The sequence below is a fragment of the Mesorhizobium sp. WSM4822 genome, from assembly GCF_055811155.1.
On the sequence record NZ_JBVVQM010000010.1, the window covers coordinates 242,234 to 299,209 of the forward strand.

The window sequence follows — 56,976 nt, forward strand, 5'->3', positions numbered from 1 at the left end:
GCGCCTGCCTTGCCACGGATGAAGCGGCCGTAGGCATGACTGCTGGCGTGCACGGCACCACTTTCGGCGGCAACCCGCTTGCCATGGCGGTCGGCAACGCCGTGCTCGATGTCGTGCTGGAAGACGGCTTCCTCGAAGATGTCCAGCGCAAAGCGCTGCTGATGAAGCAGGGACTGGCGTCGGTCGCCGACGAGTTTCCCGAAATCATCGAGGACATCAGGGGTGCCGGGCTGATGCTCGGCCTCAAATGCGCCATGCCCAACACCAAGGTGAACATGGCCTTGCGCGACCAGCACCTGCTGGCGGTTCCGGCCGGCGACAACGTCATTCGCCTGTTGCCGCCGCTCACCGTCACCGACGCCGAGATCCATGAGGCGCTCAACCGCATCCGCGCCGGCGCCAAGGGCCTGGCGGAGGCGATCGCTTCCGCCGCGGCGAAGTAATCCCGGAACCATTGCAGATGTCAGTTCGCCATTTCACCGATCTTTCCACCGTTTCCGAAGGCGATCTGCGCTTGATGCTGGACGATGCGGTGGTGCGAAAGGCGCGCCTCAAGGCCGGCGAGCGCACCAAACCGCTCGAAGGCAAGGTGCTGGCGATGATCTTCGACAAGCCGTCGACGCGCACGCGCGTCTCCTTCGACGTCGGCATGCGGCAGCTCGGCGGCGAGACCATCATGCTGACCGGCACCGAGATGCAGCTCGGCCGCTCCGAGACAATTGCCGACACGGCCAAGGTGCTGTCGCGCTATGTCGATGCGATCATGATCCGCACCACCTCGCATGAGCGCCTGCTGGAATTGACCGAGAACGCCACCGTGCCGGTGATCAACGGATTGACCGACGACACCCATCCCTGCCAGCTGATGGCCGATATCATGACCTTCGAGGAACATCGCGGTCCGGTCGCCGGCAAGACCATCGCCTGGACCGGAGACGGCAACAATGTGCTGCATTCCTTGCTCGAGGCCTCGGCCCGATTCCGCTTCAACCTCAACGTCGCCGTGCCCGAGGGCAGCGAACCGGCGCAGAAGCATATCGACTGGTCGCGGGCACATGGCGGCAAGCTGCACTTCACCCGCTCGCCCGAGGAAGCCGTCGATCAGGCCGACTGCATCGTCACGGATTGTTGGGTCTCGATGGGTCAGGAGCATCGCGCCCGCGGCCACAACGTGTTCTCGCCCTATCAGGTCAACGCCAAGCTGATGGCCAAGGCCAAGCCGGACGCGCTGTTCATGCATTGCCTGCCGGCGCATCGTGGCGAGGAAGTGACGGACGAGGTCATCGACGGGCCGCATTCGGTGGTCTTCGACGAGGCCGAGAACCGGCTCCATGCCCAGAAGGCGGTGCTTGCCTGGTGTCTCGGCGCTTGAAGTGTCTCGGCGCTTGATCCCCGGGAGCTTGATCTGCGGGGGTGTGATGCCTATTTGCGCCGCATCACGCAAATCAAGCGCGTTTCGACGCATGCGCCCCGGAGGGCGGCATGGCCGCGCCCTGGAGCTTTGTCATGTTGGAAACCTATCAAGTGACTGAACATCACCCCAAACTCGGCGAATTTGGCTATGCCGGCGACGATCATGTCGTGCCGTTCGAGGTCGGCCCGCTCGATGTGCGGGGCCGCACCGTCCAACTCGGGCCGATGCTCGATGCCATCCTCAGCCGCCACGATTATCCCGAGCCGGTCGCCCGCCTTCTGGCGGAGGCCTGTGTGCTGACCGTGCTGCTCGGCACCTCGCTGAAGTTCGAGGGCAAGTTCATCCTCCAGACCCGCACCGACGGGCCTGTCGACATGCTGGTCGCGGATTTTTCCACGCCCTCGGCGCTGCGCGCCTATGCGCGTTTTGACGCCGACCGGCTGGAAGCCCTTGTCGCGGCCGGCGAAACTTCCCAGCAGACGCTGCTTGGCAGCGGCGTGCTGGCGCTGACCATCGACCAGGGCGCTCACACGCAGCGCTACCAGGGCATCGTCCAACTCGACGGCGAGACGCTGGAAGATGCGGCACGCACCTATTTTCGCCAGTCGGAACAGATCCCGACCGATCTCAGGCTGTCGGTGGCCAAGCTTTTGACGCCCGGTCCTGGCGGTGCCCGCGAGCAGTGGCGCGCCGGTGGTATCCTGGCGCAGTTCCTGCCGCAGTCGCCCGAGCGCATGCGCGTCCCGGACCTGCCGGGTGGCGATGGCGATCCGCGCGAGGAGATCCACGACCCGGTCGACAATTCCTGGCAGGAGTTGCTGGCGCTGCTCGGCACGATCGAGCCGACCGAACTGATCGACCCGACAATCGGCGCCGAGCGGCTGCTTTACAGGCTGTTCCACGAGCATGGCGTGCGCGTCTTCGGCGGCGTCCCGGTCGCCGACCAGTGCTCGTGCTCCAGGGACAAGATCCGCGGCATCCTCGAGGGTTTTTCCGCGCAGGAGATCAAGGACAGTACAGAGGACGGCGGCATCCACGTCGCCTGCGAATTCTGCTCGAAGCAATATGACTTCGACCCGGCGGAATTCGCGGCGCAGTAGCAGGGTTTTTCCTTCTCCCCGTTTACGGGGAGAAGGTGCCCGAAGGGCGGATGAGGGGCAGCGCAGACGGCGGCGACTGGCCGCACGTACTCAATCGTACGCCGTTGTGCACGCAATATATCCGAGAGTCCGGCGCCGCCCCTCATTGCCCTGCCGGGCATTTCTCCCCGTAGAACGGGGAGAAAGACGCTAATTCACCGTCCGCCGCGTCCCCGGCAGGTCCAGCGAAAACGCCGGAATGGCGATGTCGAACGTCTCGCCCTGCTGGTTGCGCATCGTGTAGTGCCCGACCATGATGCCGGATGGTGTCGAGAGCGGGCAACCGGACGTGTATTGGTAGCTGTCGCCGGGATTGAGTTCGGGCTGATCGCCGACGACGCCGGGGCCGCGCACCTCCTCCACCCGGCCGGTGCCGTCGGTGATGTGCCAATAGCGCGACAGAAGCTGCACGAAGTCGTCCGACTGATTGTCGATCGTTATCTGATAGCCCCAGACATAGCGGTTCTCCGAGGGATCCGAACGGTCCTCCAGATAGAATGGCCTGACCTGCACTTCGATGTTGCGCGTGACGGCGCTATACATAAGCGGCTCCAAAAAACGGTTCCAGCGGAACTTTCGGCGCTCTGTGCGGTTAGGTCAACCGACCGAAGCCTCCTCTGGCCGACCTCGCGGGCAGGTGCCGACAAAGAATGTCATTTAAGTGACATATGACAATGATGGTGTGCGCGGACTGGTGATGCGCGACTCGGGCGCTCTGCTGAACTGTTGAAACCGGCCATCTTGCGGACCGGTTTTCCTGGAGTGACCGGATCTCGATGGAACTCACTCTCATAGCCGCCACGCTTTCAACTGTCCTCATCCTCTCGAATCTCGCCAGCATCGTGCTCGCCGCTTCGCGTCTGAAACGGCGCCACACCATTGGGCCGCCGGCCGCCAAGCCGCGGCCGGTGTCGATCGTCGTGCCGTCGCGCGGCGTCGAGCCGTTCACGCAGGAGACGCTGGAACGCGCCTTCTCGCTCGATTGGCCGCGCTACGAGTTGATTTTCTGCGTTGCCCATGCCGACGATCCCGTGGTCAAATTGATAAACAGGACGATCGTCCGGTTTCCGAAAGTGCCAGCCCGGCTGCTTATCGGCGACGACCGCATCAGCGCCAATCCGAAACTCAACAATTGCGTCAAGGGCTGGGAAGCGGCGCGGCACGACTGGGTCGTCCTGGCCGATTCCAACGTGCTGATGCCGAGAGACTACGTCCAGCACCTGATGGCTGCCTGGCGGTCCGGCACCGGCCTTGTCTGCTCGACGCCGATCGGCTCCCGGCCTGCCGGCTTCTGGGCCGAGGTCGAATGCGCTTTCCTCAACACGCTGCAGGCGCGCTGGCAATATGCCGGCGAGGCGCTCGGCCTTGGGTTTGCCCAGGGCAAGAGCATGCTCTGGAACAAGCCGATGCTCGACGCCAATGGCGGCATCCGCGCGCTGGCCGCCGAGATCGCCGAGGACGCCGCCGCGACCAAGCTGGTGAACAGCCTCGGCTTGCGCGTCAATCTCGTCGCCGCCCCCTTCGAGCAGCCGCTTGGCCGGCGCTCGTTTGACGAGATCTGGTCGCGTCAGGCCCGCTGGGCGCGCCTGCGCCGCGTCACTTTCCCGCTGTTCTTCGCACCCGAAATCCTGACCGGCGCCTTGGTGCCGCTGGTGCTTGCGCTGATTGCCGCAGCCAGTGCCGGTTTCAGCCTCTGGGCAACCGCCATTGCCGTACTGGCGGCCTTCTACCTTCCGGAGTGCGCCCTGGCCTGGTCCAAGGGCTGGTACCTGTCGCCACGCATGGTCGCCGCGATCATGGCGCGCGACCTGATCCTGCCGGCGATGTGGGGACGCGGCTGGCTCGGCGGCGCCGTCGACTGGCGCGGCAATGCGATGACCATCGGCACCAAGACGGCCGAGCTGGAAGAGACGCCGTCCGGCGCCTGAAGGCGTCAGCTAGGTTTGACCGCTGGAATAGTTATCGTATATACGGAAATGTTGCGTTAGGCTCTATTTTTGTGTATACATAATTTATGGGAACGCACCGGCGGCGATGCAGTTCGAGTGGGATGAAAACAAGGCCAGGATGAACAGGGCCAAGCATGGCGTGGATTTTGCGATCGCACCATCCTTCGACTTCGCCAACGCCGCTATCAGGCTCGACGACAGCGAGGACTTTGGCGAGGACCGCCTCGTTGCCATCGGTCTGATCGGAACTGGCGTCCATGTGATGGTTTATGTCGAGCGACGATACGCCATCCGCGTTATTTCGCTGCGCAAGGCCACAAGGCAGGAAATTACGGACTATGTCGAAAACCTCTAAGACGATCGTACGCCGTGAGGCTGCTGCGCCCCAGCTGTCACGTGCTGACGCTTTGGCGTTGGCCAAAAAGGCGCTTGCCGCGATGACCGACGAAGAAGATGCCAAGATCACCGCTGCGGCCGAAGCCGATCCGGATGCGCAGCCAACCGATGCCGTTTCGCGCCGCAAGGTTGGCCGGCCGCCGCTTGCCCGGCCCAAACGTGCCGTACAGCTACGCCTCGACGCCGACGTTCTCGACCGCTTCAAGGCCGCTGGCGATGGCTGGCAGACCCGCATGAACGAAGTGCTGCGCAAGGCGGTCGGCCTGTAATCCTGTGACGACGCTCGCGCGCGCTACCTGGCCTTCAGCGCCTGCGCGATGTCCTCGAGCAGATCGTCGGTGTCCTCCAGCCCAACCGAAAGTCTGAGCGTGCCCGGCCCGATGCCGAGCTCGGCGCGCGCTTCGTCGCTCAAATTCTTGTGCGTCGTCGTCGCCGGATGGGTGATCAGGCTCTTGGCGTCACCGAGATTGTTGGAGATCAGGACGATGTCGAGCGCGTTCTGCAAGGCGAAGGCCGCCTGCTTGCCGCCCTTGACGTCGAGACAGATCAGTGTCGAGCCGCCCGACATCTGCTTCTTGACGATGTCGGCCTGCGGATGGTCGGCGCGGCCGGGATAGATGACGCGGGCGATTTCCGGCCGCTCGGCCAGGAAATCCGCGATCCGGCCGGCACTTTCCGTCTGCTGGCGCACGCGTAGCGGCAGCGTCTCCAGGCCCTTCAGCAGCGTCCAGGCGTTGAAGGGCGAAAGGCTTGGGCCGGTATGGCGGAAATAGTCGTGCAGGTTCTCGTCGATCCACTTCTTGTCCGACAGGATCACGCCGCCGAGACAGCGCCCTTGGCCGTCTATGTGCTTGGTCGCCGAATAGACGACGATATGGGCGCCGAGCTGCAAGGGCTTCTGCTGCAAAGGCGTGGCGAAGACATTGTCGACGATCAGCCTTGCGCCGATCGAATTGGCAAGCGAAGCGACAGCGGCGATATCGACCACTTCCAGCGTCGGATTGGTCGGGCTTTCCAGGAAGAACAGCTTGGTGTTCGGCTTGATCGCCTTTTCCCAATTGGCGATGTCGGTGCCGTCGACCAGCGTCGCCTCGATGCCGTATCTCGGCGCCAGCGTCTCGACCACCCAGCGGCAGGAGCCGAACAGCGCACGTGCCGCCACGATATGGTCGCCGGCCTTGGCGCTGCACAGAAGGGCGGCCGTCACCGCGGCCATGCCGGACGCGGTGGCGCGGGCGTCTTCGGCGCCTTCGAGCGCGCACATGCGCTTCTCGAACATGTCGACGGTGGGGTTGGCGTAGCGCGAATAGATGAAACCCGGCTCCTCGCCCTTGAAACGGGCTTCGGCGGCCTGTGCCGTTTCGTAGACATAGCCCTGGGTCAGGTAAATCGCTTCCGATGTTTCGCCGAAACCGGAACGCAGCGTTCCGCTGTGCACGAGTGCCGTCTGAGGCTTCCAGTTGCGCTGCTTGGTGCTCATCGCTTTTCTTCCAGACACAAAAAAACCGGCCGCGAAAGTCGCAACCGGTCCATACGGCCTTGCGGCCCGACGGTCCTTTAGCGACTTGTTTAACGTGGCTGCAAGCCGACCGGCCAAATCACCACGGGATAACGACCCTTTAGACCCGCACCGCGCTTGCGTCAATTGCGGGCTTCATTAAGAGGTTTGTACCAAGCAGGTTCCGCAAAAGTGTTCCACGGTTTTGCGACCAGAACCTGCGACAAGAAAAACGTCTGACCTAGGAGTGGAGCCTTGCGGCAGACAGGCATTCTTCCCGATCAGGACATATCGGCGCTGTTCCAGTCCGGCGCGCTGAAGTCGGCGCGTGCGCTCGACGCCGACCAGATCCAGCCGGCCAGCCTCGATCTCAGGCTCGGCGACAAGGCCTGGCGGGTGCGGGCCTCGTTCCTGCCCGGGCCCAATCACAAGGTCTCGGAAAAGCTCGACCGGCTGCAGCTGCACGAGATCAATCTTGCCGAGGGCGCGGTGCTCGAGACCGGCTGCGTCTACATCGTGCCCTTGCTTGAAAGCCTGGCGCTGCCGGCGGACATTTCGGCCTCGGCCAATCCGAAGAGCTCGACCGGGCGGCTCGACATCTTCACCCGCGTCATGACCGATCGCGGCCACGAGTTCGACAAGATCGCCGCCGGCTATCATGGCCCGCTCTTTCTGGAAGTCAGCCCGCGCACCTTCCCGATCGTGGTCCGCACCGGCTCACGCCTGTCGCAGATCCGTTTCCGCACCGGCAATGCGCTGCTCTCCGAAGTCGAGCTGCACGACCTGCATCGCACCGAGATGCTGGTCGCCACCGAGCCGCCGAACATTTCCGGCGGCGGCATCGCGCTGTCGATTGACCTCAACGGCGACCAAAACGGCCTGGTCGGCTACCGCGGCAAGCATCACACCGGCCTCGTCGATGTCGACAAGCGCGCCGCGCAGGAAGTCGTCGACTTCTGGGAGCCGATCCACAAGAGCGGCGCCGGCGAACTGGTGCTCGATCCCGACGAGTTCTACATCCTCGTCAGCCAGGAGGCGGTGCACGTGCCGCCGCTCTACGCCGCCGAGATGACGCCCTTCGATCCGCTGGTCGGCGAATTCCGCGTCCATTATGCCGGCTTCTTCGATCCGGGCTTCGGCCACTCCGCGTCTGGCGGCACGGGCAGCCGGGCGGTGCTGGAAGTACGCAGCCATGAAGTGCCGTTCATTCTCGACCATGGCCAGATCGTCGGCCGGCTGGTCTACGAGCATATGCTGAAGCGGCCGCAGGCCCTCTATGGCACCGATCTCGGCTCCAACTATCAGGCGCAGGGCCTGAAGCTGTCCAAGCATTTCCGCGCCGCGCGCTGAGCGCCGCCGTCAGGCAAAATACTTGCCTGCGCTGGCTCGCCATGCTTGGCTGCCTTGCTGGTCGTCAAGATGCCGGCGTTCAAGGGGAACCAAGAAAATGCAGATTTCGAAATGGATCATATCGGCAGCAGGCGCTGCCATGCTGGTGGTGGCGGCCGGCTCGCTTTCGCAGGCGCAGGAGAAAATCAAGATCGGCACGGAGGGCGCCTATCCGCCTTTCAACACCATTACGGCTGACGGCAAGGTCGAAGGCTTCGACATCGACATCGCCAATGCACTATGCGCGCAGATGAAGGTCGAGTGCGAGATCGTCACCCAGGACTGGGACGGCATCATTCCCGCTTTGCAGGCGAAGAAATTCGACGCCATCATCGCCTCGATGAGCATCACCGAGGAGCGCAAGAAGCAGGTCGCCTTCACCAACAAATATTATACGACACCGCTCGCCCTGGTGGCGCCGAAGGACAGCGATCTCACCTCGACCGAACCACCGGCACTGGCCGGCAAGACGGTCGGCGCCCAGGCTTCGACCACGCAGGCCGACTACGCCCAGAATGAGTATGGCAAGGCAGGCGCGGAGGCAAAGCTCTATCCGACCCAGGAAGAGGCGATCACCGACCTGACCAACGGTCGTCTCGACGCTGTGATCTCGGACAAGTTCGTCCTGATGGACTGGCTGAAGAAGGCAAGCGACGGCTGCTGCAAGCTGGTCGGCGACGTCAAGGGCACCGAAACGCAAGCCGGCATTGCCGTGCGCCTGGAAGACACGGCCCTGCGCGACAAGCTCAACGCGGCCATCGACGCGATCGTCGCCGACGGCACCTACAAGAAGATCCAGGCCAAGTATTTCGACTTCGATATTTATTGAGGCTGGGCGCTGCAATCTCCCCCCCTTGAGGGGGAGATGGCCGGCAGGCCAGAGGGGGTCGCAGCGCGTAGAGCGCCAACGTCGTTTGGTGCCGCAGAAGACGTCGGCACTCCACGCGCGACGACCCCCTCTGTCGCCTTCGGCGACATCTCCCCCTCAAGGGGGGAGATTACCCTTTCTACAGCGCCTTCACAGCCACCTTCACCGGCTTTTCGATCTCCAGCGGATTGCGCAGCGGCAGGCCGAAGTCCCCGGCCTCGATCTCGAACACATCGCCGGCCTCGGTCCTGATGCCGTCGGCGAAAGAGAGCGTGGCCGTGCCGAACATATGCACATGCACGTCGCCCGGCTGGCGGAAGGCCGCGTATTTGAAATGGTGATGTTCGAGATTGGCGATGGTGTGCGACATGTTCGCTTCGCCGGACAGGAACGGCTTTTCCCACAGCACCTCGCTGTCACGCACGATGCGCGAGGTGCCGCGGATATCGGGCGGCAGGTCGCCGATCAGGATTTCCGGACCGAACGAGGCGTTGCGCAGCTTGGAATGGGCGAGGAACAGATAGTTCACGCGCTCGGTGACGTGGTCGGAAAACTCGTTCGACAGCGTGAAGCCGACGCGGAAAGGTGCGCCGTCGTCGCCGATGACATAGATGCCGGCCACCTCGGGCTCTTCGCCGGCGTCCTTGGCAAAGGCCGGTGACAGAAGTGCGGCACCTGGCGCCACCGCCATCGTGCCGTTGCCTTTGTAGAACCATTCCGGCTGCACGCCGATCTGGCCATTCGCCGGCTTGCCGCCCTCCAGCCCCATGCGAAACATCTTCATGGAATCGGTGAGCTGCTCCTCGCCGTCGGCGCTCAGCTTCTTGTGCATGGAATCGCGCGTCGCGGCGGAGCCGAGATGCGTCAGCCCGGTGCCGGTCAGGTGCAGATGCGCCGGATCAGGGTGATTGATCGGCGACAGCAGCCGCCCCTTCTTGTAAGCGGCCTCGAGATCGACCGTCTCGCCAAGGCCCTTGCGTTCGATCAGCGCGACGAGGCCGACGCCGGTGCGGGCGGCCTCCATCGCCAGCGAATAGACGCTGCGGGCGCCATTGATGATCCGGGTCTTGCCGCCATTGCGGGCGACGACGCGGATGGTCTCGGCGTCGTCGAGGATCTGGGAGATCAGCATGATGAATCCTCTCTCATTTGCCTTGGCAGGACTGCCAAAACGGCAGACCTTACTCAGCGCGGCCGGGACCTCGTCCATGCCACGGTTTAAATTCTCAGTTCGGATTGCGCTCGCGGGCCTGGTCCCTCAGGGACTTCTGTTACCGGCGGGTTGCCGGCAGCGCCGCGATCGTATGCCTCCTGCTTGCCTCGCCTAGAGCAGTTCACCGTTTCACGGAAACGGCGAACCGCACTAACTCATTGTCTTGGCGCAATTCCAGGCGGAAAACCGTTTCACACTTTTCCTTGGAATTGCTCTTAAGCCCGTTCAAGCCTTGTTCTTGTTGTAGACGTCGAAGATCACGGCACCGAGCAGCACCAGGCCTTTGACCACCTGCTGCCAGTCGACGTTGACGCCCATGATCGACATGCCGTTGTTCATCACGCCCATGATGAAGCCGCCGACCACCGCGCCGATGACCTGACCGACGCCGCCCATCGCCGAGGCGCCGCCGATGAAGACGGCGGCGATGACGTCGAGCTCGCTGCCGAGGCCCGCGGCCGGCACCGCCTGTCCCAGTCGCGCCGCGATGATCAGGCCGCCGAGCGCCGACAGAACGCCCATATTGATGAACACCATCAGCGTCAGCCGCTCGGTGTTGATGCCTGACAGCTGCGCCGCCTTGGAATTGCCGCCCATGGCGTAGATACGGCGGCCGATGGTCATGCGCTTGGTGACGAAGACGAACAGCGAGATCAGCACGCCCATGACGAGCAGCACCACCGGCAGGCCCCTGTAGCTGGCGAACTGGTAGACCAGGAACAGCGCCAGCGCGCTGCCGACCAGCGTCTTGACGACGAACAGGGCAAAGGGCTCGGCCTCATAGCCATGGCGTTCGCGCTTGCGGCGCGTCCTCACCCCGAAATAGGCGTAGGCCAGCACAGCGATCAGGCCCAGCACGATCGTCGTCATGTGCAGAGTCAGGCCGCTGCCCATGATGGTCTTGCCGGCCGCGTTCACTGTCGGCGGGATCAGCGTCAGCGGGCCGATGACATCCGGGATGAAGCCGGAGCTGAGCGCCTTGAAGCCATCGGGTAGCGGCCCCACCGAGGATCCGCCGCCCAGCAGGGCCTGGCAGATGCCGCGGAAGATCAGCATGCCGGCCAGCGTGACGATGAAGCTCGGTATTCGGTGATAGGCGATCCAATAGCCTTGCGCCGCACCGATCGCGCCGCCCACGATCAGGCAGATGATCGACACCACCAGCGGATTGCTGAACGGACCGAGCGGCCAGATGACCATCATCATCGCCGCCAGCGCGCCGATGAAGCCAGCGACCGAGCCAACGCTTAGATCGATATGGCCGGAGACGATGACCAGCAGCATGCCCAGCGCCATCACGATGATGAACGAGTTCTGCTGCACCAGGTTGCTAAGATTCACCGGCTTGAACAGCGTTCCGTTCGTGGTGAACTGGAAGAACACCATGATGGCGATCAGCGCCAGGATCAGGCCATATTCGCGCAGGTTCGTCGTCAGCGCCGAGACGGCGATGCGTGGGCGCTGCTCTTCGGCGACGTTGCCCTGCGGGGCGGGGGCGCTTTCGGTGCTCATGCTGCTTTTCCTTCTCCACGAACGATGGCGCGCATTATTTTTTCCTGGCTTGCTTCCGCGGCGGGCATTTCGCCCACGATGCGCCCTTCGTTCATGACGTAGATGCGGTCGGTGATGCCAAGCAATTCCGGCATTTCCGACGAGATGACGACGATCGCCTTACCCTCAGCCGCGAGACGGGCGATGATCGTATAGATTTCGTACTTGGCGCCGACATCGATGCCGCGCGTCGGCTCGTCGAGGATCAGCACGTCCGGGTCGGCGAACAGCCATTTCGACAACACCACTTTCTGCTGGTTGCCGCCGGAGAGATTGCCGGTCATCTGATAGACGCTGGACGCGCGGATATTGGTCTTCTTGCGATAGTCGTTGGCAACGGCGAGCTCGCGCATGTCGTCGATCACGCTGTGGCGCGAGACGCCGCCAAGATTGGCCAGCGTGATGTTGTGCTTGATATGGTCGATGAGGTTGAGACCGTAGGTCTTGCGGTCCTCGGTGACGTAGGCGATGCCGTGTTGGACCGCCTTGCTCACCGAGGAAACGTCGACCGGCTTGCCCTTGAGCAGCACCTCGCCGGAGATGCGGCGGCCGTAGGAGCGGCCGAACAGGCTCATGGCGAATTCGGTGCGGCCAGCGCCCATCAGCCCGGCAATGCCCACCACTTCGCCCTTGCGCACGTTGATGTCGATGCCCTTGATCACCTGCCGCTCGGCATGGATCGGGTGATAGACCGACCAGTTCTTCACTTCGAACACGACCTCGCCGATGTCAGGCTCGCGCGGCGGATAGCGGTCGTCGAGTGAGCGGCCGACCATCGAAGTGATGATGCGGTCTTCAGAGATGTCCTTCTTGGCCAGCGTCTCGATGGTGCGCCCGTCACGGATCACCGTCACCTTGTCTGCGACCCGGTTCACCTCGTTGAGCTTGTGCGAGATCAGGATCGAGGTCATGCCCTGCCGCTTGAATTCGAGCAGAAGGTCGAGCAGCGCCTGGCTGTCCTTTTCGCTGAGCGACGCCGTCGGCTCGTCCAGGATCAGGAGCTTGACTTCCTTGCTCAACGCCTTGGCGATCTCGACCAGCTGCTGCTTGCCGACGCCGATATTGGTGATCAGCGTCTTGGGGTCCTCCTTGAGGCCCACCTTCTTCAACAGGGCGCTGGTGCGCGCCTCGTTGGAATTCCAGTCGATGATGCCGTATCTGGCGTGCTCGTTGCCGAGGAAAATGTTTTCGGCGATCGACAGCATCGGCACCAGCGCAAGTTCCTGGTGGATGATGACGATGCCCTTGCGCTCGCTGTCATGGATGCCTTTGAACTGGCATTCCCCGCCGTTAAAGATGATCTGGCCGTCATAGGTTCCTGAGGGATAGACGCCCGACAGCACCTTCATCAGCGTCGACTTGCCGGCGCCGTTCTCGCCGACCACGGCATGAATCTCGCCTTCCTCGACGCTGAGGTTGACGTTCGACAGCGCCTTCACGCCGGGGAACGTCTTGGTGATGTCGCGCATCTCCAAAATCGTCGAGGCCATGGGACAACCGCTCCTTGAGAGGTCGGCAAACATTGCCGGCGAGGTCGGCGACAATACCGGGCTCGCTGGTGAACGAAAAGGGGCCCTGCGTTGCGCAGGACCCCTGACTTTGTAACCGGGGTTACTTCAGTTCGTCGGCCTTGATGTAGCCGGAGTCGACGACCAGCGCCTGGTAGTTCGACTTGTCGACCTCATGCGGCGTCAACAGGATCGAGGGGACGACCTTGACGTCGTTGTTGTAGGTCTTTTCATCGAGGCCGTCCGGCTTGCCGCCCGAGAGCACCTTGTCGACGAGCTCGACGGTGGCCTTGGCCAGTTCGCGGGTGTCCTTGAACACGGTCGAGTACTGCTCGCCCGTGATGATCAGCTTGACCGAGGCGGTCTCGGCATCCTGGCCAGTCACGATCGGCCAAGGCTGTGCGTCCGTGCCGTAACCGACGGCGCGCAGCGAGGCGGTGATGCCGCGCGACAGGCCGTCATAGGGCGACAGAACGCCATCGACGCGGCTGCCGTCCGAATAGTTGGCCGACAGCAGATTGTCCATGCGCGCCTGGGCGGTGGCGGCGAGCCAGCGCAGCGTGCCGACCTTGTCCATGCCGGTCTGGCCGGACTTGATCTTGATCGAGCCGTCGTCGATCAGTGGCTGCAGGACGGAGATCGCACCGTCGTAGAAGAAGAAGGCGTTGTTGTCGTCGGGCGAGCCGCCGAACAGTTCGACGTTCCACGGCTTGGTGTTCGGGAAGCGCTCCTTGAGGCCCTTGACCAGCGAATTCGCCTGGATCACGCCGACGCCGAAATTGTCGAAGGTGGTGTAGTAGTCGACATTGGCGGTCTTCTTGATCAGGCGGTCATAGGCGACGACGACGACGCCCGCGTCAGCGGCCTTCTGCAGAGCATCCGACAGGGTGGTGCCGTCGATCGAAGCAATGATCAGCGCCTTCGGGCCTTTGGTGATTTCGTTTTCCAGCTGGCTGAGCTGGTTGGGGATGTCGTCCTGCGCGTATTGCAGGTCGACGGTGTAGCCGAGAGCCTCGAGCTGGGACTTGACGGCGTCGCCGTCATTGATCCAGCGCTGCGAGGTCTTGGTCGGCATCAGCACGCCGACAAGACCCTTGTCGGCTGCGTGCGCCGAGTAGGTCATGGCAGCGATGCCAAGGGCCGCGACGGCGGCCAGTGTCTTGATGATTTTCACTTTAACTCTCCCTGTTTGATGGACGCGGCACCCCGGGGGTCGCGGGCCGCGCAATCGTGCAGAAGCGCCAAGGGCACTGCTGCCGTCATATCGATCTCCGGTATCCTCCCATGGCCCCGAGACGCTGATTCAATCGATACGATTTTTCTCGTCAGCGACCGTCACGTCTTGGAACGCGCGGAGGGTGTGGGTCTTTGCCATAACTGTCAAATGCGATCTTTGATGGTTGCTATATCATGGTTGGTATATGTATTGGGACGTGACGGGCTGACTCCAAGGTCGGCCTTACACGAGCAGAAGGCAGGGAAAAGCGATGGCGCGGCCCGGGAATCCGACAACAGCTTCAAATGGTTACAGAGAAGCACCGGGCGATGGCGAAACCCTGCTGCGCAGCGGTCTCAGTCTGCGTCACATGCGCATGATCGTCGCGCTAGACGACCACAGCCGGGTCAGCGCGGCAGCCCAGGTTCTGAATATTTCGCAGCCGGCGGCCTCGCGCATGATCGCAGAGATGGAGGCGGTGCTGGAGGTCAAGCTGTGCGAGAGGCTGCCGCGCGGTATCACCTTGACGCCATACGGCAAGGCTTTGGCCAGGCGGGCGCGCTCGATCCTGCTGGAGATGCGTGAGGTGGACCGCGAGATTTCCGAGCTCAAGGCGGGCAAGGGTGGTTCGGTTTTCCTGGGTGCCGTGACCGCGCCTGCAATCGAGCTGGCGGTGCCGGCAATTCGTGAAATCCGCCGCATCTATCCGCGCATCGAGATCACCATGCAGGTCGAGACCTCCAATGTGCTGGCACGCGAGCTGATCGCCACGCGCCATGACTTCATCATCGCCCGCATCCCGGACGATCTCAATCCGCGGCTGTTCGAGTCGCGCGTCATCGGCGTCGAGAAGGCCTGCCTGATCGTGCGCCGGGGCCATCCGCTCACCAAGGGCGAGGCGGTGCGGCTGGAAGAGACCGCCGCCTATGACTGGGTCTTCCAGTCTGGCGGCTCGCCCTTGCGCCAGGCCATGGAGAGCAACTTCCTCAACCGCAACATCGCTTTGCCGGACCGTATCCTGAACACCAGTTCGCTGCTCCTGACCCTGGTCATGGTCGCGCAATCCGATGCCATCGCACCGGTCTCTGTCCAGGTGGCGAAATTCATCCAGAACCCTGACGGGCTGGCCGGCGCCATCGACGTCGTCCAGACCGAATTCGACATCGAGGTCAGGCCCTACAGCCTGATCACGGTCAGGAATCGCGCACTGTCGCCGGCCGCCAAGATGCTGCACGACTTCATTCTGAGGGAAGTGGGATGATGGCTCGCTCGGGTAAGGTTGTCCGGCGAAAGCACCGCCAGGCCGAGGCCGGCGAAAGCGAGCTGGGAACATTATTTCCCGCCGATGCGTTCATGATCTTGCAAGGGGCGATTTCTTCTGGAGGCTGAACATGCGCAGCTTCGAAATCATCGATCTGCTTTGCGTGATCGAGGCCTGCAAGCACGATCGATCGGTCGGGAATTTCGTTTCCATGGCTGAAGGCGTTGAAGAATTGCGGGTGTTGACCGGCGATTTCGTTTCATCGGATGACGTGGCAGCAAACGCCCTCGCAACGGTGGCGCTTGCGCGAGGCTGCTCGGTTGTGTTCGACGAACAGGCAGGCGCTGAAATGGTTCTGACGCCTTAGACTGGAGCGGGTAGAGGGAATCGAACCCTCGCGTTCAGCTTGGGAAGCTGACAAGCTACCATTACATCATACCCGCGTGCGCCCTCGTTACCATGAGGGTTAGCCTTCGGGCAATCGCAAAGCGGTCTGTTCTCACGACGGTCGTGCTGCGGATCACGGCGCGCCCGCGGCCGTTGCCGTTTTGCCTCCGCGACCTCATTGCTGGTGGCGAAGCTTGGCCAGTATTTCGAGATGGCCAGCGTCGCGCCGGCGGAAGAGAAGTGGCCATAGTCGAAGTAGAGAAATTCATTGGTCGTGGCATCGGCGTATGAACAACCGGCCGAGTCGCACAGATACGTCAGCGGATCTATGAAATCGGCCCCTTTGGTGAACGGCAGAACCCGTGCGTTGATGTCCGGATCCATAGCCATCGGCCAGGATGTGGTTCCGGCATGCTCCCGTCTCACCAAGAAAGCGATCTTCTGGACGTCGGCGATGAATTCCGGAGACTGGCCGACGGTATAGACCTTGACCCCCATCCCGCGAAGCCGATCGATCGTCTTCTGCAGGCCGTCGAAGCCCCTGGCCTGGTAGTCGGTCCATCGGCCGCTCAGGATCACCGCCTGGATGTTGGCGTCGCGAATGATCGACAAGGCCCGTTCGTTGAAGCGGGTGCAGGCGGGCCGAGCATAGGAAAAATAGGTCAGGTCGGGCGGACAGCCGGCATAGGTGTATTGGATGACATTGGCCTGGATTTTCTGGGCGTTGGGCTCAAGTCCCGGAACATAGTGGGCAGCGAAAGAATCGCCCCACAGCAGCACATTGGTGGCAAAGCCCGTTGTCCGGGTGCAGTCGGCAAGGTTCCAGTCTTCGATGCGGGTCCCGTTTTCGTTGAAACAGATGCCGTTGCGCCAGTCGCCGACCCGGATACGTTCTGTCGAGAAATCCGGAAACCGTTGCGGGAAACCGTTGCCCAGTGCGCCGGCCAAACCACCGGCGCACAGCAGCACGATTGCCGTCGCCGAAAAGGCGAAGATGGGCAGCGGGGCGGTATAGGCTCGTTTGTGGCGGAAGGGTTGCTCGACGTATTTCCAGGAGAATGCCGCCAAGGCGAAACTGGCAACCGTCATCGCGATAATCGTTGGCACACCGACAGTCTTCAAGGAGAGATAATGGACGAAGGAGTTGATTGGCCAGTGGACGAGGTAAAGCGAATAGGAAATGAGGCCGACCCAGACCAGCGGCGCCAACCGAAGCACGCGAGTGGCGACAGGTGCCGGCCTGTCGGCGCTATCCTGGCCAGCATAGATCAGCAGAGCTGTTCCGATGCAGGGGAATAGGGCATTGTAGCCGGGAAACGGATCGCTGTCCGAAATCATCACAAAGCCAAATGCAATGAGGGCAAAGCCGGCGAGGCCGATCAGGTCCGCCGCCAGCCGACTGGCTAGGACCGGAGGCTTCCGCAACATCAGCATGGCGCCCAGCGCCAGCTCCCATATGCGCGTCGGCAAGAGATAGAACCCTGCCGTCGGTGCCAGCGAGGTTGCTATGACTGCCAGGGCAAAGCTGCCGATGGCCATCGGCAGAAGTACCGTCAGCCAGCGCTTCGAGACGTATCGGTAGATCAGATAAAGGAGGATCGGCGCGAAGATATAATACTGCTCTTCCACCGAAAGCGACCATGTGTGCAGGAGCGGCCGCAGTTCGGCGTCGATGGAGAAATAGTTCGTCGTTTTCCAGAAATAGATGTTCGACCAGAAGGTCGAGGCGGCGATCACGCTGAGGCTGAATTCGTGGAGATCCGAAGGCAGAAGGATGAACCAGGCGGCAATGCTCGCGAGCAGGATGACGAAGGTCAGCGCCGGCAGGATGCGCCGTGCGCGGCGCCAGTAAAAGCGGCCGATCGAGAATTGGCCCCGCTCAAGATCATCGAGCAGGCTGCCGCTGATCAGATAGCCCGATATGACGAAGAAGATGTCGACACCGGTGAAGCCGCCGGGAATGGCGGACACGCCGAAATGGAAGAGCACGACAGGCAGCACCGCAACGGCCCGCAGACCGTCGATGTCGCGCCGGTAGTTCATCCGGCCGGCCCGCGCGCGACCACAAGGATCCGTGCGGCCGCACCCGACACGCTCATGCGGCGATGTCGTCGATCGTGCTGAAAATCCCGGCTCGTCGATCTCACAGGCTTACCCTCAGGCAGCAATTTTGCTGCGCTGCAACATGGGTGTCAAGGCATATATTGCTGTCGCGAAATTCGCCAGGAACGCACCGGGATCAGGCGCCGGGCAGATAGATTACCGCGTAGTCGTCCGAATAGGCCCGTTTCCAGCCCAACTGGTCGAAGAAGGGAATGCGGCTGTCGTCGGCCGATAGCAGCGCCCAATCTATTGCGTATTTCTTCAGGCGGGCTTCGAGGAGCGGCTTGCCGTCGCCGCGTCCGGTGTCGTTATCGCTCGTTGTGAAACCGCCGAGGAACAGCTGGTCCGTCCGTCCGTCGATATAGGTCTTGAACCCGTGGAAAATCAGCGTGCCGCCGAAATTGTAGGAATTCAGCACGTTGCCGGATAGATGATGGCTTTGCGCGAATGCCAGCGCCCCGCTGGCCGATGTCTTCGGACTTGGCGCTACCTGATAGACGCTGCCGAGCACAGCGACCCCGCCAATCAGCAGAACGGCTGCCGTGCCGCAAATGGCGTAGAACCGTCTGGCTAAGAATCTCTCCAGCCCGTCGCGCTTTTCGGCCAGCCACGCGGTGGCTGAAAGCGAGGGATATTGCTGTGCGACCTCGGCCGCCATCACCAGCGGAATCAGCAGGAAGAACAGGTACATGAAGCGCACATGGGCGAGATAGACATGCAAGGTGAAGACGACGAACAACGCCCTGGCCCAGCCAATTCGCAATCGGGACACCAATAGCCCGAAAAGCGCCAGCAGCATCACCGCTTCCTGGACAGGACTGTCCGGCGGATTGAACGGTTTCCATTCCATGATCAGCGACACTGCCTCATTGCCGTAAGCCACGGCGAGCGTCGCCAGGATGGCCTGGACGCCGTACGGGTGGATCAGGCTGACCAGCGGGCAAAGCAGGCCGAACGCGATCCACTTCGCCAGCAGGGCCGGTTTTGACAGGCCCGTGCGCGCCAGCAGATCGAGACCGGCGAAAGCCGCGATGACGAAGCTCAAGGTGAAGGTAGCGTGCAGGTTCGCCCATAATACGACCAGGACAAGCAGCCACCAGGGCGGCGCCCGTTCTTCCCTTGCCGCACCGAAGAGCACCGCCGTCCAGATGACGATGATCGGGAAGGTGAAGACATGCGGACGCGCCGTGAAGATCGGGTTGATCAGGAACACCGCCGCGAAGGCCAGTGTAATCGCCAGGATCGGTTTCAGCCATGCGCTGAGAAACCACCCCATGAGGAAAACCGTCAGGGAGATCGAGGCGATGATCGCGGTGACGACCCCGTTCCAGCCGCCCGCCCGGTAGGCAAGAGCCAGCAGGACCTGCCCCAGCCATTCCTTGGCAATCCAGGGCTGGCCGGCAAACGTGTAGGAGTAAGAATCGACCGTCGGAAATGTCCGGTTTGTCAGGAAATCGAGACCGACTTTCACTTGCCACCAGCTGTCGGGATCCTGCAGGGTGGCGCCTGCCTGGGCAGCCAACGCACCCGCCATCGCCAAGGCCGCGAGCAGGCAGAAGATCAGCCTGTTCCGCTCGTTGTATGTCGCGGCCGCCACACTGGCCTGAGCGTCGTTCATGATGCGCCGCCTCTGATCGGTTCCGGTGACAGTTGGGTTCAAGGTGTTGGACTGGCGGGCTGCCGCCGAGGCTTGTCGGCCACCCGAACTGTGCGGTCGGTGCTGTCGTCCCCACGTCCCACAAACACGAAGCGGGCCGAGCCAAGGTAGAAAACCACCGAATAGACGCAGATTCCCGCGAGGTGGACCAGCGGGTTTTCGACGATGCCTGCCGAACGGGCGGCGATCACGACGGCCAGATTGATGCTGTAGGCGACCAGAAAGACACCCCCGTAGCGCAGCGCGGTTCCGGGCTGGAAGCCATCGGCTCTGCTGAAGGTCCATTGGCGGTTGAGGAAGAAGCCGAGGACAAGGCCGGCGGCATAACCCGTGGCGTTGGCAAGGATGTCGCCCAGACCAAGCGCAAGCCCGGCCAGGATGACCGCGTATCCCAGCGCCGTGTTCAACAGACCGACGGCGCCAAATCGCAGCATCCTCGGGAAGTCAAACGGCAGGCTTGACCACATGCGCAAAATATTGGGCTCCGACAGGTACCTTGGTGAGGAAGCGCTCGAACGGCCTCAGTCTCGCAAGCATCCGAGGAAAGAAGATCCGGTAGACGATCCTCGTATCGGCAAGGCCCGCCTCGGCCATGCGCCCGCGCATCTCGCGCGAATTTATCAAAACCGCGTTTTCGTCGAAGGCACAGTTTCTCACCGCGTGCGTGGTCAGCGGGTTCCAGGGATTGTGTTCGAAGACGAAGAAGCTGCCGCCATCGGCCAGCACCCTGCCGATTTCGGCGAACAGCCCGATCTGCAGGTTCTCGGGAATATGGTGGAAGACGCAGGCCGCGAAGGCCAGGTCGAAGCTGCCGTCGGCAAAAGGAATTGTCTTGCCGTCGAAATGCGTGAAGGCGGCCTGGCCGGGAAAGCGCTTGCTGGCGATGTCGAGCGATTCCCGCGAAGGATCCAGCAAGGTGATCTCCGCGTCGGGAAACGCGTTGCGCATATGGCCCAGCGAATTGCCGACGCCGGCGCCGAAATCCAGTATTCGTCGCGGTTTGACACCGGCCCGCCGCAGCGTCGCGGCGACGTCGTCGATCTTGTACCTGGCGAAGAAATCCGGGTTTTCGCCGCTCAGCCTTATGCTTGCGGCATGCTGCTCCTGATATTCCCGCGCAAACCGGTCGAACTCCGCCTCAAGCACGTGCGGCCCTCTTTGCCATCTCCTGCAGGCGATGGACCGGCAATTCGCCGTCCTCCACCGCCTGGCTGCGCGAAACGATCTGGTTGACGAAGTAGAGCGGCCGCCGCTTTGTCTCCATGTACATGCGCCCGAGATACTCGCCGAAGATTCCGAGCACCATAAGCTGGACGCTGCCGAGGATCAGCACGATCGCGGCAAGGCTGGTCCAGCCGGGCAACACGTTTCCGACCGACCATTCGAGCAGCGTGTAGCCGAGCACGACCAGCCCCAGAAGCCCGAACATCATTCCGAGCAAAGAGGCGAACCGCAAAGGGACGATGGAGAAGCTGGTCATCGCGTCGACCGCCAGAAGAAGCATTTTCTTCAGCGGATAGTGGGTGGTGCCGGCAAAGCGGCGGTGCCGCTCATAGGGAAAGGCCACCTGTTTCAGCCCGATCCAGCTCACCATGCCGCGAATGAACCTGTAACGCTCTGGCATCGCGTTCAGATGGTCGAGCGCGCGACGGTTCATCAGCCGGAAATCTCCGGTATTGGGGGCTATGTCGACGTCGACCATCCGGCGCAGCAAGCGATAGAACATGGACGCGGAGGCGAGCTTGAACCAGCTTTCGCCATCGCGCGTCAGCCTCTGGCCGTAGACCACATCGAAGCCTTCGTTCATCTTCGTCATCATCGCGCCGAGCAGTTCAGGTGGATCCTGCAGGTCGGCATCGAGAATGAGAATGCGCTGGCCGCGACAGAATTCGAGCCCGGCGCTCAACGCGATCTGATGGCCGTAATTGCGGGCAAGGTCGATGGCGACGACATGGTCGTCCTTTTCAGCCAGCTGGAGAATGGCTTCGCGCGTGCCGTCGGTCGCGCCATCGATGACAAGGACGATCTCGTAGGAAGGGCCTTGTTCAAGGCATGCGGCCGTTACCCGCCGATGCAGTTCGGTCACGCCATCCAGCTCGTTGTAGCATGGGATGACCACCGACAGCATGACGCCGCGTCGCGCGGTGTTTCTCTCCGTCTCCACCAAAGCCTTGCTCCCGCTATTCGATTGGGAATAGCGGCAATTGGTTAGAAAACAGATAAGCCAGCGGGATCGCTGCGGCAGTAGCCGGCAGTCTGCCATGCGCCTGGGCTCGGCTTGCGGCCACACTATGCTCGGTGTCTCGCTATCCCGCAAAACTCCCGGCTTGAAGCGGACAAGCCAAGTGCGTATGTCTGGCTGACGCCCTCTAGCCTGGGTACCTCAATCTGGAGACGGGCCTTGTCCGCATTGACGCGCTTTCTTGGCGACTCGCCGCTCAAGGTGATCCTGAAACTGCTGGTGGTGTCTTTCCTCGTCGGCCTGGTCATGAACGCCTTCGGCTGGTCGCCGATGGATGTGCTCTACGGCATCCGCAAATTCTTCATGGACCTGTGGAATCTTGGCTTCCACGCCATCGACCGTTTCCTCGGCTATATCCTGCTGGGCGCGGCTATCGTCGTGCCGGCCTTCATCCTGTTGAGGCTCGCCAACTACCGGAAGTAGAGCATGATCCCGAACCGCAGGTCCGCGTCAGCGAACCCTGGCACCCGGTTTTTGGACAAGATCGTGCTATCGGGCGTGGCCCGAGGCCACCTCGAACAGGATGGCGTGGCGCGCGGCAAGCGTGGGCACGTCAGTTGAATAGCCACCGCCGATGACGCCGCACACCGGAACGCCCCGCGTGCGAAAGTGGCTGATCACCATGTCGTCGCGGGCGCGCAGGCCGTCATCCGATAGCGACAGCCTGCCAAGCCGGTCCTCAGCATGGACGTCGACGCCGGCATTGTAGAACACGATGTCCCAATGGGCTTGGGCGGAGAGCTCCGGCAGGATGGCGGCGAGCCTCTTCATGTAAGCGGCGTCACCCGTGCCGTCGGGCAGCGCGACATCGAGGTCGGAGGCGATCTTGCGCACGGGGTAGTTGCGGTCGCCATGCATGGAAAAGGTGAACACGCGCGGATCATCAGCGAGAATATCCGCCGTGCCGTCGCCCTGGTGCACGTCGAGATCGACGACCAGGATGTTGCGTGCCGCGCCTTCGGCGAGCAGGACCAGCGCGGCGACGGCGACATCGTTGAAGGTGCAGAAGCCCGCGCCTTGCGCGCGCCGCGCATGATGGCTGCCGCCGGCGGTGTTGCAGGCAATGCCGTGGCGCAAGGCCAGCCGCGCCGCCAGCACGGTGCCGCCGGTGGCAAGCTGCGCGCGCAGCGAGACGCGGGGTCCGATCGGAAAACCGATCTCGCGCTCGATCTTCTCGGGCACGCAGCAGTTGACGACCTGGTCGACATAGTCCGCCGTATGGGCAAGCTCCAGCCATGACGCCGGTGCCGGTTCGGCGGTGCTGAGCGCGTTGGGGCCTGCGAGGCCGCGTGTACGCAGCGCCCCCATCAGCAAGGGATATTTGCTCATCGGAAAGCGATGGTTGACGGCGAAGCCGGCGTCGTAGTCGGGATGATGGACGATCTGCAGGGGCATGAACTGGATCCGGCGGCTCGCGCCAGGCCGGGGATTCGGTTGGCCGTCACGGGAAGAGTGATTGCGCGGTGGCTGGAAAATGAGGCACATCGGCAGTTCGATCAAGCCGCAATCAGCAAGGCAGCAATCCTTGGACCAGGGTGCAACCCCAGCCGACGCCAGATCCCCCATCAACCCCGGATCATTTGTCGTCACCAATCGTTCCGTGCTCGCCATCGCCGTGCCGATGACGCTTGCCTATCTGACGACGCCAATGCTCGGCCTGGTCGACACGGCTGTCATCGGCCAGTTCGGCGATGCCGCCTTGCTTGGCGGCCTGGCGGCCGGCGCATTGATCTTCGACGTCGTCTTCACCTCTTTCAATTTCCTGCGCTCGGGCACCACCGGGCTCGTCGCACAGGCGTTTGGGCGTGGCGATGCCCTGGAGGAACAGGCGGTGTTCTGGCGCGCCGTGCTGATCGCGGTTATCGCCGGCATCGTGCTCGCTGCCCTTGCGCCGCTGGTCGCCATCGCCGGGCAAAAGTTCATGGGCGCCGAACCGCGCGTCAGCGAGGCGATGGGCGTCTACATCAGGATCAGGCTGCTCGCGGCGCCGTTCTCGCTGATCAACTACGCCATCCTCGGCTATGTGCTGGGGCGCGGCGAGGGCGGGCTTGGGCTGATGCTGCAATTGGTGCTGAACGGCATCAACATCGCGCTCTGTTTTCTGCTTGGGTTGGAACTTGGCTGGGGTGTCGCCGGCGTTGCCTGGGCGACCGTCACCGGTGAGTTCCTGGCCATGCTGCTCGGCCTGGCGATCGTGATCCGCCGGTTCCGGGCCGCCCCATCCTTGCCGCGCCACCGCCTGCTCGACATGGCCGCCTTCCTGCGCATGATGTCGCTCAACCGCGACATCATGATCCGCTCGTTCTCGCTGCTCGCCGCCTTCGCATTGTTCACCCGCCAGGGCGCGCAGTTCGGCACGGTGACGCTGGCCGCCAACGCCGTGCTGATGAACTTCTTCCTCGTCGCCGGCTATTTCCTCGACGGCTTTGCCACCGCCGCCGAACAGCTGGCGGGCCGTGCCGTCGGCGCACGTGCCGCCGCACCGTTCCGCCAGGCCGTGCGGCTGACGCTGTTCTGGGGTTTCGGACTGGCGGGAGCCGCGACGCTGGTAATGCTGTCTGGTGGCGCCAATCTGGTCGCACTGGTGACGACATCGGAGGAAGTCCGTTCGGTGGCCGACATCTACCTGCCGTGGGCGGCATTCACCGCGCTGAGCGGTGTGCTGGCGTTCCAGATGGATGGCGTCTTCATCGGCGCGACCTGGTCGCGCGACATGCGCAACATGATGCTGCTGTCGTTCCTGGTTTTCGCGGCCGCGCTGCTGACCCTTGCGCCCGCCTTCGGCAACAATGGACTTTGGGCGGCGCTGCACGTCTTCCTGCTGGTGCGAGGCTTCAGCCTGCTGACGATCCTGCGGCTCAGGGTGCGGACGGCGTTTTAGACGGTGCCCTCCGGAAGGCCCTGCGCCGTCCAGGCAGCGAACGGCACCTGTTCGCGATAGGAATTTTTTCTTGACTCGGTGATCTCAGCTATGGTACATTTTTGGCCATGGTGCTGATTTGCGCCAGTGACCCGCCGCACAGGCGGGTTTTTCGTTTGATGCTCCGTCAGCCAATGCGCCGGCGAGGCTCCGAAGCAACCCGTTAAATCGAGTTCGTTGCCCTGCTGTGCGGTCGGATGCACTTGCACTTTCAGTCGATTTCCAACAGACTTGATGCACCAATTGTTCCAGGGCGAGCTTATGCGAAGCTACCTGCCATATGTCTTGGGCGCGGCGCTGGGATTGCTCGCTGCGTTCATTCTCTCCGCGGTTTCTGGCATCGGCGGCACCGCGCAGTTGCTTCTCTTCGGCGTGTTGCCTGCCATCGGCGGCGCCATTTGCGAGCGGGCCGTCAGTCGCAATCTACGCTCCTGAGAGCAGGCTCAGAGTTGCCTGGACGCCCAGAAATCGAGGCGGCTGTCGCGCAACTCGCAAATCGACTTCAGCCGTTCCTTTTCGACGAAACGGACCATTCCGGAAAGAATACGGCCTGGCAGTGAAGGCCCGGCATAAATCATGCCGGTGTAGAGCTGGACCAGATCAGCACCCGCACGGACCTTGTCCAGCGCCGTATCGGCGGAATCGACGCCGCCGACGCCGATGATGGCGCGGTCCGGTCCGAGCAGCTTGCGCATCTTCGCCAGCACGATGGTCGAACGCTCGAACAGCGGCTTGCCGGAGAGTCCCCCGGTCTCGCGCGCGGTGTCGCTACTGCGCAATGGCGGTCGGGAGATGGTGGTGTTGGAGACGATGACGCCGTCCACCTGCTTTTCGGTGACTTCGGCGGCGATGTCCTCCAGCTCTGCCTCGACCAGATCCGGCGCGATCTTCAGGAACACCGGCGGCTGCGCCGTTGCCGTGGCGCGCGCGGCCATGACCCGCGACAAGAGCTCGCCAAGCTGCTCGCGCGCCTGCATGTTGCGCAGGCCCGGCGTGTTGGGCGAGGAGATGTTGACGGTGAGATAGCTGGCGTATTGCGCAAACCGGGCGACACCGCGCTCATAGTCGCCGATGCGGTCGCTGCTGTCCTTGTTGGCTCCGATGTTGACACCGACGATGCCGGAGCGCCCCTTGCGTGCGGCAAGGCGCTTTTCGGCCGCTGCATGGCCTTCATTGTTGAAGCCCAATCGGTTGATCACCGCATCGTCGGCAGTCAGCCGGAAGATACGCGGCTTCGGATTGCCGGCCTGCGGCAACGGCGTGATGGTACCGACCTCGGCGAAACCGAAGCCCAGGCCAAGCAACGCGTCCGGAACCTCGGCGTTCTTGTCATAGCCGGCCGCCATGCCGAGCGGATTGGGGAACTCGAGGCCGCAGACGCTGACCTTCAGCCGCGCGTCGAGCGTCGTCCGCGCACCGACAGGCAGGCCGCATCGCAGCGCCGCAATCGACATGCCATGCGCGGTTTCCGGATCGAAGGCGAACAGCAGCTTCTGGCCGAGCCGGTCGAGCACGCTCATTGCCCCTCCAGTGCCGGGAACTGGTGCACACCATCGGCGCCAAGCGGCAGCGGCCGGACCCACAGCACGGCCTTGAGGTCCAGCGGGCCATAAAGATGCGGAAACAGCGCGCCGCCGCGCGAGACCTCGTATCTCAGCGCAGCACCCAGGCCGGCGCCGTCGATGGCGACCAGCAGAAGGTCCGTCTGGCCGGCAAAGTGCTTTGCCGCCGTTTCCCTGACCTGTGCTGCCGTTGAGAAATGGATGAAGCCATCGGCGACATCGATCGGCGCGCCGGTGAAGCGGCCATGCGTTTCGGCCTCGCGCCAAGGCGCTTGCGGGGTTATCTTGTAGATAATCTGAGACATGGTTGCGCTATAGAGCAGTTCCAGGAAAAGTGTGAAACGGTTTTCCCGGGAAAAGCGCATAGCGCTTTCCCTTGGGAATTGCGTCAAAAAGATTCCGAACCAGCCATTCGGGAAAGGCCACGCCAAGGGTCTTCCCCATTTCCGGCGCAAACATGCGATATCTGAGGCCTTGGCCATGGAGGACAACATGCGTCTGCAGCACATCTTGATCCCCGCCGCGCTCCTTTCGCTGGTCGCGGCTTCAGCTTATTCGGAAGAGACCGACCGCTACCGCCTGGAAAAGTCCGATAGCGGCTTTGTCCGTATCGATACGCAGACCGGCGCCATGTCGATCTGCGAGGAACGTTCGGGCCAGCTCGTCTGCAAGATGGCGGCCGACGAACGCGCTGCTTTCCAGGACGAGGTCGACCGCCTGCAAACCTCGATGAAGGCGATGGACGAGCGCGTCACCAAGCTCGAGAATTCGCTCTCCGCCCGCCTCGAATCGAAACTGCCGAGCGAGGAGGATTTCAACAAGACCATGAGCTACATGGAGCGCTTCCTGCGCGGCTTCATGGGCATCGTCAAGGATATGGACAAGGACGACGGCGCTCAGAAGACCTGAGCGCTTCAACCAGGGGAGGCGGCGCGCTGGCTTTGCCGCTTGAAAACAGCGCGCAGCCCCTCATAATCGTCCAATTGAACCCGAAAAGCCAAAAATCATCGGGGATTTGGGGAGGGACATTTGCCGGCAGGCTATTCTTTCGTCATCGCCGACGATCACCCGCTGTTTCGCGGTGCGCTGCGCGAAGCGCTCGCCGGCATCGGCAACGTCGCCGCCATCCATGAAGCCGGCGATTTCGAGAGCGCCAAGGCGCTGGTCGTGGCCAACGAGGACGTCGATCTGGTGCTGCTCGACCTGTCGATGCCGGGCGCCAGCGGCCTGTCCGGCCTGGTCTCGCTGCGTGGCATCCATCCGGCGGTGCCGCTGGTCGTGGTGTCGGCGCATGACGATCCGGCGACCATCAGGCGGGCGCTCGATCTCGGCGCTTCCGGCTTCATCTCCAAGTCGGCCAGCATGGAGGAGATCCGCAGCGCCGTGCAATCGGTGCTTGCCGGCGACATCGCAGCACCAGCCGGCGTCGATCTCGGCATCGAGCGCGATCCCGAAATATCGGACCTCATCAAGCGGCTGCAGGCTCTGACGCCGCAGCAGACACGGGTGCTGGGCATGCTGGCCGAGGGCCTGCTCAACAAGCAGATCGCCTATGAACTCGGTGTATCGGAGGCTACCATCAAGGCGCATGTCTCCGCCATCCTGCAGAAGCTCGGCGTCGACAGCCGCACGCAGGCGGTGATCCTGCTGTCCAAGATCGGCAGCGACCCGCTGCAGCCGGCGGGTTGATCGCCAGGGCGCCTGTTCGATCATTGTAGTGTTCAATCAGAGCACTGAACCTCCGTCCGCCGCACCGGCCGGCCGTTGAAGCTTGCGAAACTGATGGCGGCCATGATCCAGACGCCGATCCCGCCATAGAGCATGACCCAGCCAAAGCCGTTGCGCAGCGCATCCTGGGCGACGGTCCCGGCGAGCCCGGAGATGGGGTTTCCAGCAGCGATAGCTTCGGCGAGAAGACGCAATTGGGCAGCGTCGAGGTCGGGCAGCGCATGCCCGAGATGCGCCAGCACACCGCTGGCCAGGATGAAGCCCATCACCGCGATGTTCAACGCCAATGAAACCATGCGCGCGCTCATGTCGATGCCGGAGGCCATGCCGGCGCGATCGCTCGAAACGGAACCCGTCGTCGTGTTGGTGACAGGTGTGTTGGTTATTCCCAGACCCATCCCCGCGATCAGGCAGCCGGGCAGCATCGTCAGCCAGTCCGGTTGCGCGGCGGCGCTGCCGAACTTCATCAGGATGAACCCGACGCCGATGATGACGAGGCCCGCCGGAATGATGATGCCGGGCCGATAACGCAGCGAAAAGCGCTCTGCCAACGGCGGCAGCACAAGCGTCGGCAGCGTGTAGGCAAGCAGGGCAAGGCCGGTGGAGACGGTGTCATAGCCGAGCCCGGCGTGGAACCAGATCGGCAGGTAGATCATGAAAGGCCAATAGCTGAGGTTCATCGCGGCCGAGCCGACGATGGCGCCCGAAAAAGGCCGGACCCGGAAGACCGAGAAATCGAACATCGGCCGCTGGCTGACCTTCTCGGCAATGAGGAAGGCGATGAAGCTCACTATCGAGATACCGAGGATCGCCAGCGCGGCAGGGCTGGAGAAACCCAGATCCGGCCCCTGGATGATGTAGAAAACGAGGCAGAAAACCGACGGCGACAGCGTCAGGATGCCTGCTACGTCGAGCTTGCCCGCCTGTGGATCCTTCGATTCGTGGACGCCCATCAGAGCGAGGGCGAACGCCAGCGCCGCAACCGGCACGTGGACAAGAAACACCCATTGCCAGTTCGAGACTGCGACGATGCCGCCGCCGATGATGGGGCCGAAGCCGAGGCCGGTGCCGAAGATGACGCCCCACCAGCCCCATGCGACGGCGCGTTCGCGCCCTTCCCGGAATTCATGCGACAGCACGGCAAGCTGGCAGATCAGCATCGCACCGCCGCTCAGGCCCTGCAGAAACCGGGCGACGATGAGCGTGGAGACGCTTTCGGCGAGACCGCAGATCAGGGATGTCAGGCCGAAGGCGGCGATGGCGACCAGAAAGACACGCTTGCGCCCGTAACGATCGGCGATCGTGCCGACCGCCATCAGCACCGTCGTGACCGCGATCGTATAGGCGTTCATCACCCATTGCAGTTGCTTGAAGTCGGCGTGCAGCACCTGCTCCAGTGTCGGCAGGATCGCGGGAACGCTTGAAATCTCCAGGCCGAACATCAGGCACGCCAGGCAGGCGGCAAACAGAACGACGATGCCTCGGCGGGTCACTACTGTGGGCATGGTTCAACCTTTCGAACGTATTTGTCGGCAATCGGCGAATCCATCGCAGGTCGCCCGGTGCGCGTATGGCCCAGGGTAGGCGAGGCTTGATCATATTAGAATTGCATGGTTGGCTATTTCAGAGACAACAAGTGCGGATAGCTGACATGACGCTGGACGTAGACGCTGTGAAAACATTCGTCGCCATCGCCGATCTTCAGAGCTTTACGCGTGCGGCCGAGGCTCTTGGCAGCACGCAAGGGGCGATCAGCGTGAAGCTGAAGCGGCTGGAAGAGCGCGTCGGCCAGAAATTGATCGAGCGCACGCCCCGGCTGGTGCGCTTGTCGGCGCAGGGCGCGGTGTTTCTCCAGCCCGCACGCGACTTCCTCGCGGCACACGATCGCGCCATTGCCAGCTTGTCTTCGGTGCGCCGCCGCTTCACACTGGGCATCGCCACCCATGTCGGAGGCGCGGAAGTCCCGACATTGCTGGCGCGGCTCAATGCGCATGACCCGGCGCTCACCATCGAAGTGCGGCTCGATGATTCGCGCGACCTGCTGGACGCTTTCGATCGCGGTGAGATCGACGCAGCGATCATCCGCCGGGAGGACGACCGGCGCGATGGTGAAGTGCTGGCGCCCGAACATTTCGGCTGGTACGCCGCGCCCGACTTCGTCCACCGGGCCGACGAGCCGCTGCGCCTGGCGGCATCCTCGCCATCCTGCGGTATTCGTAACATCACCACCCGCGCGCTCGACGCTGTCGGAATACCCTGGACGGAGGTGTTCCTCGGCTGCGGCTCCTTCGCCGTTGCCGAGGCCGTCTCGGCCGGCCTCGCAGCCTCGGTATTTTCCTGCCGGCTTGCCCCGTCCGGCACCATCGAGGTCAGCCGGAAATTCGGGCTGCCGGCGCTGCCGCCTTCCGAGATCGTGCTGCTTTCGACGCTGACGGACGCCAAGTCCCGCGAGGCGCTGAGGACGCTTGCAATGGCCTTTCGCGAGCATCGTCCGCCTGTGGCGGGCAATGCCGGACGGCCTCGGTTCCGCAGTTCCCAGATGGTCGCTTAGGACTCCCCCTCGGACACCAGGGCTGAGACCGGGCGCCCTTGATGCTATTCGGCCGCCGGTGCCAGCGGCCTGACCCTGGCCATCATCGAGCGCAGCACCGCTGGTTTGAGCGGTTTGTTGATCACCGCAATCTCGAGCCCGCCGGCGGCCGTGCGCACCTCATTGGAGCGGTCTGCGGTGACCAGCACGGCCGGCAGGGTGTCGCCATGGAGCGCGCGCAGCCTGACGATGATATCGAGACCGGTTTCGCCGTCGAGATGGTAGTCGGCAAGGACGATGTCCGGGCGGTGTGTCACCACGCTTTCCAGATCCTTTGAACCGGACACGGTGTCGACATTGCAACCCCAGCCTTCGAGCAGGAGCCGCATGCCCTCTAGGATGCGGGCGTCGTTGTCGATGCACAGCACGTGCAGCCCGGCCAGCGAAGCCGTCGCGCGGGCAGGAACCCTGGCGTCGATTTCGCGCCGCGGTTCCTGCACGGCCGCCACGGGCAGTATGACGGAGAAGCGCGTGCCCTTGCCAGGGTTGGAAAAGATCCGGATCTCCAGCCGCAGCACCCGGGCGATGCGGTCGACGATGGAGAGGCCGAGACCGAGGCCCTCGGCTTCGCGCGCGCCCTCGTCGAGCCGGGTGAATTCGCGAAAGACGGTGTTCAGCTTGTCGCCGGCGATGCCGATGCCGGTGTCGATCACCTGGATCTCGGCCAAATCGCCGCGCCGCCTGACGCCAACCAGCACGCGGCCGTGGCGCGTGTATTTGATGGCGTTGGAGACGAGATTCTGGATCAGGCGGCGCAGCAGATTGCGGTCCGTCGTCACTGTCAGCGATGACGGCATGATGGTCAGCGCGAGCTTCTTCTCGGCGGCCAGCGGCCGGAAGTCGTTGCCGATCTGGCGCAGCAATCCGTCGAGGTTGAAGGCGGTATCGTCCGGCTTCATCGCGCCGGCGTCAAGGCGGGAGATGTCGAGCACGGCGCCGAGGATGGTCTCGACCGATTCCAGCGAGGATTCGATGTTCACGGCGGCCTTGCCGGCAGGCCCTTTGCCGGCCTTCTCGATCAGCGAGGAGCAATAGAGCCGGGCGGCGTTGAGCGGCTGCAGGATGTCGTGGCCGGCGGCGGCGAGGAAGCGCGTCTTGCCGAGATTGGCCTCCTCGGCCAGCATCTGCGCCTGCGCCAGCTCCTCGTTGACCCGGGTCAACTCCTCGTTGACCCGGGTCAGTTCGATGGTGCGGGTCTTGACGCGCTGCTCCAGCGATTCATTGGCCCGCTTCAGCGCCAGGTCCTGCTCGACGCGTCCGGAAATGTCGGCATAGGTGGCGACGATGCCGCCGTCCGGCATCGGGTTGGAGCGCAGTTCCAGGATGCGGCCCGAGGTTTTCAGCTCCATCTGCCATGGGCTGACGAAACTGGTCAGGCGGTTGAGCATGGCCACACGCTGATCGGCGGGAATGTCGCCGCGCTCGGCAAGATGGCGCAGGATGCGGTCGAGCGAGACACCGACCTGGCCCATCTCGTCGGGCAGGTCGAACAGCGCCCGGTACTGGCGGTTCCAGCAGATCAGGCGGAAATCGCGGTCGAAGACGGTGATGCCCTGTTCCATCTGGTCGAGCGCGATCTGCAACAGGTCGCGGTTGTGCTGCAGCGCCTCGGTGGCGTCGTCGAGCAAGCGGAAGGCATCTCGGGATTCGCGGTCGTGGCGCCGAAACAGCAGCGACAGGATCAGCCGCGCCGACGAGGAACCGACGGCGCTGGCGAGCAATTGCTCGGAGAAGCGGATGACGTCCATGCTCGCCTGCTCATTGCCGTGCAGCGAGGTTCCGTTGGTCTTTTCGAACGACTGGAAGGAGCGCTCGGTGCGCTCCACGCCGAGATAGCGCCCGATCGTGTCCTTGAGGTCGTTGACGGTGATGGCGGTGCGGAAGCGGCGCAGGCTTGGCATCGGGCCGGCATCGCGCGGCACGAAGATCGACGCCTGGATGCGTTCCAGCGGCACCGATGCGCGCGACAGCGAACCGAGCACGAAGAACACCGCGTTGAGCGACAGGCTCCACAGCACGCCGTGGTTCAGCGGTTCGGCGACGGTGCCGAACAGGGCCTGCGGCCGCAAGGCCTCGAAGCCGAACAGCCCATGCACGATGATGCCGGTATCAGGGGCGGCAAGCGACGGAAACAGCAGCGTGTAGCCCCAGACGAGGATGCCGGCGACCATGCCGAGTGCCGCACCCCGGCCGTTGGCGCCGCGCCAGATCAGCCCGCCGATCAGGGCGGGCGCGAACTGGGCGATGGCCGCGAACGACATCAGGCCGATCGACGACAGTCGCGCGCTGTCGGTGCTCTCGCGGTAGTAGAGGAAGGCGATGAACAGGAGGATGAAGATCGCCCCGCGCCGCACATTGAGGATGAGCGTCGACCAGTCTTCGGTCTCGGAGGTCGAGGTCTTGAGCAGGCGGCGCACGAACAGCGGAATGACGAGGTCGTTGGAGATCATGATCGACAGCGCCACACTTTCGACGATCACCATCGCCGTCGCCGCCGACAGACCGCCGATGAAAGCCGCCATCGCCAGCACATCATGGCCGCTGAACAGGGGCAGCGACAGCACGTAGAGATCGCTGCTGGTTCCGGTGCCGACCAGCGAAAGGCCGGCGAAGGCGATCGGCAGCACGAACAGGTTGATCGCAACGAGATAGAGCGGGAACACCCATGTCGCGGTGCGCAGTTCGGCCTCGCCGCGGTTCTCGACGATGGTGACGTAGAACTGCCGCGGCAGCATGATGATGGCAAAACCGCTGAGGCAAGTCAGCACCAGCCAGGTGGCGAGCGAAGTGTTGTAGCTCATCGCCTGGCGGACCTGCGCGTTCTCGGCGAGCTTGTCGAACATGTCGCCCGGGCCGCCGAAGATCAGGAAGGTGACCATCAGGCCGATCGCCAGGAAGGCGGCGAGCTTGACCACGGTTTCGACCGCCACCGCCAGCACCAGCCCGTCCTGGTGTTCGGTGGCGTCGGCGTGACGGGTTCCAAACAGCACCGCAAACAGCGCCAGGAGCATGGCGACGACCAACGAGATGTCGCTGACGAAGGGATCGAACGAAGGCGGCGATCCCGTATAGTGCTCGACCATCAGGCTGACCGAACCGGAGATCGCCTTCAACTGCAGCGCGATATAGGGCACCGCGCCGATGGTGGCGATCAGCGTGGCGATCGCCGCGACGGTGAAACTCTTGCCGTAGCGCGCGCCGAGGAAATCCGCGATTGAGGTGATCTTCTCGGTCTTGGCCAGCCGCACGATGCGGTTGAGCAGCGGGAAGCCGAACACGAAGACGAGCACCGGGCCCGTATAGATGCCGAGGAATTCGAGGCCGCGTTCGGAAGAGAGACCGACCGAGCCGAAGAAAGTCCAGGATGTGCAGTAGATAGCGAGGCTGAGTGCGTAGATGAAAGGCCGCCCCCGGCTCGGCTCGGAGATGGCCGAGCGGCGGTCGCCGAGGCTGGCGATGGCAAACAGCAGCGTCACATAGGCGACCGCGATGATGACGATGAACAAGCCCTGCACGCTTGGACTTTCCTCCTCTGCCGTCTTTCTATCCGGCTTGCCCGGACGCAATCACAGCTTGGCGTCCGAGTCCATTGCAGAGCTGCATAGGACGGTTCTCAGGCCGGCGCGTCGGTGTCGATGTCGTTATGGTGAAGATCGCCGCTGGGCGCCGTGGAAGATGCGGCCGACAATGATCTCCTCCGAACCCATACGATAGAGGATGATGTGCTTGCCATGGACGAACTGATGGGTCCTGCCTTCATAGAGCCTGCCCATATTCGGGTAATCGCCGAGCAATTCAAACACCGCGTCGAGTTCACGCAGATACTTTTCGGCCTGAGTGTGGCCGAAGTTTTCGAAGATGTGTCGGTAAATGTCTTTCAGATCGCGTTCGGCGCGATGCGTTATCCTATGGCGCATGCGGGAATTCGGCACGCGCTTCCCGAATAATGTCGTCGATAGACTTGTCGCTGACGGGGCTCTCGAAACCTTCGTCGATGGCCGTCTGAATCGCTTTCCGCTTCTCATCGGGCGAAAGCGCGTCGAACCAAGCGCGCTGCTCCTTTGTCGGAGCCGCCCACGGGTAAACGCCAATGCTGATGGTTTCGAGCATGTTCATGAGAATATTATAGGCGAAAACGCCTATGATTGCCAGAAATTCAACGCTGCTCCTGCCGAACCGTGGGTCTCGAACAACTGAACCGGGGTCGGTCTTGGCGAGCAACCTAGCCGGCTCCCGGTAAGGAGAAACCGGTTGCTTTCTCCTTTTTGCCGATGTTGCGTCAGGAGGTTTTTGTTATGTTGTCTAAGGTCGATGTCGCAAGGACGGAAACGGCAGCTCGGCCAGTCACGACAAGGAGGGTCGAATGCTGAAAGAATTCCAGGAATTTATTTCCAAGGGTAATGTGATGGACCTTGCGGTCGGCGTCATCATCGGCGCGGCCTTCGGCAAGATCGTCGATTCCCTTGTCAACGACATCATCATGCCGATCGTCGGTGCGATTTTCGGCGGATTGGACTTCAACAATTATTTCTTCGGATTGTCCTCAGCCGTCAATGCGACCTCGCTGGCCGATGCCAAGAAGCAGGGCGCGGTCTTTGCCTATGGCAGCTTCATCACCGTGGCGCTGAACTTCCTCATCCTCGCTTTCATCATCTTCCTGATGGTCAAGGCGGTGAACAACATGCGCAAGCGGCTTGAGCGCGAGAAACCCGCTGCACCGGCCGCTCCGCCGCCCGCCGACGTCGCGCTGCTCACTGAAATTCGCGATCTGCTCGCCAGGCGCTGACCACGGGCGGCATTTGCTGGACCAAAACCCCGGTCGTTCGCGGCCGGGGTTTTCTGTTTTCGCATCTGGTAAGGACCGCTGACGAAAACCGCAGACCAAAACGGACCCGCCAATGACCCTGATCGACAGCTTGCGCACCGAGGCCCGTGCGGCACCCGAAAGCGGCATTGTCGCCGTCGTCAATTACGGCCGCCTGCGCGAAGGCATGATTCCGCTCTGGGCCGGCGAGGGCGACCTGCCGACGCCAGCCTTCATCACCGATGCCGCGTCGAAGGCGCTGGCCGGCGGCGAGACATTCTACACCTGGCAAAGGGGCATCCCCGATCTCAGGCAGGCGCTCTCCCGCTACTATGCCAGGCATTTCGGCAAGACCTTCCCGGAGGAAGAATTCATCGTCACCGGCTCCGGCATGCATGCCATCCAGCTGGCGCTCGACGCGCTCGCCGGCGTGGGCGACGAGGTGGTTTATCTGTCGCCGGCCTGGCCGAATTTCGATGCCGCGGCAGCGATAGCGGGAGCCGTTCCGGTCGCGGTGACGCTCGATCATTCCGGCAATGGCTGGTCCTGCGACGTCGAGAAGCTCGCGGCTTCGATCACGCCGCGCACAAAGGCGCTGTTCATCAACACGCCGTCGAATCCGACCGGCTGGACCGCCGATCATGAGACCTTGCAGGCCATCCTCGATCTGGCGCGCGCGAAAAACCTCTGGATCATCGCCGACGAGATCTATTCGCTGTTCCACTATGGCCACGGCCGCGCGCCGTCCTTCCTCGACATCGCGTCGGCGGAAGACCGCATCCTGTACGTCAATTCCTTCTCCAAGAATTGGGCGATGACCGGCTGGCGTGTCGGCTGGATCAAGACGCATCCGAGCTTGCAGCAGGTGTTCGAGAACCTGATCCAGTATTCGAATTCCGGCGTCGCCCAGTTCATGCAGCGCGGCGCGGCCGCCGCCCTTGACGAGGGCGATGCCTTCGTTGCCGAACAGGTGGAGCGGGCGCGCAAGGCGCGCGACCTTGTCTGCGGCATTCTCGGCGCCACCGGCCGCGCTGGGTTCACGGTGCCGCAGGGTGCGTTCTATCTGTTTTTCACTGTCGACGGCATCACCGATTCACGCACCGCCGCCTTCGACATTGTCGACAAGGCCAATGTCGGCCTGGCGCCAGGCACGGCTTTCGGCCCCGGCGGCGAGGCGTTTTTGCGGTTGTGTTTCCACCGCCGCCTCGATCAGGTCGAGGAAGCGGCACACCGGCTGGCAAATTGGATGAAGGCAGTTTGAGGATTGGGCTGGACAGGAAAGCCGCGCGTTTGAAGATTCTGGACCGCCTCACTCTTCGGCCGCAGTAACGGCATGGATCCTAGGGTCTGCGCCGCGTCGCTTCGCTCCTTGCTCCGCCCTAGGATGACGAAGAGAAAGATGCCTCGGCCAACCTCGAAGGTCGGCCATTGCTACGATGCCAGACTCCAACTCTGTGACTAGCCAGAAGCCCCCACGCTTCGTCATCCTAGGGCGTAGCAGTCGCGAAGCGACGTCGCGGAGACCCTAGGATCCATGCCGTGACGTCGGAGCGTCGCGGCGTTGGAAGCAATCGACAGGCGCAACCAGCAACGGCTTCAGCCGCCTGACTTGGGGACCAGCAGGGGAATGATGCGGTCGCTCTTGGCCACCGAAGGCCGCCCGGCGGAGCCATAGGGGATGCCGAGCGCATCCCAGGTCTCGACCAGCGCATCCTGCAATTCGGCGATCAGTGCATCGGAATGGAACGGCGTCGGCGTGATGCGCAGCCGCTCGGTGCCGCGCGGCACGGTCGGGTAGTTGATCGGCTGGATGTAGATGCCGTGCACGCCGAGCAGGCGGTCGCTGGCCATCTTGCAGGCCTCGGGATCGCCGACCAGCAGCGGCACGATGTGGGTCGGCGAGTCCATCACCGGCAGGCCGGCGGCCGACAGGATCTGCTTGGTTCGGCTCGCCTGCTGCTGCTGGGCGTCGCGCTCGGCCTGCGAGCGCTTGAGATGGCGGATCGACGCGGTCGCGGCAGCCGCGATCGCCGGCGGCAGTGCCGTGGTGAAGATGAAGCCCGGCGCATAGGAACGCACGGCGTCGATCACGGCGCTGGTGCCGGTGATATAGCCGCCCAGCGTGCCGAATGCCTTGGCCAAGGTGCCTTCGATGATGTCGATGCGGTCAGCCAGGCCTTCGCGCTCGGTGATGCCGCCGCCGCGCGGCCCGTACATGCCGACAGCATGGACCTCGTCGATATAGGTCATGGCGTTGTAGCGCTCGGCGAGCTCGACGATCTCTTTGATCGGCGCGATGTCGCCATCCATCGAGTAGACGCTTTCGAAGACGATCAGCTTGGCGCGTTCGCGCCCCGCCGCCTGCAAAAGGCTTTCCAGATGCGCCACGTCGTTGTGGCGGAAGATCTTTTTCTCGGCGCCGGAACGCCGTACGCCTTCGATCATCGAGGCGTGGTTCAATTCGTCCGAGATGATCAGGCAGTTGGGCAAAAGCTTCGCGATGGTCGAGATCGAGGCCTCGTTGGAGACGAAACCGGAGGTGAAGACCAGTGCCGCTTCCTTGTCGTGCAGGTCGGCAAGCTCCACCTCGAGTTCGACCAGCGGGTTCGAGGTGCCGGAAATGTTGCGGGTGCCGCCGGCGCCCGAACCCATCTTGCCAGCGGTATTCTGGAACGCGGCGATGACGTCGGGATGCTGGCCCATGCCGAGATAGTCGTTGGAGCACCAGACGGTGATTTCCTCGGCGCGGCCATTGGAACGCCAGATGGCGCGCGGGAACTTGCCCGCGATCCGCTCCAGGTCGGCGAAAACGCGGTAGCGACGCTCGGCATGGAGCTGGTCGATCGCTTCCTCGAAGAACCGCTGATAGTTCATATAGGCTTCCCAATTTTTGCGCGGGATCATAATCATTGGCCTGTTGGTCGTCCACCTGGCCTTTTTGGTCAAAATGCCACGCCCCGGACCTGTTCCTAACGATCACGGATCGTGGCCTATTCCCTTGATGTGGATCAACTTTGTTTCAGGACGATGCCACTAGCCGGCGATGCCGGTTACCACGGTTTCAATGGTTATGCGGCGGGCTTTCCAGTAGAGCGGGGGTTGAGACAGTTTCCGATAAATCTTGGATAAGCGAGGACGCGGATGACGGTTTTGGTTACAGGCGGCGCCGGTTACATCGGCAGCCATATGGTCTGGGAGTTGCTTGATGCCGGCGAGGGCGTGGTCGTCCTCGATCGCCTTTCCACCGGTTTCGAATGGGCGGTGGCGCCCGAGGCAAGGCTGGTCGTCGGCGACGTTGCCGACCGGGAATTGGTCGGCACGGTCATCAGGGAGAACAAGGTCGACGCGATCATTCACTTCGCCGGCTCGATCGTGGTTCCGGAATCGGTCGCCGACCCGCTCAGTTACTACGAGAACAACACCTCGAAGACGCGCACGCTGATCGAAACCGCGGTGCGCGAAGGCGTGCCCAATTTCATTTTTTCATCGACCGCCGCCGTCTATGGCGGAGCCGGCCTGGAGCCGGTGCGCGAGGACGCCCGCCTGTCGCCGGAATCGCCCTATGGCCTATCCAAGCTGATGAGTGAGTGGATGCTGCGCGACGCGTCGATCGCGCATGGCCTGCGCTATACGGCGCTGCGCTACTTCAACGTCGCCGGCGCCGACCCGAAGGGCCGCACCGGCCAGTCGACGCCGGGCGCAACCCATCTGATCAAGGTCGCCTGCGAGACGGCACTTGGCAAGCGGCCGTTCATGCAGGTGTTCGGCACCGATTATCCGACGCCGGACGGCACCTGCATGCGCGACTACATCCATGTCAGCGACCTGGCGGCGGCGCATCGCCTGGCCTTGCAGCGGCTGCGTGCCGGGGGACAAAGCCTCGTCGCCAATTGCGGCTACAGCCATGGCTACTCGGTGCTCGAGGTCATCGACAGCGTGCGCCGCGCCTTCGGCCGTGATTTCGAGGTGAAGATGGGCGATCGCCGTCCCGGCGACGCCGCGGCGGTGGTCGCCAATTCGGATCTCGCCCGCGCTGAACTCGGCTGGACCCCGCAACGCGACGATCTCGACCAGATCGTCGCCGACGCGCTCGCCTGGGAGCGCATCCTGACCGGCAAGAACTCCGCGCGCGGCTGAGCCGGGTTCTCCCAAGGGCTCGCAAGGCGGGCAGCGAAGCGCTATTGAAGGCGTTCGCGGCAAGGCGCGGAGGCGTCGCCCGCGAGGAGATCTTGGGGGATGGCATGAAAATAACGGTGCTCGGGGCCGGTGTCGTCGGTACGGCGGCCGCCTATTATCTGGCCGGCGACGGCCATGAGGTGACAGTGATCGAGCGCCATCCGGCGGCGGCACAAGGCACCAGCCAGTCCAATGCCGGCCTGGTGTCACCGGGTGACGCCACCGCCTGGGCCTCGCCGGCGGCTTTGAAGACTTTCCTGCGCGGGCTCTACAACCATGATCTCGGCATCAAGGTCAGGCTGCGCCTCGATCCCTATTTCCTCGCCTGGAGCCTGCGTTTTCTGCGCCAGTGCACGGTGGCGCGCCTGCGCGCCAACACCGACATCAAGCTCAGGCTCGCGCTCTATTCGCGCGACTGCATCAATGCGCTTTCGGAAGCGACCGGCATCCACTACGACGAGCGCAAGAAGGGCATCCTCTACTTCTTCCGCTCGCAAAAGAGCCTCGATACCGGCACCGACAATTACCGTTATCTTGCCAGGCACGGCCTGCCGATCGAAATCGTCGGCCGCGACCGGCTGGTCGAGCTGGAACCAGGCCTTGCCGGCGTCAAGGACAAGATTGCCGGGGGCGTCTATTCACCAACCGACCAGACCGGAGATTCCAAGCAGTTTGTCGACAGGCTGGCCGCCTATGCTGCCGAGAAGCTCGGCGTCAAATTCCTGTTCGGCACGACAGTCGAAGGCCTCGACATCGAGGGCGATCATGTGCGCGCGGTGATGACGTCGGCCGGCCCGGTCGCCGGCGATGCCGTGGTCATCTCGATGGGACCGGAGAGCGGCCTGCTCGGGCGCCGCTACGGCATCGACCTGCCTGTCTATCCGGTGAAGGGTTATACTGCGACGATTCCCCTGGAGGACGAAAGCAAGGGGCCGACCATGGGCGGCGCCGACGAGGACCGGCTGATCGGCTATTCCAGGCTGGGCAACCGCTTGCGGATGTCCTCGACGGCTGAATTCACCGGCTTCGATCGAACTTTCAAGCCCGCCGATTTCAAGACGATCATCAGCACCGGCAAGGACCTGTTCCCCGGTGCCTTCGACGAGAAAAAGGCCGAGCTGTGGGCAGGCCTGCGGCCGATGATGCCCAACTCGGTGCCGGTCATCGGCCAGGCGCGCTACAAAAACCTCTATCTCGACACCGGCCACGGCCATGTCGGCTGGACCATGGCATGCGGCTCGGGGAAATTCCTCGCCGACCTCGTTGCCGGCCGGAAGCTCGAGATCGACCCGCAAGGGCTGGTTTACGGAGGCTAGAGATGTCGGGACCGCAAGTCGCCATCGACCTTGGCCGCATCGAGCGTAACGCCCGCACCATCGTCGAACGCTGCGCCTTGTCTGGCATAAAGGTCTTCGGCGTCACCAAGGGTACTTGCGGCATGCCGCAAGTGGCGCGTGCCATGCTGCGGGGCGGGGTCTCAGGCATCGCAGAATCGCGCTTCGAGAACATTCGCCGGCTGCGCGACAGCGGCATCAACGCGCCGATCATGCTGTTGCGCAGCCCGCCGATGGCGCGGGTCGAGGAGGTGGTGCGCACCGTCGACATCAGCCTGCAGTCGGAACTCGCCACCATCCGCGAGATATCGCGCATCGCCGAGCGCATGGGCCGCATCCACGACATCATGCTGATGATCGATCTCGGGGATCTCCGAGAGGGCATCTGGCCGAACGACCTGATCCCGACCGTCGAGCAGATACTGCAGTTCAAGGGCGTTCGCATTGCCGGCATCGGCACCAATCTCGGCTGTTTCGGCGCCATCATGCCGACGCCGGAAAATCTCGGCCAACTCGTCGCCCATGCCTACAAGACCGAGCGCCTGTCCGGCAGAAGCCTCGACGTGATCTCCGGCGGCGCCTCGTCGTCGCTGCCGCTGCTGCTCGAAGGCAGGTTGCCGGCCGGCATCAACAACCTGCGGGTCGGCGAGGCGATCCTGCAGGGTGGTGTCGAGACCTTCCGCGACACGCCGTGGGCGGAGCTCGAACCCGATGCCTGCCGGCTGACAAGCGACATCATCGAGGTCAAGCTCAAGCCGTCACGGCCGATCGGCCAATCGGGCTACGACGCCTTCGGCAACCAGCCGGCCTTCCCCGACGAAGGCGACAGGCTGCGCGCCATCGCCAATATCGGCCGCGAGGATGTGCTGGTCGAGGGGCTGACGCCGATCGCCAAGGGGATACGCGTGCTCGGCGCCTCCAGCGACCATCTGCTTTTGGATGTCGCCGATGCCGAACCGAGGCCCTCCGTCGGCGACCGCGTCGCCTTCCGCATGAGCTATGGCGCCATGCTTTTGGCGATGACCTCGGAATATGTCGAGAAGGCCCCGATGCACGACGTCGAGGATTTTTCCGGCCGCAAGATGGTGCAGATCACGGCCGGGCAGGGGGCCGCCGGCATCCTGGCCCGAGAAAGCACCGGCGCGCGGCTGGAAGCGATGAACTTCGACGTGGTGGAACTCGCCGATGTCGAGCGGCCGCCATCGGGGCTGGTCCGGCTGATTGCCGGCGCCGATCGTCGCATCGCCCACAAGGCGCTGACCGCGACGGCGCGCGCGACGCATTCTTTCGGCCTGATCTGGATCGATTCCATCGCCGCCCTGATGCCAGAGGACGAGGAGGGCATCGACCTGCCGGAATGTTCGGTGCTGGCGCGATCGCTCGGGCTCGATCACAAAGCCGGCGCGCTGCAGCCGCAGCTGTCGCCGGAAAATGTCGTCATCGTCGGCCTGCGCCACGCCGATCCGGCCGAGGCGCGGGTGCTGAAGGATTCGCGCGTGTCGGCCTTCACCATGACCGACATCGACGCCATGGGCATGCGCGACCTGATGCATGAAGCGATCCGCATCGCCACCTCAGGCACGCAAGGCTTTCATGTCAGCTATTCGCCGACCGCAACCGAATTCGCAGGCTGGGCTGCGGGCTCCGGCGGGCTGACCGTGCGCGAAACGCACCAGGCGATGGAGGCGATCGCGCTCTCCGGTGGCTTGCTGTCGATGGATGTTTCGGGCCTGACGGCGGATCTGGAGCCGCGGATCGGCACCGACGCGGTCAACTTCGTCATGTCTGCCTTCGGCAAACGGATTCTCTGATCAGCCCTGCGCTTCCACTGCCGCGCGCCATGCGCTGACATAGTCGACCCAGGCCGGGTCTATAGGCGGTTCTATGCTTTCGCCCTTGCCGTGCGTCGCCGGCCGATCGCATGCCAGCAGCGCCGCGCCGATGCTGGTGCCGGTGGCGGCCTCGGACGCAACAACGGCGCGCGCCGTGGCTGCCGCCAGCATGCCGACAAAGAGCCGGTTGCGGGCAAAGGGGCCTTCGACCGTGGTCGGGCCGTCCGCGCCGATCAAGTCGAGGCAGGTTGCCGTCATCAGCGCCAGATAGAACGAGATGGCGGCAAAGCGCTGGCCATTATTCATGCCGTCGGCGTTGAGCCATGTCGCAGTCTGATGCGGGAACGGCCCCGAGCCCTGCTGGGTCGACGGCAGCAGCAGCATCTTTCGCGCCAGCACGGCGCCGACATCACCCTCGTTCCACTGCTCCGGCTCGTCCTTTGTCAGCACGGAAAACTCGCGGCCGCCCATGAAGCGCGCCGAGGGAACGGGATTGCCGAGTGCGTTGACATTGACCAGCGTGTCGCGCGCGGCATCCAGCGCAATCTGTTTGCCGCCGACCGCCATCGACACCACCCAGGTGCCGGTCGAGACGACGGAGAAAGGCGGTTTGTCGGAGAGAAGATGCGGCAGAAGCGAGGCGTTGGAATCATGCAGGCCGCAGAACACCGGCGTTTGCGGATCGAGTCCGGTTCGCATCGCAATACTGGGCAGGATCGGGCCGAGGCGATCGCTGGCCGGCCGCACCGGCGCCATCAGGCCGCGCCAGTCCAGCCTGTCGACCAACGATGAGAAATCCGCCGTCCACGGGTTCCACAAGTCGGTGTGGCAGCCGAGCGAGGTGACCTCGTTGGCGGCGATCCCGGTCAGGCGCAGCGCCCAGTATTGTGGGTACATCAGCATCGCGGCGGCCCTGGCGAATTCCGCCGGGAAGCTCTTCTGCTGCCAGAAGAATTGCGCACTGAGATTGAGGCCGAGCGGCAGGCGCGGCGTGCCGGTCTCGGCAAAGGGCGGGCGGATCGCGTCATAATCCGCTGCCAGCCCGTCGGGGCCATCGAACTCATAGTCGAGCACCGGCAGCACCAGTTCGCCCGCCGCGTCGACCAGCACGCCCGTCGCGCCATGGGTGGTGATCGAAATGGCGTCGATGCGCTGTTCGCGGTCGAGGCCGGCAAGGCTGTCGAGGATGAATGCCCACAAGGCCTCGACATCGTGGTGCGGGTAAGGCGCCTGTCGCACCGGCGCATTGGACATGCGGCGCAGCGCCACCTCGCTCAACGTCGCGAGGTCGACCAGCGCCACCTTGGCGTTGGTCTTGCCGATGTCGATGACGGCGATGTGCTGCATCGCACTCATGCCATGTGGAACATTGTTTCCAACGGCACGGCCACCGGCTCGTTGTCCGGCCTGGTTTCCATGATGTCGGCCATTTCAGCCCACCAGCGCTGCATCACCGGATATCCGGGCAATTCGTCCATGCCGTGGTCGTCACGCCGCCACAGAACACCGAACAGGATATTGGTCTCCTCGTCGAGATGGATGGAATAATCGGAGACGCCGGCCTGCTTCAGCAGCGATATCAGCGACGGCCAGATCTCGTCGTGGCGCTTCTTGTACTCGGCCTTCATGCCGGGCTTCAGCTTCATTTTGAACGCGTATTTCTGCGGCATCAGCGCCCTCCGCGCAATCGCCGCCAGACGATCGGCAAGGCGATGACGATGATCAGCAGCAGACCTATAAAGATCGACATGACGATGCCGGGCACGTTGAGCAGGCCGAGCCCGAAGGTCACCAGTCCCATGATGAAGGCTGCGAGCACGACCCCAACAATGCTGCCGGCGCCGCCGAGGATACTGACGCCGCCGAGCACCACCATGGTGATGACTTCCAGCTCGTAGCCCTGCGCGATCGATGGCCGCGTCGAGCCGAGCCGCGAGGTGATCAGCACCGAGGCGATGCCCGACATCAGCCCGGTCAGGCAGAACAGGATGAACTTGGTGCGGCCGACGCGCACGCCGGAAAACTGCGCAGCTATCGGATTGTTGCCGATGGCGAAGACGCGTCGGCCGAAACTCGTACGGTGCAGCAGGAACCAGTAGACGACGGCCGCAATGAGGAAGAGCACCAGCTCGAACGACACCACCCACCAGACATAGCCCTGGCCGAAGAAGGCGAAGCTTGCGGGATAGCCCTTGTAGGCCTGGTCGCCGAGGATGATGAAGGCGATGCCGCGAAACAGGCTCATCGTGCCGATGGTGACGACGATCGACGGCAGGCCGAGCCTTGTCACCAGCAGACCGTTGAAGGCGCCGCAGCCGAGCCCGACGACGATGCCGATCGCTACCAGCGCTGGCGTGCCGGCGCCGGCCTGCACCGCCATGCCCATCATCGTCGACGAGAGCGCAATGATGGCGGCCACCGACAGATCGATCTCGCCCGAGATGATCAGCAGCGCCATGGCGAAGGCGATCAGGCCTTTCTCGGTGAAATTGAAGGTCAGATCGGACAGCGAATAAGGGTCGAGGAAATAGGGCGAGGCGAAGCTGTTGATGGCGAAGATGGCGACGGCCACCACGACCAGCAGCGCTTCCCAGGAAAAAATCGCCGAACGAAGCGGCTTGTCGAGCCGGTCGGGAATGTGGCGCGGAGCAGGGATGTCGGTCACGCCTCCACCTTTCTGAGGATGATGCGGCCTTGCTGGCGTTCGCCGCGCGCGTTGAGCACGACGGCCAGGATGATGGCGCTGCCCGAAATCGCCATCTGCCAGAAGGGCGAGATGTTGATGACCGGCAGCGCGTTGGAGATGATGCCCAGGAACAGTGCGCCGAGCACCGCGCCGCCGACCGAGCCGATGCCGCCGGCGATCGAGATGCCGCCGATGACGCAGGCGGCGATGATGTTGAGCTCATAGCCATTGGCGACCTCGACCGACGCGATCACATAGCGCGAGATCCAGAGATAGCCTGACAGGCCGCCGACCATGCCGGAGATGCAGAAGACGATGAACTTGGTGCGGCCGACATCGATGCCGGCATAGACGGAAGCCGTCGGGTTTACGCCGATGGCATAGATCGAGCGGCCGAGCGCGGTGCGCGTCATCAGGACGAAGAACAGCGCAATGACCAGGATGGCGATCCACGACAGCACCGGAATGCCGAGGAAGGCGGCGCGCTGAAAGCCGATGAAGTCCGGGCTCATCTTGTCGGCATTGACCCAGGCGCCGCCGGACAGGACGAAGGTGGCGCCGCGATAGATGGTCAGCGTGCCCAATGTCACCACGATCGAGGGGATGTTCAGGCGCCACACCAGCAGGCCGTTGATGGCGCCGAGCACAAGGCCGACCAGCAGTGCGACGACGATCAGCAGCGGGATCGGGATCGCCGGATGTGCTGCGTTCAGCATCGCCACCACCATGCCGGTGAAGCAGAGATTGGACGCCATCGACAGATCGATCGACCGGGTCAGGATGACCACCATCTGGCCGAGCGCCAGGATCATCAGGATCGAGGTGTCGTTGAACACCTGGCGCAGATTGCCGGGGTCGGCAAAGGCCGGGAAACGCGTCGAAATCAGGCCGATCAGCACGACGATGGCCGCCAACAGCCAGATTTCACGGTATTTGAGGAAAGCCTTCATGCCGCGATCCCCGCTGCCGTCCGAACCAGCGTCTCGGCGTCCAGCCCCTTGTTGTCGTAGACCGCCGCGACGAGCCCCTCGCGCATGACCACGACGCGGTCGGACATGCCGAGGATTTCGGGCAGCTCGGAGGACACCATGATCACCGACAGGCCTTGCGCCACCAACTCGGCCATGAAGCCGTGCACGGCGGCCTTCGAGCCGATGTCGATGCCCTTGGTCGGCTCGTCCAGGATGATCACCTTGGGCGACGTCGCCAGCCATTTGGCGATGACGATCTTCTGCTGGTTGCCGCCCGACAGCGTGCCGACGTCCTGGCTGAGCGAGGAGGCCCTGAGGTCGAGCCGCTCGGTGTAGGAGCGGGCCAGATCGAACTCCTCCGACAGCCGCAGCAGGCCGGACTTCGATGTGCGCTTGAGTGAAGGCAGCGAGACGTTCTGGAAGATCGGCAGGCCGATCACCACGCCTTGTTTGCCGCGTTCTTCGGGCACGTAGACGATCCCGGCATCGATCGAATCCGCCGCCGATTTCGGCGCGAGCGTCTTGCCTTCCAGCGTGATCGTGCCGGCTGATGTGCGGGTGATGCCCGATATCGCCTGCATCACCTCGCTGCGGCCGGCGCCGACCAGGCCGTAGAAGCCGAGGATCTCGCCCTTGTGCAGTTCGAAGCCGATGTCGTTGAATTCGGTCGGATGCGACAGGCCGGAAACGGAGAGCACCGGCGCGCCTATCTCGGCCTTGCGCTGCGGGAAGATGTGATCGACCGCGCGGCCGACCATCAGGCGCACGATCTGGCTCTGGCCGGCATCCTTGATCAGGCCTTCGCCGACCATCTCGCCATCGCGGAACACCGTGTAGCGGTCGGCGATACGGTAGATCTCGTCGAACTTGTGGCTGATGAACAGGATTGCCTTGCCGTCGCTCTTGAGGAACTCGATCAGCAAAAAGAGCTCCTCGATCTCCTTCATCGAAAGTGCGGCGGTCGGCTCGTCCATGATGACGATCTGCGCGTCGATCGACATGGCGCGCGCAACGGCGACCAGATGCTTGTTGGCGATGCCGAGGTCCTTCAGGCGCGCATCGGCGTCGATGTGGCCGGCATGCATGGTGTCAAGCACTTCGCGCGCATTCCTACGCATCGTGCGCCAGTCGATGGTGCGCAAACGCGTGCGTGGCGCGTGGCCGAGAAAGATGTTTTCGGCGACGCTCAGATCGTCGAACAGCACGGTTTCCTGGTGGATGGCGGTGACGCCATGGCCGAAGGCGGCATGTGCGCTGGGCAGGGTGACTGCCTGGCCGTCGATGCTGATGGTACCCCCGTCGGGCTGGTAGATGCCGGTCATGATCTTGACCAGCGTCGACTTGCCGGCGCCGTTTTCGCCGATCAGCGCCGTCACCTGCCCTGGATAGAGCGACAGGCTGACATTGTGCAGCGCGCGCACGCCGGGAAAGCTCTTGGAGATGCCGGACAGCGTCAGGCGTGGAGCCGGGGCCGGAGGCCGCTCCTTCACCGCGCCGTGTTGGGCTGTCGTGTCCATAATCGTATCAAGCCCTGAAACAAGGTTCGTTTAAAGTCGCGGCGGGACGTGAGCCCCGCCGCGTCAGCTCTAGAGAACTCCAGATCAATAGATCTTGGAGAACTTTTCGATGTTCGACTTGTCGAACTGGAAGGGCGGAGCCATCGCAGCCGAGTTGGTGTCGTCGAGCGTGACCTTGCCGACGCGGCCGATCGACAGCGTGGCGCCGGGCTTCGCCTCTTCCTTCTTCACCGCCAGATCATGGGCGAGGTAGACGGCCGAGTAGCCGAGGTCGATCGGGTTCCACAGGGCAACCGCCTGACTGGAACCGTTGTCGATGAACTTCTTGAACTCGGACGGCAGCGCGAGGCCGGTGACATTGACCTTGCCGATCAGGTTCTCGTCGGTGACGACCTGGGCGGCGGCGACGACGCCGACGGTGGTCGGCGCGATGATCGCCTTGAGGTTCGGATAGGACTTCAACAGGCCCTTGGCTTCGTCGGTGCTCTTGGCCGAATCGTCATCGCCATAGACGGTGGCGACGAGTTTGATCTTGGGGAACTTCTCCGGCAGGATTTTCTTGGCCGCGTCGATCCAGGCGTTCTGGTTGGTGGCGGTCGAGGAGGCCGACAGGATGGCGACCTCGCCGCCTTCCGGCAGGTGGTCGGCGGCAAGCTTGATGATGGTCTCGCCGATCAGGCCGGTATCGGACGGGTTGAGGTGAAGCTGGCGGCCTTCCTTGGCGACGCCCGAATCCCACGAGATGACGGTGATGCCGCGTTCCATGGCCTTCTTCAGCACCGGCACCAAGGCGTCGGCGTCATTGGCCGAAATGGCGATGGCGTCGACCTTCTGCGCGATCAGCGAATTGACCACTTCGATCTGCGCTTCGGCGGTCGCCTTGGTCGGGCCGGTGTAGATGATGTCGACATCGCCGAGTTCCTTGGCCGCCTCTTCGGCGCCCTTGTTGGCGGCATCGAAGAAGCCGTTGCCGAGCGATTTCACCACCAGTGCGATCTTGACGTTTTCGGCATAGGCGGCATTCACGAACATGGCGGCTGAAAAGGCCGCCGTTACCATCAATTTCTTCAAGAAGCTCATCGAATTTCCTCCCTTGAGCGTTGCATTCCATCGTCGCTGCGAGCGCGAGTTGGCCTCAGGCCTGCAGTGAAGATTCTTCCTTGTTGGTTGCGGATGTGCGGGCGACGATCAGTGTCACGCCGGCGGTCTCCAGCATCTTGGCTTCGCGATCCTCGATGCCGTCATCGGTGATGACGGTGGCGATGCGCGACAGGCCGCACAGGATCAGGCTGGAGCGTTTGCGGAATTTCGAGGAATCGACCAGCACCACCAACTCGTCGGCCTGGTCGATCAGTTTCTGCTCCGCCTGGATCAAAAGCGGATCGCCCTCCATCAGGCCGAGCGGCCCCAGACCCTGCGCGCCCATGAACATGCGGCGCGCATAGAAATTGCGCGTCACGTCATTGTCGAAGGGCGACAGGATGATGTTCTGCTCGCGATAGATGGTGCCGCCCGACAGCATCACCGTGTTCTTGGAGTGCTTGAGCAGGTGCTCGGCGATCGGGAACGAATTGGTGAAGATCGGCATGCGGCGGCCGGTCAGGAAATGCACCATCTGGAACGTGGTGGTGCCGCCATTGATGATGATTGGTTCGCCGTCCTTGCACAGCTCTACCGCTTCACGCGCGATCGCCCGCTTCTGCGAGGCGTTGATCGTTTCGTTGACGGAAAAGGGCCGGCCGGCCAGCCCGATGAACTGCGGCGGCGAGATTGCCTCGGCGCCGCCGCGCACGCGGCGCAGGCGCTTCTGGACGTGGAGAGCCGCGATATCGCGCCGGATCGTCGCCTCGGAGGACTCCGTCAGGTCGACCATCTCCTGCACCGTCACCACAGGCTTTTCCTGGACGGCGGACAGAATGATCCTGTGGCGCTCTTTTTCGTGCATGGTTCCTCCCTGCCTGAGCATCTAGGCACCCAAAAAGCGCAGTGTCAATCATTTCCGATCATATAATTTCATTGTGCAGTGCAATATGATTGATCTTGATCGTTTGTGATTGACAAGCCGGCCGCTTCCGTGGAAATTCGGGGCCAAATGGCCGCGCCTTTTGCGTGCCTTTCGGGAGGATTGCATATGCTCGACAAGCGCACCGGCGCGCGCCTCGCCAATCTGTGGGACGAGGCCAAGGCTCACGCGATGAGCGGGCCGGAACTTCTGGTCTACCGCTCGAACACGCTCGGTTCCGACAAGCGCGTCACCAATTATGGCGGCGGCAACACGTCGTCGAAGATCTGGCAGAGAGACCCGCTCACCGGCGAGGATGTCGAAGTGCTGTGGGTCAAGGGATCGGGCGGCGACAGCGCCTCGATCAAGCTGGACGGCTTTGCCACGCTCTACATGGACAAGCTGCGCGCGCTCAAAGGTCTCTATCGCGGCGTCGAGCACGAAGATGAAATGGTCGGCTTCCTGCCGCACTGCACCTTCAACCTCAATCCACGCGCGGCCTCTATCGACACGCCGTTGCACGCCTACGTGCCGAAGCCTTTTGTCGACCACATGCATCCCGATGCCATCATCGCCATTGCCGCCGCGAAGGATTCGAAGGCGCTGACGAAAGAAATCTTCGGCGACGCCATCGGCTGGTTGCCGTGGAAGCGTCCCGGGTTCGAGCTTGGCCTGTGGCTGGAGAAATTCTGCCTCGAACACCCCGATGCCAAGGGTGTCATCCTGGAAAGCCACGGCCTGTTCACCTGGGGCGACACCCCCAGGGAATGCTACGAGACGACGATCTCGGTGATCAACCAGGCGATCGAATGGTTCGAGCCCCGCTCCGAGGGTGTCGCTATCTTTGGCGGTGAAGTGGTCAAGGCACTCGACGCCACCGAGCGCCGTGCCATCGCGGCCAAACTGATGCCGAGGATTCGCGGCCTGATCTCGGAGAAGAGCCACAAAACAGGCCATTTCGATGATTCCGCCGCCGTGCTCGAATTCGTCAATTCCAGGGATCTGCGCCCGCTGGCGGCACTCGGCACCTCGTGCCCCGACCATTTCCTGCGCACCAAGATCCGCCCGCTGGTCATCGAATTCGATCCGGCCAAGCCCGATGTCGATGCGGTGATTGCGCGGCTTGCCGACGACATCGCAGCCTATCGCGTCGGCTACCAGGCCTACTACGACAGCTGCAAGCATCCGGACTCGCCCGCCATCCGCGATCCCAATGCCGTCGTCTACCTGATGCCCGGCGTCGGCATGTTCACCTTCGCCGGCGACAAGGCGACGGCGCGCATTTCGGGAGAATTCTATGTCAACGCCATCAACGTCATGCGCGGCGCCTCGACCGTCTCGTCCTATGTCGGCCTGCCTGCACAGGAAGCCTTCGACATCGAATACTGGCTGCTCGAGGACCTGAAGCTGCAGCGTATGCCGAAGGCGAAGTCGCTTGCCGGCCAGATCGCGCTGGTCACGGGTGGCGCCGGCGGCATCGGCCGCGCCACGGCCAACCGGCTGCTGCGCGAAGGCGCCTGCGTGGTGCTGGCCGACATCGACGAGACAGCGCTGGCCAGCGCCAATGACGAACTGGCCAAGGTCTATGGCAAGGATTTCGTCCGCCCGGTGCTGATCAACGTCACCTCGGAGGACCAGGTCATTTCGGGCTTTGCCGAGACCGCGGTCGAGTTCGGCGGCATCGACATTCTGGTGTCGAATGCAGGGCTGGCCTCCTCGGCGCCGATCGAGGAGACGACGCTGGCGCTGTGGAACAAGAACATGGACATCCTGTCGACCGGCTATTTCCTGGTCTCGCGGGAAGCGTTCCGGCTGTTCCGCGCGCAGAAGATTGGTGGCAACGTCGTCTTCGTCGCCTCCAAGAACGGCCTTGCCGCATCGCCCAACGCTGCCGCCTATTGCACTGCCAAGGCCGCCGAGATCCACCTCGCCCGCTGTCTGGCGCTGGAGGGTGCGGAGGCGCAGATCAGGGTCAATGTCGTCAACCCGGACGCGGTGCTGCGCGGCTCGAAGATCTGGACCGGCGAGTGGAAGGAACAGCGCGCCGCCGCCTACAAGATGTCGACCGACGATCTGGAGGAGCACTATCGCTCGCGTTCGATGCTGAAGCGCTCGGTCTTCCCGGAAGACATCGCAGAGGCGATCTATTTCCTGGCGTCCGACATGTCGGCCAAGTCGACCGGCAACATCATCAATGTCGACGCGGGCAACGCCCAGAGCTTTACGCGCTAGCCGCTTCGCCCTTCTCCCCGTCACTATACGGGGAGAAGGTGCCGGCAGGCGGATGAGGGGCAGCGCTGCCCGAACATATTTTGGGAGGAACCAGCACTTGTCCGAATCCATCATCTCCGCCGACCTCGTCGACAAGGACAACGGCGCGCGCAAGCCCAACCTCGAGCGCGACTACGCCTCGCTCGGCGAGCGGCTCGACCGTCGCGGCATCGCTATCGACGCTATCAGAGACAAGGTCGAGAAATTCGCGGTGGCGATCCCGTCCTGGGGCGTCGGCACCGGCGGCACCCGCTTTGCCCGTTTTCCCGGCGCCGGCGAGCCGCGCGACATCTTCGACAAGATCGAGGACTGCGCCGTCATCCAGCAATTGACGCAAGCGACGCCGACCGTCTCCCTGCACATTCCGTGGGACAAGGCCGACCCGAACCGGCTGAAGCAGGCGGCTTCGCGCTTTGGCCTCGGCTTCGACGCCATGAACTCCAACACTTTTTCCGACGCGAAGGACCAGGCGCTTTCCTACAAATTCGGCTCGCTGTCGCATGCCGATGCCGGCACGCGCCGGCAAGCGGTCGAGCACAATCTCGAATGTATCGAGATCGGCAAGACGCTCGGCTCCAAGGCCCTGACGGTGTGGATCGGCGACGGTTCGAACTTCCCGGGCCAGGTCAATTTCGCCAAGGCGTTCGAGCGCTATCTCGACGCCATGAAAGAGGTTTACGCCGGACTGCCCGCCGGCTGGAAGCTGTTCAGCGAGCACAAGATGTACGAGCCGGCCTTCTATTCCACCGTCGTGCAGGACTGGGGCACCAACTACATGATCGCCAGGGAATTGGGCGACAAGGCGTTCTGTCTCGTCGACCTCGGCCACCATGCCCCCAACGTCAACATCGAGATGATCGTCTCGCGGCTGATCCAGTTCAAGAAGCTCGGCGGCTTCCATTTCAACGATTCGAAGTATGGCGACGATGATCTCGATGCCGGTTCGATCGACCCCTACCGGCTGTTCCTCGTCTTCAACGAACTGGTCGATGCCGAACTGTCCGGCACCGAGGGTTTCGATCCGGCGCACATGCTCGACCAGAGTCACAACGTCACCGATCCGATCGAAAGCTTGATGCTGTCGGCGGTCGAGGTGCAGCGCGCCTATGCGCAGGCGCTGCTCGTCGATCGCAAGGCGCTGGAAGGTTTTCAGGACAGTAATGACGCGCTGATGGCGACGCAGACGCTGAAAGCCGCTTATCGAACCGATGTCGAGCCGATCCTGGCCATGGCGCGGCTGAAGACTGGTGGCGCCATTGATCCGGTCGCGGCCTATAGGGCGGCGGGTTACCGCGCCAAGGTCGCTGCGGAACGTCCCGCGGTCGCCGGTGGCTCGGGCGGCATTGTCTGAGCCCGAGCCGGCCCCCTCACCCGGCCGCTTTGCGGCCACCGCCCTCCGGGCGTTCGTTGTTCGAAAAGCCAAGCAGTTGGCTTTTGGCCCGCCGCGCGGACCACGCCTCACCCCGCTGGGGAGAAGAGACTGACGTCAGCGCTGACAACCTCCTCTCCCCTCGGGGAGAGGTCGGATTGCCTCGAATTGCGCTTCGCAATTCAGTTGGCAATCCGGGTGAGGGGGCTCTTTCTCACGCTCCCTTAATTGTTAGTGGACTCGATCAGTCCAACACGGTCTTCTAGGCGTCCCCCCGCCCGGAGAACCGCCATGCCTCTCAACCGTCGGACACTGATCGCCGCCAGTCTTTCCATCACCTTCGCCCTCGCGCCGTTGACGGGCGTCTTCGCCGCATCGCCTGCGCCAGCCAAGGGCGAGCACGGCATGGTGGTGACGGCCCAGCATCTGGCGTCCGAAGTCGGTATCGAGGTGCTGAAAAAGGGCGGCAATGCTGTGGATGCGGCGGTTGCCGTCGGCTATGCGCTCGCGGTCGTCTACCCCAATGCCGGCAATATCGGCGGCGGCGGCTTCATGACCATCCGCTTCAAGGACGGCAAATCGACCTTTCTCGATTTTCGCGAGCGGGCGCCGCTGGCGGCGACAAAAACCATGTATCTCGACAAGGACGGCAACCCGGTGAAGGGGGCCAGTCTCGACGGCTATCTTGCGGTCGGCGTGCCGGGTTCGGTGGCCGGTCTGGAGATGGCCCGCGAAAAATACGGCAAATTGTCCCGCCAGGATTTGATGGCGCCGGCAATCGGCTATGCCAGGGACGGCTTCATCCTCAACCAGGGCGACGCCGCCTCGTTTGCCGGCAGCGCCGACAGGCTGGCGAAGGACCCCGCGGCCGCCGCCATATTCCTGAAACCCGACGGCAAGCCCTATGGCATCGGCGAGCGGCTGGTCCAGCCCGACCTCGCGGCGTCGCTCGCAACCATTTCCGAAAGGGGGACGGATGCCTTTTACAAAGGCGCCATCGCCGATGCCATCGTCAAGGCGAGCGGCGCCAAGGGCGGCATTCTCGCCAAACCGGATTTTGAGCAATATGCGGTGCGCGAACTCAAGCCCGTGACCTGCACCTATCGCGGCTACGAGATCACCTCCTCGCCGCCGCCCAGCTCCGGCGGCGTCATCATCTGCGAAATCCTCAACGTTCTGGAGGGCTATCCCTTGTCCTATCTCGGTGCCGGTTCGGCCGAGACGGTCCACGTCATGATCGAGGCGATGCGCTACGCCTATGTCGACCGCAATTCCGCGCTCGGCGATCCCGATTTCGTCGACAATCCGGTCTCGAAATTGCTTGATAAGGCCTATGCCAAGGATATCCGCGACAAGATCGACCCGTTCCGGGCCGGCGTGTCGCAGGATCTGATGCCGAAGGGCTTTGGCGAGAGCAAGGAGACGACGCATTATTCGATCATCGACGATGAAGGCAATGCGGTCGCGGTCACCTACACGCTGAATGGCTCCTTCGGAGCCGGCGTCGTCGCCGACGGCACCGGCATCCTGCTCAACAACGAAATGGACGATTTCACCCAGAAACCCGGCGTGCCCAATCTCTACGGCCTGGTCCAGGGCGAGGCCAACGCCATCCAGCCGAAGAAGACGCCGCTGTCGTCGATGAGCCCGACCGTGGTCGCCAAGGACGGCAAACCGTTCATGGTCATCGGCAGCCCGGGTGGCTCGCGCATCATCACGATCACGCTGGAAGCGATCGTCAATGTCATCGACCACGGCATGAACATCCAGGAGGCGATCGACGCGCCTCGCATCCACCATCAATGGCTGCCCGACAAGGTTTATGTCGAGCCGTTCGGCCTGTCGCCGGACACAGAAAAGCTGCTGGCCGGCATGGGATATCACCTCGATCTCGCTGACCAGACCTGGGGGCAGGCGGCCGGCATCCTGGTCGGCGGCAAGAGCCTGGCGGAAATCGAGAAGGGCGGCGGCGCGCGCTACAACGGCGCCATCGACAGCCGCGCGGCCTCCGGCGAGGCGCTCGGATACTGATAGCTCGGAGGAAAAACCTGGTGCAGCGTGGCGATTCGGGTTGATCGCCCGCTGCTCAAGTGGATCGGCTCACACCGATTTGGCCGTCACAAGACCAGCGTGAGAGTGGACGCAACCAGCATCAAGGCGGCAATGCCGACGAACAGCGCATAGATACGCGGCCGGTCGAGCAGCAGCGCGTTTCCGGATATCCAGGCGGACGTGGCGCCGCCAAGCGCGAAGAGGAAGCCGTTGCGGTGCCCGAAGACCATCGATGCGGCCATCAGCCCGCCAATGATCAGCGCACCGAACACGATGATCACGGCAACGGCATATCTCTCGAAATCATTGCCGCTTCCCATGCTCGGGCCGATTGCGTTCAAGGTTGGCAGATCGTCCGGATCGAAAGGGTTCGTCGACCCGTATTCGTCTTGACCGGCAGGCTCTCGCATCATTCATTCTCCGTATAGCGGCAACAAACCATCAAGCCTTGCCGAGCGCAACCCGATCGCACTCCCTTCAATGCGTTTGGTACGGTCTTCTACACCTTCTGGCGACGACCGCCGCCGGTTTTTTGATTCGTTGCCTTTTCAGGCAATCCAATCCAGAGCGCGCCGGCCCGAAGGCGGTCGTGGCACCATCATCCTGGAATGCATTCGTGGAGGAAAAATGATGCGGGACGTGGATTGCGCTTCGCGGGCAGCGATTTTCGGCGAGCGGGACGTCGCACGCCCACCGTGACGGTGCGAATCGTCTTGCCGCCATCCGGACGGAGGACAGGGCCGCGTCGAATCGCGGCTCTGGACGCGCGTCGTCACAGGTTCATGCGGCGCGCTTCAGATCCTGCATGCCAGATCACTGCCAGCCGAGGCAGCCGAGCGGCATGCATCAGAACTTCATGCTGAGGCTGCCCTTGATGACGCGGCCTTCGCCATAGATGCAGCTGAGGTCGGCATTGCTGCCGGCCTCATAGCAGGTCGAATAGTAGGTCTTGTCGAACAGGTTGGAGACATTGAGCGCTGCCTGCCAGCCATTCTTCTTGTAGCGCAGTGCCGCGTCGACCAGCGTGTGGCCGGGCACGTTAACCGTGTTCGTACTGTCACCGAAGCTGGCGCCGATATAGCGCACGCCGGCGCCGACACTCAGGCCCTCGAGCACGCCGCTGCCAACCTCATAATTGGCCCACAGCGATGCCTGGTGTTCCGGCACCCTGGCCGGGCGGTTACCGATGACGGCGGCGGCATCGCTGGTTATCTCCGCGTCGAGATAGGTGTAGGCCGCCGTCATGCTGAGGCCGGAAGCCAGATCTGCGTTGGCCTCGATCTCCAGGCCGCGATGGCGGACTTCTCCGGTCTGGACCTGGTAGACGGGATTGGCTGCTGCCGTCGGCACATTGGTCTTGCGCAGGTCGAA

General features: G+C 63.1%; 51 protein-coding genes, 1 tRNA gene, 1 pseudogene and 1 riboswitch (2 of these 54 only partly in view). Of the genes and pseudogenes, 24 read left to right on the plus strand and 29 right to left on the minus strand.

The genetic code is table 11. The features are described from left to right. From AC0L3E_RS23265 to AC0L3E_RS23275, 3 genes are all read left to right on the plus strand, one after another. Positions 1-443, plus strand: partial view of an acetylornithine transaminase gene (locus AC0L3E_RS23265; protein ID WP_473605693.1) — the 3' portion only. Its footprint begins 757 nt before the window's first position; only the last 443 of its 1,200 coding nucleotides appear in the window; the start codon falls outside the window, past its left edge; its stop codon occupies positions 441-443. 17 nt (positions 444-460) lie between these two features. Then, positions 461-1,372 carry an ornithine carbamoyltransferase gene (argF, locus tag AC0L3E_RS23270; protein WP_127267144.1) on the plus strand — a complete coding sequence of 304 codons (912 nt, stop codon included), beginning with the start codon at positions 461-463 and terminating at the stop codon, positions 1,370-1,372. 110 nt (positions 1,373-1,482) lie between these two features. Next, positions 1,483-2,514 (plus strand): Hsp33 family molecular chaperone, encoded by a 1,032-nt coding sequence (locus tag AC0L3E_RS23275; protein ID WP_127319330.1) that lies wholly within the window; start codon positions 1,483-1,485, stop codon positions 2,512-2,514. A gap of 189 nt (positions 2,515-2,703) precedes the next feature. Here AC0L3E_RS23275 and apaG read toward each other — a convergent pair whose 3' ends face one another. Continuing rightward, on the minus strand, positions 2,704-3,096 hold the full coding sequence (gene apaG, locus AC0L3E_RS23280; RefSeq protein WP_127319328.1) for a Co2+/Mg2+ efflux protein ApaG: 393 nt from the start codon (positions 3,094-3,096) through the stop codon (positions 2,704-2,706). A gap of 233 nt (positions 3,097-3,329) precedes the next feature. On the opposite strand from apaG, the gene AC0L3E_RS23285 reads away from it, so the two are divergent. The 3 genes from AC0L3E_RS23285 (at position 3,330) to AC0L3E_RS23295 (ending at position 5,167) form a co-directional block, all read left to right on the plus strand. Then, a complete protein-coding gene (locus tag AC0L3E_RS23285; protein ID WP_127276809.1) occupies positions 3,330-4,481 on the plus strand; it encodes a ceramide glucosyltransferase in 1,152 nt (383 codons plus the stop codon). A 106-nt stretch (positions 4,482-4,587) separates the two neighbouring features. Next, complete coding sequence (locus AC0L3E_RS23290; RefSeq protein WP_127272042.1) at positions 4,588-4,857, plus strand: BrnT family toxin; 270 nt, start codon at positions 4,588-4,590, stop codon at positions 4,855-4,857. Then, positions 4,841-5,167 carry a BrnA antitoxin family protein gene (locus AC0L3E_RS23295; protein WP_236383388.1) on the plus strand — a complete coding sequence of 109 codons (327 nt, stop codon included), beginning with the start codon at positions 4,841-4,843 and terminating at the stop codon, positions 5,165-5,167. Before AC0L3E_RS23290 ends, AC0L3E_RS23295 begins: the two co-directional genes overlap by 17 nt. 23 nt (positions 5,168-5,190) lie before the next feature. Here AC0L3E_RS23295 and AC0L3E_RS23300 read toward each other — a convergent pair whose 3' ends face one another. Beyond that, a complete protein-coding gene (locus tag AC0L3E_RS23300) occupies positions 5,191-6,378 on the minus strand; it encodes an O-succinylhomoserine sulfhydrylase (RefSeq protein ID WP_473605694.1) in 1,188 nt (395 codons plus the stop codon). A 57-nt stretch (positions 6,379-6,435) separates the two neighbouring features. Continuing rightward, positions 6,436-6,513, minus strand: a riboswitch (SAM riboswitch). A gap of 138 nt (positions 6,514-6,651) precedes the next feature. Between AC0L3E_RS23300 and AC0L3E_RS23305 the strand changes: the two genes are divergently transcribed. Beyond that, positions 6,652-7,746 (plus strand): 2'-deoxycytidine 5'-triphosphate deaminase, encoded by a 1,095-nt coding sequence (locus AC0L3E_RS23305; RefSeq protein WP_473605695.1) that lies wholly within the window; start codon positions 6,652-6,654, stop codon positions 7,744-7,746. 97 nt (positions 7,747-7,843) lie between these two features. Then, on the plus strand, positions 7,844-8,614 hold the full coding sequence (locus AC0L3E_RS23310; RefSeq protein WP_292336177.1) for an ABC transporter substrate-binding protein: 771 nt from the start codon (positions 7,844-7,846) through the stop codon (positions 8,612-8,614). Positions 8,615-8,792: 178 nt separating this feature from the next. Here the strand turns inward: AC0L3E_RS23310 and araD1 are convergent, their stop codons facing one another. The 4 genes from araD1 to chvE form a co-directional block, all read right to left on the minus strand. Further along, complete coding sequence (gene araD1, locus AC0L3E_RS23315) at positions 8,793-9,785, minus strand: AraD1 family protein (RefSeq protein WP_127266707.1); 993 nt, start codon at positions 9,783-9,785, stop codon at positions 8,793-8,795. Positions 9,786-10,091: 306 nt separating this feature from the next. Continuing rightward, positions 10,092-11,378, minus strand: coding sequence for a multiple monosaccharide ABC transporter permease (mmsB, locus tag AC0L3E_RS23320; protein WP_027038593.1), 1,287 nt, complete (start codon positions 11,376-11,378; stop codon positions 10,092-10,094). Continuing rightward, positions 11,375-12,907 carry a multiple monosaccharide ABC transporter ATP-binding protein gene (mmsA, locus tag AC0L3E_RS23325; protein WP_127266708.1) on the minus strand — a complete coding sequence of 511 codons (1,533 nt, stop codon included), beginning with the start codon at positions 12,905-12,907 and terminating at the stop codon, positions 11,375-11,377. The genes mmsB and mmsA overlap by 4 nt, the downstream gene beginning before the upstream one ends. A 121-nt stretch (positions 12,908-13,028) precedes the next feature. Further along, a complete protein-coding gene (gene chvE, locus AC0L3E_RS23330) occupies positions 13,029-14,099 on the minus strand; it encodes a multiple monosaccharide ABC transporter substrate-binding protein (RefSeq protein WP_127266709.1) in 1,071 nt (356 codons plus the stop codon). A gap of 313 nt (positions 14,100-14,412) precedes the next feature. On the opposite strand from chvE, the gene AC0L3E_RS23335 reads away from it, so the two are divergent. Further along, a complete protein-coding gene (locus AC0L3E_RS23335) occupies positions 14,413-15,402 on the plus strand; it encodes a LysR family transcriptional regulator (RefSeq protein ID WP_127395813.1) in 990 nt (329 codons plus the stop codon). Between the two features lie 130 nt (positions 15,403-15,532). Next, complete coding sequence (locus AC0L3E_RS23340) at positions 15,533-15,769, plus strand: hypothetical protein (protein WP_127266711.1); 237 nt, start codon at positions 15,533-15,535, stop codon at positions 15,767-15,769. A 2-nt stretch (positions 15,770-15,771) separates the two neighbouring features. On the opposite strand, the gene AC0L3E_RS23345 is transcribed toward AC0L3E_RS23340, so the two are convergent. The 6 genes and pseudogenes from AC0L3E_RS23345 to AC0L3E_RS23370 all read right to left on the minus strand — a co-directional run bounded on the left by AC0L3E_RS23345 (position 15,772) and on the right by AC0L3E_RS23370 (position 21,677). Then, positions 15,772-15,845 (minus strand) — tRNA-Gly (locus tag AC0L3E_RS23345). A 217-nt stretch (positions 15,846-16,062) separates the two neighbouring features. Beyond that, positions 16,063-17,832, minus strand: a pseudogene (locus AC0L3E_RS23350) (acyltransferase family protein); the annotation flags it as partial. 196 nt (positions 17,833-18,028) lie between these two features. Next, on the minus strand, positions 18,029-19,510 hold the full coding sequence (locus AC0L3E_RS23355) for a hypothetical protein (protein WP_473605696.1): 1,482 nt from the start codon (positions 19,508-19,510) through the stop codon (positions 18,029-18,031). A gap of 38 nt (positions 19,511-19,548) precedes the next feature. Beyond that, a complete protein-coding gene (locus AC0L3E_RS23360) occupies positions 19,549-20,016 on the minus strand; it encodes a GtrA family protein (RefSeq protein ID WP_245472646.1) in 468 nt (155 codons plus the stop codon). After that, positions 19,994-20,695, minus strand: coding sequence for a class I SAM-dependent methyltransferase (locus AC0L3E_RS23365; RefSeq protein WP_473605697.1), 702 nt, complete (start codon positions 20,693-20,695; stop codon positions 19,994-19,996). Before AC0L3E_RS23365 ends, AC0L3E_RS23360 begins: the two co-directional genes overlap by 23 nt. Continuing rightward, positions 20,688-21,677 carry a glycosyltransferase family 2 protein gene (locus tag AC0L3E_RS23370; RefSeq protein WP_473605719.1) on the minus strand — a complete coding sequence of 330 codons (990 nt, stop codon included), beginning with the start codon at positions 21,675-21,677 and terminating at the stop codon, positions 20,688-20,690. The genes AC0L3E_RS23365 and AC0L3E_RS23370 overlap by 8 nt, the downstream gene beginning before the upstream one ends. Before the next feature lie 273 nt (positions 21,678-21,950). Between AC0L3E_RS23370 and AC0L3E_RS23375 the strand changes: the two genes are divergently transcribed. Continuing rightward, positions 21,951-22,214 (plus strand): DUF6460 domain-containing protein, encoded by a 264-nt coding sequence (locus AC0L3E_RS23375; RefSeq protein ID WP_013533620.1) that lies wholly within the window; start codon positions 21,951-21,953, stop codon positions 22,212-22,214. A 66-nt stretch (positions 22,215-22,280) separates the two neighbouring features. Here the strand turns inward: AC0L3E_RS23375 and AC0L3E_RS23380 are convergent, their stop codons facing one another. Beyond that, positions 22,281-23,186, minus strand: coding sequence for a histone deacetylase family protein (locus tag AC0L3E_RS23380; RefSeq protein ID WP_473605698.1), 906 nt, complete (start codon positions 23,184-23,186; stop codon positions 22,281-22,283). A gap of 130 nt (positions 23,187-23,316) precedes the next feature. Between AC0L3E_RS23380 and AC0L3E_RS23385 the strand changes: the two genes are divergently transcribed. Both AC0L3E_RS23385 and AC0L3E_RS23390 read left to right on the plus strand, forming a co-directional pair. After that, on the plus strand, positions 23,317-24,672 hold the full coding sequence (locus AC0L3E_RS23385) for an MATE family efflux transporter (RefSeq protein ID WP_128364280.1): 1,356 nt from the start codon (positions 23,317-23,319) through the stop codon (positions 24,670-24,672). A 273-nt stretch (positions 24,673-24,945) separates the two neighbouring features. Then, positions 24,946-25,146 (plus strand): hypothetical protein, encoded by a 201-nt coding sequence (locus AC0L3E_RS23390; RefSeq protein ID WP_127408637.1) that lies wholly within the window; start codon positions 24,946-24,948, stop codon positions 25,144-25,146. A gap of 8 nt (positions 25,147-25,154) precedes the next feature. Here the strand turns inward: AC0L3E_RS23390 and AC0L3E_RS23395 are convergent, their stop codons facing one another. Continuing rightward, positions 25,155-26,231: a quinone-dependent dihydroorotate dehydrogenase gene (locus tag AC0L3E_RS23395; RefSeq protein ID WP_473605699.1), complete on the minus strand. Its 1,077-nt coding sequence runs from the start codon at positions 26,229-26,231 to the stop codon at positions 25,155-25,157. Next, positions 26,228-26,578, minus strand: a complete 351-nt coding sequence (locus tag AC0L3E_RS23400) for a DUF952 domain-containing protein (RefSeq protein ID WP_063173552.1) — start codon at positions 26,576-26,578, stop codon at positions 26,228-26,230. The genes AC0L3E_RS23395 and AC0L3E_RS23400 overlap by 4 nt, the downstream gene beginning before the upstream one ends. A gap of 187 nt (positions 26,579-26,765) precedes the next feature. Between AC0L3E_RS23400 and AC0L3E_RS23405 the strand changes: the two genes are divergently transcribed. Both AC0L3E_RS23405 and AC0L3E_RS23410 read left to right on the plus strand, forming a co-directional pair. Then, positions 26,766-27,182 carry a hypothetical protein gene (locus AC0L3E_RS23405; RefSeq protein WP_473605700.1) on the plus strand — a complete coding sequence of 139 codons (417 nt, stop codon included), beginning with the start codon at positions 26,766-26,768 and terminating at the stop codon, positions 27,180-27,182. Between the two features lie 120 nt (positions 27,183-27,302). Next, the gene (locus tag AC0L3E_RS23410) at positions 27,303-27,962 is read left to right on the plus strand and encodes a response regulator transcription factor (protein WP_023813893.1); all 660 of its coding nucleotides are present in this window, start codon (positions 27,303-27,305) and stop codon (positions 27,960-27,962) included. Between the two features lie 32 nt (positions 27,963-27,994). Here the strand turns inward: AC0L3E_RS23410 and AC0L3E_RS23415 are convergent, their stop codons facing one another. Next, entirely contained in the window at positions 27,995-29,506 is a 1,512-nt protein-coding gene (locus AC0L3E_RS23415) for an MFS transporter (RefSeq protein ID WP_473605701.1), read from the minus strand. A gap of 146 nt (positions 29,507-29,652) precedes the next feature. Between AC0L3E_RS23415 and AC0L3E_RS23420 the strand changes: the two genes are divergently transcribed. Further along, entirely contained in the window at positions 29,653-30,552 is a 900-nt protein-coding gene (locus AC0L3E_RS23420) for a LysR family transcriptional regulator (protein WP_473605702.1), read from the plus strand. A gap of 44 nt (positions 30,553-30,596) precedes the next feature. On the opposite strand, the gene AC0L3E_RS23425 is transcribed toward AC0L3E_RS23420, so the two are convergent. The 3 genes from AC0L3E_RS23425 to AC0L3E_RS23435 all read right to left on the minus strand — a co-directional run bounded on the left by AC0L3E_RS23425 (position 30,597) and on the right by AC0L3E_RS23435 (position 34,812). Continuing rightward, positions 30,597-34,106 (minus strand): PAS domain-containing hybrid sensor histidine kinase/response regulator, encoded by a 3,510-nt coding sequence (locus AC0L3E_RS23425; RefSeq protein WP_352581856.1) that lies wholly within the window; start codon positions 34,104-34,106, stop codon positions 30,597-30,599. A gap of 126 nt (positions 34,107-34,232) precedes the next feature. Continuing rightward, positions 34,233-34,508 (minus strand): type II toxin-antitoxin system RelE/ParE family toxin, encoded by a 276-nt coding sequence (locus AC0L3E_RS23430; RefSeq protein ID WP_127330868.1) that lies wholly within the window; start codon positions 34,506-34,508, stop codon positions 34,233-34,235. Next, positions 34,498-34,812, minus strand: coding sequence for a hypothetical protein (locus AC0L3E_RS23435; RefSeq protein WP_128309910.1), 315 nt, complete (start codon positions 34,810-34,812; stop codon positions 34,498-34,500). The genes AC0L3E_RS23430 and AC0L3E_RS23435 overlap by 11 nt, the downstream gene beginning before the upstream one ends. Positions 34,813-34,954: 142 nt before the next feature. Here AC0L3E_RS23435 and mscL point away from each other — a divergent pair, with 142 nt between their 5' ends. Beyond that, on the plus strand, positions 34,955-35,377 hold the full coding sequence (gene mscL, locus AC0L3E_RS23440) for a large conductance mechanosensitive channel protein MscL (RefSeq protein ID WP_027038576.1): 423 nt from the start codon (positions 34,955-34,957) through the stop codon (positions 35,375-35,377). Between the two features lie 112 nt (positions 35,378-35,489). Then, entirely contained in the window at positions 35,490-36,656 is a 1,167-nt protein-coding gene (locus AC0L3E_RS23445) for a pyridoxal phosphate-dependent aminotransferase (RefSeq protein WP_128309909.1), read from the plus strand. A gap of 335 nt (positions 36,657-36,991) precedes the next feature. Here AC0L3E_RS23445 and hemA read toward each other — a convergent pair whose 3' ends face one another. Continuing rightward, positions 36,992-38,269, minus strand: a complete 1,278-nt coding sequence (gene hemA, locus AC0L3E_RS23450; protein WP_127270796.1) for a 5-aminolevulinate synthase — start codon at positions 38,267-38,269, stop codon at positions 36,992-36,994. Positions 38,270-38,536: 267 nt separating this feature from the next. On the opposite strand from hemA, the gene galE reads away from it, so the two are divergent. From galE to AC0L3E_RS23465, 3 genes are all read left to right on the plus strand, one after another. Beyond that, positions 38,537-39,532 (plus strand): UDP-glucose 4-epimerase GalE, encoded by a 996-nt coding sequence (galE, locus tag AC0L3E_RS23455; RefSeq protein WP_128308349.1) that lies wholly within the window; start codon positions 38,537-38,539, stop codon positions 39,530-39,532. Positions 39,533-39,636: 104 nt separating this feature from the next. Continuing rightward, positions 39,637-40,887 carry a D-amino acid dehydrogenase gene (locus AC0L3E_RS23460; protein ID WP_128308348.1) on the plus strand — a complete coding sequence of 417 codons (1,251 nt, stop codon included), beginning with the start codon at positions 39,637-39,639 and terminating at the stop codon, positions 40,885-40,887. Positions 40,888-40,889: 2 nt separating this feature from the next. Then, positions 40,890-42,716 (plus strand): alanine racemase, encoded by a 1,827-nt coding sequence (locus tag AC0L3E_RS23465; protein ID WP_128308347.1) that lies wholly within the window; start codon positions 40,890-40,892, stop codon positions 42,714-42,716. On the opposite strand, the gene AC0L3E_RS23470 is transcribed toward AC0L3E_RS23465, so the two are convergent. The 7 genes from AC0L3E_RS23470 to AC0L3E_RS23500 form a co-directional block, all read right to left on the minus strand. Continuing rightward, the gene (locus tag AC0L3E_RS23470) at positions 42,717-44,093 is read right to left on the minus strand and encodes an FGGY-family carbohydrate kinase (protein ID WP_473605704.1); all 1,377 of its coding nucleotides are present in this window, start codon (positions 44,091-44,093) and stop codon (positions 42,717-42,719) included. Then, on the minus strand, positions 44,090-44,407 hold the full coding sequence (gene rhaM / locus AC0L3E_RS23475) for an L-rhamnose mutarotase (RefSeq protein WP_473605705.1): 318 nt from the start codon (positions 44,405-44,407) through the stop codon (positions 44,090-44,092). The genes AC0L3E_RS23470 and rhaM overlap by 4 nt, the downstream gene beginning before the upstream one ends. Continuing rightward, on the minus strand, positions 44,407-45,402 hold the full coding sequence (locus tag AC0L3E_RS23480; RefSeq protein WP_473605706.1) for an ABC transporter permease: 996 nt from the start codon (positions 45,400-45,402) through the stop codon (positions 44,407-44,409). Before AC0L3E_RS23480 ends, rhaM begins: the two co-directional genes overlap by 1 nt. After that, positions 45,399-46,373: an ABC transporter permease gene (locus AC0L3E_RS23485; RefSeq protein WP_473605708.1), complete on the minus strand. Its 975-nt coding sequence runs from the start codon at positions 46,371-46,373 to the stop codon at positions 45,399-45,401. The genes AC0L3E_RS23480 and AC0L3E_RS23485 overlap by 4 nt, the downstream gene beginning before the upstream one ends. Then, positions 46,370-47,911, minus strand: a complete 1,542-nt coding sequence (locus tag AC0L3E_RS23490; protein WP_128308343.1) for a sugar ABC transporter ATP-binding protein — start codon at positions 47,909-47,911, stop codon at positions 46,370-46,372. Before AC0L3E_RS23490 ends, AC0L3E_RS23485 begins: the two co-directional genes overlap by 4 nt. Before the next feature lie 84 nt (positions 47,912-47,995). Continuing rightward, complete coding sequence (gene rhaS, locus AC0L3E_RS23495) at positions 47,996-48,991, minus strand: rhamnose ABC transporter substrate-binding protein (RefSeq protein WP_128308342.1); 996 nt, start codon at positions 48,989-48,991, stop codon at positions 47,996-47,998. 55 nt (positions 48,992-49,046) lie between these two features. Next, the gene (locus tag AC0L3E_RS23500; RefSeq protein WP_023813909.1) at positions 49,047-49,856 is read right to left on the minus strand and encodes a DeoR/GlpR family DNA-binding transcription regulator; all 810 of its coding nucleotides are present in this window, start codon (positions 49,854-49,856) and stop codon (positions 49,047-49,049) included. A 186-nt stretch (positions 49,857-50,042) separates the two neighbouring features. Here AC0L3E_RS23500 and AC0L3E_RS23505 point away from each other — a divergent pair, with 186 nt between their 5' ends. The 3 genes from AC0L3E_RS23505 (at position 50,043) to ggt (ending at position 55,584) form a co-directional block, all read left to right on the plus strand. Next, positions 50,043-52,145: a bifunctional rhamnulose-1-phosphate aldolase/short-chain dehydrogenase gene (locus AC0L3E_RS23505; protein WP_473605709.1), complete on the plus strand. Its 2,103-nt coding sequence runs from the start codon at positions 50,043-50,045 to the stop codon at positions 52,143-52,145. A gap of 97 nt (positions 52,146-52,242) precedes the next feature. After that, positions 52,243-53,535, plus strand: coding sequence for an L-rhamnose catabolism isomerase (gene rhaI, locus AC0L3E_RS23510; RefSeq protein ID WP_164781647.1), 1,293 nt, complete (start codon positions 52,243-52,245; stop codon positions 53,533-53,535). A 309-nt stretch (positions 53,536-53,844) separates the two neighbouring features. After that, a complete protein-coding gene (ggt, locus tag AC0L3E_RS23515) occupies positions 53,845-55,584 on the plus strand; it encodes a gamma-glutamyltransferase (RefSeq protein ID WP_473605710.1) in 1,740 nt (579 codons plus the stop codon). 86 nt (positions 55,585-55,670) lie between these two features. On the opposite strand, the gene AC0L3E_RS23520 is transcribed toward ggt, so the two are convergent. Further along, positions 55,671-56,018, minus strand: a complete 348-nt coding sequence (locus tag AC0L3E_RS23520) for a hypothetical protein (RefSeq protein WP_032808338.1) — start codon at positions 56,016-56,018, stop codon at positions 55,671-55,673. 433 nt (positions 56,019-56,451) lie between these two features. Beyond that, on the minus strand, positions 56,452-56,976 hold the 3' portion of the coding sequence (locus AC0L3E_RS23525) for a TonB-dependent siderophore receptor (protein ID WP_473605711.1). 1,581 nt of this gene lie beyond the right edge of the window; the window shows 525 of its 2,106 coding nt (coding positions 1,582-2,106); its start codon lies off the right edge, out of view; the stop codon is at positions 56,452-56,454.

Bases quoted from the DNA above. Each gene is read 5' to 3' on its own strand.
- AC0L3E_RS23275 (WP_127319330.1), top strand. From the start codon at position 1,483: ATGGCCGCGCCCTGGAGCTTTGTCATGTTGGAAACCTATCAAGTGACT.
- araD1 (WP_127266707.1), bottom strand. From the start codon at position 9,785: ATGCTGATCTCCCAGATCCTCGACGACGCCGAGACCATCCGCGTCGTC.
- AC0L3E_RS23445 (WP_128309909.1), top strand. From the start codon at position 35,490: ATGACCCTGATCGACAGCTTGCGCACCGAGGCCCGTGCGGCACCCGAA.
- AC0L3E_RS23430 (WP_127330868.1), bottom strand. From the start codon at position 34,508: ATGCGCCATAGGATAACGCATCGCGCCGAACGCGATCTGAAAGACATT.
- AC0L3E_RS23390 (WP_127408637.1), top strand. From the start codon at position 24,946: ATGCACCAATTGTTCCAGGGCGAGCTTATGCGAAGCTACCTGCCATAT.
- AC0L3E_RS23470 (WP_473605704.1), bottom strand. From the start codon at position 44,093: ATGAGTGCGATGCAGCACATCGCCGTCATCGACATCGGCAAGACCAAC.
- AC0L3E_RS23285 (WP_127276809.1), top strand. From the start codon at position 3,330: ATGGAACTCACTCTCATAGCCGCCACGCTTTCAACTGTCCTCATCCTC.
- AC0L3E_RS23465 (WP_128308347.1), top strand. From the start codon at position 40,890: ATGTCGGGACCGCAAGTCGCCATCGACCTTGGCCGCATCGAGCGTAAC.
- AC0L3E_RS23295 (WP_236383388.1), top strand. From the start codon at position 4,841: ATGTCGAAAACCTCTAAGACGATCGTACGCCGTGAGGCTGCTGCGCCC.
- AC0L3E_RS23290 (WP_127272042.1), top strand. From the start codon at position 4,588: ATGCAGTTCGAGTGGGATGAAAACAAGGCCAGGATGAACAGGGCCAAG.
- AC0L3E_RS23500 (WP_023813909.1), bottom strand. From the start codon at position 49,856: ATGCACGAAAAAGAGCGCCACAGGATCATTCTGTCCGCCGTCCAGGAA.
- AC0L3E_RS23395 (WP_473605699.1), bottom strand. From the start codon at position 26,231: ATGAGCGTGCTCGACCGGCTCGGCCAGAAGCTGCTGTTCGCCTTCGAT.
- AC0L3E_RS23355 (WP_473605696.1), bottom strand. From the start codon at position 19,510: ATGAACGACGCTCAGGCCAGTGTGGCGGCCGCGACATACAACGAGCGG.
- ggt (WP_473605710.1), top strand. From the start codon at position 53,845: ATGCCTCTCAACCGTCGGACACTGATCGCCGCCAGTCTTTCCATCACC.
- AC0L3E_RS23415 (WP_473605701.1), bottom strand. From the start codon at position 29,506: ATGCCCACAGTAGTGACCCGCCGAGGCATCGTCGTTCTGTTTGCCGCC.
- AC0L3E_RS23400 (WP_063173552.1), bottom strand. From the start codon at position 26,578: ATGTCTCAGATTATCTACAAGATAACCCCGCAAGCGCCTTGGCGCGAG.
- AC0L3E_RS23520 (WP_032808338.1), bottom strand. From the start codon at position 56,018: ATGATGCGAGAGCCTGCCGGTCAAGACGAATACGGGTCGACGAACCCT.
- mscL (WP_027038576.1), top strand. From the start codon at position 34,955: ATGCTGAAAGAATTCCAGGAATTTATTTCCAAGGGTAATGTGATGGAC.
- galE (WP_128308349.1), top strand. From the start codon at position 38,537: ATGACGGTTTTGGTTACAGGCGGCGCCGGTTACATCGGCAGCCATATG.
- AC0L3E_RS23310 (WP_292336177.1), top strand. From the start codon at position 7,844: ATGCAGATTTCGAAATGGATCATATCGGCAGCAGGCGCTGCCATGCTG.
- AC0L3E_RS23370 (WP_473605719.1), bottom strand. From the start codon at position 21,677: ATGCTGTCGGTGGTCATCCCATGCTACAACGAGCTGGATGGCGTGACC.
- mmsA (WP_127266708.1), bottom strand. From the start codon at position 12,907: ATGGCCTCGACGATTTTGGAGATGCGCGACATCACCAAGACGTTCCCC.
- hemA (WP_127270796.1), bottom strand. From the start codon at position 38,269: ATGAACTATCAGCGGTTCTTCGAGGAAGCGATCGACCAGCTCCATGCC.
- AC0L3E_RS23505 (WP_473605709.1), top strand. From the start codon at position 50,043: ATGCTCGACAAGCGCACCGGCGCGCGCCTCGCCAATCTGTGGGACGAG.
- apaG (WP_127319328.1), bottom strand. From the start codon at position 3,096: ATGTATAGCGCCGTCACGCGCAACATCGAAGTGCAGGTCAGGCCATTC.
- argF (WP_127267144.1), top strand. From the start codon at position 461: ATGTCAGTTCGCCATTTCACCGATCTTTCCACCGTTTCCGAAGGCGAT.
- AC0L3E_RS23420 (WP_473605702.1), top strand. From the start codon at position 29,653: ATGACGCTGGACGTAGACGCTGTGAAAACATTCGTCGCCATCGCCGAT.
- AC0L3E_RS23380 (WP_473605698.1), bottom strand. From the start codon at position 23,186: ATGCCCCTGCAGATCGTCCATCATCCCGACTACGACGCCGGCTTCGCC.
- AC0L3E_RS23485 (WP_473605708.1), bottom strand. From the start codon at position 46,373: ATGAAGGCTTTCCTCAAATACCGTGAAATCTGGCTGTTGGCGGCCATC.
- rhaS (WP_128308342.1), bottom strand. From the start codon at position 48,991: ATGAGCTTCTTGAAGAAATTGATGGTAACGGCGGCCTTTTCAGCCGCC.
- AC0L3E_RS23460 (WP_128308348.1), top strand. From the start codon at position 39,637: ATGAAAATAACGGTGCTCGGGGCCGGTGTCGTCGGTACGGCGGCCGCC.
- AC0L3E_RS23340 (WP_127266711.1), top strand. From the start codon at position 15,533: ATGCGCAGCTTCGAAATCATCGATCTGCTTTGCGTGATCGAGGCCTGC.
- mmsB (WP_027038593.1), bottom strand. From the start codon at position 11,378: ATGAGCACCGAAAGCGCCCCCGCCCCGCAGGGCAACGTCGCCGAAGAG.
- AC0L3E_RS23335 (WP_127395813.1), top strand. From the start codon at position 14,413: ATGGCGCGGCCCGGGAATCCGACAACAGCTTCAAATGGTTACAGAGAA.
- rhaM (WP_473605705.1), bottom strand. From the start codon at position 44,407: ATGCCGCAGAAATACGCGTTCAAAATGAAGCTGAAGCCCGGCATGAAG.
- AC0L3E_RS23490 (WP_128308343.1), bottom strand. From the start codon at position 47,911: ATGGACACGACAGCCCAACACGGCGCGGTGAAGGAGCGGCCTCCGGCC.
- AC0L3E_RS23300 (WP_473605694.1), bottom strand. From the start codon at position 6,378: ATGAGCACCAAGCAGCGCAACTGGAAGCCTCAGACGGCACTCGTGCAC.
- AC0L3E_RS23360 (WP_245472646.1), bottom strand. From the start codon at position 20,016: ATGTGGTCAAGCCTGCCGTTTGACTTCCCGAGGATGCTGCGATTTGGC.
- AC0L3E_RS23405 (WP_473605700.1), top strand. From the start codon at position 26,766: ATGCGTCTGCAGCACATCTTGATCCCCGCCGCGCTCCTTTCGCTGGTC.